The following is a 56,492-nucleotide window of genomic DNA, read 5'->3' on the forward strand; positions in this document are numbered from 1 at the left end:
AGATGGGCGCTTCGGATCGGGTCGCACGCGAACAGCTTGATGTCCGGCACATCGAATGGCTGCGCGCAATGCCTGCATCGCGCTCTCTGGCCGATGGACGCATATTCATCTGCCACGGAACCCCATCGAGCGATACCACCTACTGGATGGAGAACGTTACCGCCAATGGCGATGTCGTTCTGCGGAGCCGAGAGGATATTGAGGCAGAGGCCGATGACATAGCGGCCTCTCTCATCCTTTGCGGCCATACGCACACGCCGCGGGTTGTTCGTCTTGGGGACGGGCGAATGCTGGTCAATCCGGGAAGCGTGGGTTGTCCCGGTTACGACGACGATCACCCGGTTCCACATATTGTCCAGACTGGCAACCCCAATGCGTCCTATGCTGTCATCGAGCAGACCGGGTCTGGCTGGCAGATAACCCTGCGCAATGTTCCCTACGATACGGCACGGATGGTCCAGATGGCGGAGAACAACCGTCGTGCCGAATGGGCGCGTGTTGTCAGAAGCGGGTGGTTCCAGCCCAAATGAAAAGAGCGGCTTATGAGCCGCTCATTTTTCTATAGGAGACGGTTTCGGGCTTACGGCGCTTCCTGAATGTCGGTGATGAAGCGCGTGCTGTCGACCACATCATAGATGATGAGGACCTTCATGCCCTTGTTGATCGCGCTGTAATCGAACTCGCCAGGCAGCTTGTATGTCTGGCCGTCATCCAGCGTTATGGTTTCGCTGTCCTTGTTGATACCGGTGATCTTGCCTTCGGCATCGTCCGCCATCGCCACCGTCGAGAACAGCGAAGCAACGATGAGAATTAATCCGACCAGATAATGCATGACTTTCCGTTCCTTTGGTTGTGCCTCGGGTTGGGTTGTCGCCTGACCGATTCGACACGATTGTCGCGATTTGAGCACGCCGCGGAAAAGTGGAAATCGGTTTTCCGATAACGACATGCAGGATAATGGGTTTAAAGCGCGATGCGCTTTGATAGTTCTGGCGCGCCGCACCGTCTATCCCACAATGTAGCGTGCGGAATGTGTCAAAAAAAATGCCGGATATCGATCTCCAGAAGGAAATTTTGCGTCACCGGGGAGCTTGATTTGACCGCCGTCAAAAAGCCCAATAAAACCGGCGCGTAAAGTAGCTGCTCTCTCCTTGGCCTGCTCCGGACAAGGACAATTTATTCAGGCGTCGCGCATGTCTCACAATAGTTTCGGTCATCTGTTCCGCGTAACCACCTGGGGCGAAAGCCACGGTCTGGCGCTCGGTTGCGTTGTTGACGGCTGCCCGCCCGGCATCACGTTCACGGAAGCGGAAATTCAGGCCTATCTCGACAAGCGTAAGCCCGGCCAGTCCAAGTATACGACGCAGCGCCGCGAACCCGATCAGGTGCGCGTGCTTTCCGGAGTCCTTCTGGGCGACGACGGCGTCACCATGACGACGACCGGAACGCCCATCTCGATGATGATCGAGAACACCGATCAGCGCTCGAAGGACTATGGCGAGATCGCCCGCCAGTACCGGCCGGGCCACGCCGATTACACCTATGACGTCAAATACGGTATTCGCGACTATCGCGGAGGCGGACGTTCATCGGCGCGTGAAACGGCGGCTCGTGTTGCAGCCGGTGCGATTGCGCGCAAGATCGTGCCCGGGCTCGAGGTGAAGGGCGCACTGGTTGCAATGGGCGTGCATGGCATCGACCGCCGTCGCTGGAACTGGGCCGAAGTGGATAACAATCCATTCTTTTCGCCGGATGCAGGTTCGGTGGAGATTTTCGCCGACTATCTCGACGGCATTCGCAAGAACGGATCGTCCGTTGGCGCAGTCATCGAAATCGTCGCGGAAGGCGTGCCGGCGGGCATCGGCGCGCCCATCTATGGCAAGCTCGATCAGGATATCGCAAGCCTCCTGATGTCGATCAACGCCGTGAAGGGTGTGGAAATCGGCAACGGTTTCGAGGCGGCCCGTCTCACTGGCGAGGAAAACGCGGACGAAATGCGCATGGGCAATGACGGCAAGCCGCTGTTCCTGTCCAATCATGCAGGCGGCATTCTTGGCGGGATTGCTACAGGTGCGCCGGTCGTGGCGCGTTTCGCGGTCAAGCCGACCTCGTCGATCCTGACCCCGCGCCGCTCTGTCGACAAGGATGGCAAGGAAGTGGATGTGATGACAAAGGGCCGTCACGATCCATGCGTGGGCATTCGCGCCGTGCCGATCGGCGAGGCGATGGTGGCTTGCGCGATTGCCGACCATTATCTGCGCCATCGCGGCCAGACTGGCCGCGTCTGAATAAATTGGGGCCAGACTGGCCGCGTCTGACTAATTTGGGGCCAGACTGGCCGCGTTTGATTGAATTCGGCCTTACAGGCCATATCTGACCGACGATTGGGCCCGTTGGTTGTCTGACATATAGAGGTCGAAATGAGCTATAATCAGAAGCAGGTTGTGGATGCGCTTCGCGCTTTCGAACGCGGCGAGATCGTGGTGGTCATGGATGATGACGGGCGCGAGAATGAAGGCGACCTGATTGTCGCCGCCGTGCATTGTACGCCCGAAAAGATGGCCTTCATCGTCCGCCACACATCCGGCATCGTCTGCACGCCGATGACCCGCGAGGAAGCCAAGCGCCTGAACCTCGCGCCCATGGTGGCTGAAAACGAATCCGCCCACACGACAGCGTTCACCGTGACGGTCGACTATCGCCATGGCACCACGACCGGCATTTCGGCGGAAGACCGCACGCTGACCGTGCGCAATCTGGCCAATCCCAATGCCGGCGCTTCTGATTTCGTGCGTCCCGGCCATATTTTCCCGCTGGTTGCCCGCGAGGGCGGCGTCCTGATGCGGTCCGGTCATACGGAAGCCGCCGTCGACCTCTGCAAGCTTGCAAATCTCCCACCCATCGGCGTGATCTGCGAACTGGTCAACGATGACGGTTCCGTCATGCGCGGCCCGGATGTGAAGGCCTTTGCCGAAAAACATGCGCTGCATCGGGTCACGGTGGCCGATCTCATCGCCTATCGCCAGCGCAAGGAAACGCTGGTCAAGCGCGTTGGCGATGCGCCGGTCAAGACTTGCGCGGGTGCAGCCCACGCCTACACTTACGAATTGCCGTGGGAACCGATGCAGCATGTGGCAGTGGTGTTCGGCGATATTCGTGACGGCGAGGAAGTGCCGGTTCGTCTTCACCGCGAAGACGTGCTGAACGATGTGTTCGGCAAGGGCGGCAGCAATCTCGAGGCCATCATGGAAAAGATGGCGAAGGAAGGCCGCGGCGTGCTGGTTTATCTGCGCGAAGGCTCTGTCGGGGTGCGTTCCGATCACCATGACACCCGCGCCCGCGATGCGATTCCCAGCGACCATGAAAGCCATGCCGAAGCGGTTGCCCGCGAGGAAGAGTGGCGTCAGATCGGACTCGGTGCACAGATATTGAAAGACCTCGGCATCACGTCGATTGTACTTCTGGCATCGCGCGAGCGCCATTATGTCGGCCTTGAAGGTTTCGGCATTCACATCGCCCGCACCGAAATCATCTGACTTTTTAAGACAGATCAGGCGCATGGCCGTCATGGTCATGTGCCTGTGAGATGCTATAGTGAATCTATGACGACACGGCTTTACTGGCATCCTATCTATCTCGAACACCTGACCCCGCCCGGCCATCCCGAGCGCCCGGATCGAATTCGGGCGCTGATGAGTGAGCTGGAAGGGCCGGATTTCTACCGGCTCGATCGGATGGAAGCGCCGCGCGGCGACGAGGCGTCTGTGCTGCTTACGCATCCGGAAGAACATCTGGAAGCCATTCGCGCCGGAATACCGGAGCCCGCTTCGGACGAGGAAGCTGCCCCCCCTGTAGTCAAGCTCGACGGCGATACCTATGTCAGTCCCAAAAGCCTGGATGCCGCGCTGACGGCTATCGGTGCGGCAACGGCGGCGGTCGATGACGTGTTTTCCGGCGCTGCAAATAATGTCTTCGTTGCTGCCCGCCCGCCCGGACATCATGCCGAGCGCTCCACGGCTATGGGCTTTTGCCTTTTCAACAATATTGCGATTGCGGCCCGCCATGCGCAGCGCCGCCACGGTGCCGAGCGCATCGCCATCGTTGATTGGGATGTGCATCACGGCAACGGGACGCAGGATATTTTCAAGGACGATCCAAGCGTCCTGTTCTGTTCGACGCATCAGTTTCCCTTATATCCCGGCACGGGGGCGAAGGATGAAACCGGCGTCGGCAATATCTTCAATGCGCCACTGTCTCCCGATACCGGAAGCCGCGAATTTCGCGAGGCATTTAATAGTCGTGTATTACCTGCCCTGGACAATTTCCGGCCAGATTTGATCCTTATTTCGGCGGGCTTCGATGCCCATTTTCGCGATCCGCTGGCCGAGCTCAATCTTGACGAAGCGGATTTTGATTGGGCGACAGGCAAACTCATGGAGCGGGCAGAAAGGTTCTGCGATCACCGGCTAGTGAGTGTGCTTGAGGGTGGATATGATCTTGAGGGCTTGTCGCAGTCCGCGTCTACGCATATTACGCGGCTGTTGAAAGGATGAATCATGGTAACCGAACCGTCCAACGCCGACATTGCGGTAATGAGCTTCGAGGATGCGCTGAAGCAGCTCGAGAAGATCGTCGACGATCTGGAGCGGGGTGACGTGCCGCTGGAGGAATCCATTCGCATCTATGAGCGCGGCGAAGCCCTGAAGAAACATTGCGACACGCTTCTGAAATCCGCCGAGGACAAGGTGGAGAAAATCCGCATTGGCCGTGATGGCCAGCCGCTCGGCACCGAGCCGCTTGACCCGGAATAGATCGGCCTGAATTGAACTGACCGGATAATTCCGGTCAGAACAGGGTCTTGAGATGGGCGACATAAGGCGCCAGAACGCCGCTCAGCAGATAGGGGCCAAGGCCCCAGGCCAGCGTCCATCCAGCAGCACCAATAATATTCGCTGCCAGAAAATGCAGCGGGTCCATTTTCATGGAACCTGCAACGATCCCATTGAGCTGCCGCAGAAGCACGACGAAACGCGCCGTCGCCACCACATAGATTCCCTTGCTTTCGAAAAGTTTCTCGAACTGATCCAGCCGTTCCGGCGTGAGTTTGACGAGGTGTCCGTATCTGAGGATCAGTCGTCGGCCGCCAAAGCGGCCGATCAGGTATCCCGTGCTGTCGCCAAGCACGGCGCCGACAAATACCGCGATCAGCACGGTTTCGATGTTGAGAGTTCCATGCAGGGCCAGCAATGAGCTTGCTATGAGCGCGCTCTCGCCGGGCAGAGGGGCGCCAAAGGATTCAAAATATACGATTATGAAAAGAGCAAGCGCGCCGTATGCGGCAATGTAAGGTTCCAGAAAGCTCATTGATTTGCAGGTCTTTCGGCAAACGCCGATCTGATCCGGTCAGATCGAACACGATAAAAAGGCTCCGGGCGAGCCGGAGCCTGAAATCTGTAACTATCACATCAACCGATGGAACGCTTGCCGGTAATTGCGTGGTACACCCACAACACGATTATCGAGCCGATTATCGCAATGACGAGGCTGATCGGATCGAATGCGCCGGTGACGCCACGTCCAAAAAGCTGAGACGAGATCACACCGCCGACGATGGCGCCGACAATGCCGAGAGCAATATCCAGAAACAGGCCCTGGCCGCTTTTATTGACGATCTTGCTGCCGATGAAGCCGGCAATCAAGCCTAGTATTATCCAGCTTATAACAGACATCTAATATCTCCCGATGCGTAAATACACTTTTGCATCACGCACTTAGGAAATTTTCACACTGCTGCAAAATTTGCAAGGTATAATGCTTGTCAAAATGGGAAACCCATTTACCTTTATCTTACCGAATGCACAATTGGCATCGGATAACAGGGAGTATCGTGTGATGGGAAGTTATGACGACAACTCGGGCAATTCGCCTATCCCCGGCGGAAGCCTGGCGAAGCCGGTTCTGATTGCGCTCGGCGCCCTGCTGATCGGCAAGATGCTGAAGGGCCATAGCGACGATACGGCGGATGCTCCAGCGCAACCTGTGCCGGATCAGTCGCAGGCAGGCGGCGGCTTGCTCGGTGGTATCCTTGGCGGGCTTGGTGGCCTGCTCGGCGGCGCGGCCGCAGGAAATGCTTCCGCGGCTCCTACAGCGCCGGGGCCTCTGGGTGGCGGACTTGGCGGTCTTCTCGATCAACTGAAACAGGCTGGCCTAGGCGAAAAGGTGGATTCCTGGGTCGGCCAGGGTTCCAACCATCCAATCGAGCCAGGGCAGCTTGGCGATGCGATCGGCCAGAAAACGCTAAGTGAAATCGCGGAGCATGCCGGCATCGACCAGCAGGAGCTTCTGAACCAGCTGTCGCAGGTTCTGCCGGGATTGGTGGACAAGCTGACGACGAACGGGCAGGTTCCCGACGCCAGCGCGCTGTCCAAGCTGCTGCACGGACGCTGACGGAATTTGCATTGAAACTGAACCGCACCGCTCGTCGGTGCGGTTTTGTTTTGAATGCGCTTTCGATAAACTGAAATCATCTCTTATATAAGCTCTACGGATTAATGGCTGGAGTTGCGTTTCATGAGTTTCTTTCCGTGTCCTGACCCGGTTCTTGGCGACAAGACTTCGGTAGACAGCATCGAAACGCTGGTCATCCCGCGTACAAGCGATATTGGTGGGCTGGAAGTGCGGCGTGCATTGCCGACAGTGCGGCGCCGTCTGGTGGGGCCGTTCATTTTCTTCGACCGCATGGGGCCTGCTGTTCTGCGCGATGGCGATGCACTCGATGTGCGCCCGCATCCGCATATCGGCCTTTCCACGGTGACCTATCTGTTCGATGGACATATCCGCCACAGGGACAGCCTTGGCACCGAAATGGTCATCCGCCCCGGTGATGTGAACCTGATGACCGCCGGTCGCGGCATTGTGCACTCCGAGCGTTCGCCGGAAGAGGAACGCAAGGGGCCGTTATCGATTTCCGGCATCCAGACCTGGCTTGCGCTGCCCGATGCGCTGGAAGAAATCAGCCCGGAGTTTTTTCACACCAACGCTCCCGATCTGCCGGTTATGGAGGACAGCGATTTCTCCGGGCGGCTGATCATGGGGTCCATGCTGGGGCTGAAGTCGCCGGTAATCCAGCACGCCGATACGCTTTATGCGGATATTCGGATAGAACCAAACGGGCGTTTCCCGATTCCGCCTGTCGCCGAAGAACGCGCAATCTATACGCTTCAGGGCAATGTCGGCATTGGCGGCGAAGTGTTTCCGCCCGACCGCCTGCTGGCATTCCGCCCCGGCGACGATATTGTCGTGCAGGCCGGACCGGAAGGTGCGCATATCATGCTATTTGGCGGTGCAACACTCGGTTCGAAGCGCTATGTATGGTGGAATTTCGTATCGTCTTCGCGAGAGAGGATAGAGCAGGCCAAGGAAGAATGGCGCAGCGGGCGTTTCGATATCGTGCCCGGTGATGAGCAGGATTTCATACCTTTGCCTGAATGAAGTGAATTGAGTGGAGCCTTGGGACACGATGTCCCGCCTGCTTGATCCTGCCGCGTTGCTGCTATACCGACAACAAAACCGAACCAGAAACAGGTTGTTTTAATGTCCCGACCACTGACCCCGTTGCTTGACAAGGCGCCGATCCCGGAAGCCCTGCGCGCATTGCCGGAATCCGATCTGCCTCAACTCGCGCAGGAATTGCGCGCGGAGCTGATCGACGTGGTATCGACCACCGGCGGGCATCTGGGAGCGGGGCTGGGTGTGGTGGAGCTGACGGTGGCGTTGCACCATGTCTTCGACACGCCGCATGACCGTATCATCTGGGACGTTGGCCATCAGGCCTATCCGCACAAGATACTGACCGGGCGTCGCGACCGCATCCGCACATTGCGTCAGACCGGCGGTCTTTCGGGTTTCACAAAGCGCAGCGAAAGCGAATATGATCCCTTTGGCGCGGCGCATTCATCAACGTCGATCTCGGCTGGTCTTGGCATGGCGGTCGCGTCCGATCTTTCGGGCGAAAAGCGCAATGTGATTGCGGTCATTGGCGACGGTTCCATGTCGGCTGGCATGGCCTATGAGGCGATGAACAATGCCGGTGCGCTCGACGCGCGCCTTATTGTCATCCTCAACGATAACGACATGTCGATTGCGCCGCCGACCGGCGCCATGAGCGCCTATCTGGCGCGTCTCGTCTCCGGTAAGACCTATCGCAGCGTCCGCGAGGCCGCCAAGCAGGTTGCCAAAAAGCTGCCGAAGTTTTTGCAGGACAAGGCCCGCAAGTCGGAGGAATACGCGCGTGCCTTCTTCACTGGCGGCACGCTGTTTGAAGAGTTGGGCTTCTATTACGTCGGCCCCATCGACGGACATAATCTGGATCATCTGCTGCCGATCCTGAAAAATGTGCGTGATACGCAGGAAGGCCCGGTGCTGATCCACGTGGTCACGCAGAAAGGCAAGGGTTATCCGCCAGCCGAAGCCGCCGCCGACAAATATCACGGCGTCAACAAGTTCGACGTCATAACCGGCCAGCAGTCGAAACCACCTGCAAATGCGCCGAGCTATACCAAGATTTTCGGCACCAGCCTGATCGAAGAAGCCCGCCACGACGACAAAATCGTGGCGATCACCGCCGCCATGCCATCGGGCACCGGGCTTGATCTTTTTGGCGAGGTGTTTCCGCAACGCACCTTCGATGTCGGTATTGCCGAACAACATGCGGTGACTTTCGCTGCCGGTCTTGCCAGCGAAGGTTTCAAGCCGTTCTGCGCCATTTACTCGACGTTCCTGCAACGCGGCTATGATCAGGTCGTGCATGACGTTTCGATTCAAAATCTGCCGGTGCGCTTCCCCATCGACCGCGCCGGACTGGTTGGGGCAGATGGCCCGACCCATGCAGGTTCCTTCGATACGGGCTTCCTTTCCGCTCTGCCCGGTTTCGTGGTGATGGCCGCATCGGATGAGGCCGAACTTCGCCATATGGTGCGCACCGCTGCCGAATATAACGAAGGTCCGATCTCTTTCCGTTATCCGCGTGGCGATGGTGTCGGTGTCGACCTGCCGGAACGCGGGCAACTGCTTGAGATCGGCAAGGGCCGCATCGTGCGTGAAGGCACGAAGGTCGCGCTGCTGTCCTTTGGAACGCGCTTGCAGGAATGCCTTGCTGCCGCCGATGAGCTGGGCGCCGCCGGTCTTTCGACCACGGTTGCCGATGCGCGCTTCGCCAAGCCGCTCGATCATGACCTGATCCGCCGGCTGGCGCGAGAGCATGAAGTGTTGGTGATGGTGGAAGAGGGCGCTGTCGGCGGCTTTGCCTCGCATGTGCTGCAATTCCTCGCCACGGATGGCCTTCTTGATCGTGGCCTCAAGGTGCGGGCTCTGACCTTGCCGGACAGCTATCAGGACCACGGCAAGCCGGACGCCATGTATGCCGAGGCCGGTCTCGACCGGGCGGGGATCGTGCAGGCGGTTTTTGCAGCCCTTGGCCGCGAGGCCATCGCAGCGCCATTTCGCGCCTGACCGATGAGCGGAGAAGCAGGCGACAGGAACCTGCGGCTCGATCAGCTGCTGGTCGAACTCGGGCTGTTTGCAACGCGTTCGCGGGCGCGTGATGCAATTCAGCGCGGCACGGTCAAGGTGGACGGCAAGCCAGTCACCAAGCCCGGCCAGACGGTTTTGCGTAACGCAAACATCGCCGTTGACGATCCGGCAAGCGCTTATGTCTCCCGCGCTGCCCTGAAGCTTATTGCAGCGCTCGACCATTTCGGCCTTGATGTGAAAGGGCGTACAGCACTCGACATTGGTGCTTCGACAGGCGGCTTCACACAAGTCTTGCTGGAGCGTGGCGCGAACCACGTTCTCGCCATCGATGTGGGCCACGACCAGCTGCACGAGACGTTGCGCGCTGATCCTCGTGTCACCAACAAGGAAGGGCTCAACGCCCGTGCGCTGGAATTTTCCGATCTGGATGGACGCGAAATCGATTGCGTGGTTTCGGATGTGAGCTTCATCTCGCTGAAACTCGCCTTGCCTGCGGCATTGGCCTTTGCGCAAAAAGGTGCTATTTGCGCGCTTCTCGTAAAGCCGCAATTTGAAGCGGGCCGCGAGGCCATCGGCAAGGGCGGCATTCTGCGCGACCCGAAAGATGGTGAACGCATTGCAGAAGAACTGAGATTGTGGCTGGAGACGCAAGCCGGCTGGCGCGCGCTCGGCCTTTGCCCGTCGCCCATTGAAGGCGGCGACGGCAATCGTGAATATCTCCTGGCAGGAAAGAAAGACCAATGACGACGCCAAGTACTGGGCAAATTACAATCCGCTCGGTTGGTGCGGGCGGCGATGGCGTTGCCAACCTTCCCGACGGGCAGATTTACGTGCCTTTCACGCTGCCGGGCGAAGTGGCCAATGTCGCGCGCGACAAGAACCGCGCGACGGTTATGGCGCTTCTTGAAACATCGCCTGAGCGTCAGGCGCCTGCCTGCCGGCATTTCGAGGATTGCGGCGGCTGCGCCTTGCAGCATTGGCAGGATGAGCCCTATCGCCTGTGGAAGCGCGAACTGGTTGTTTCCGCGCTGAAGGGCAGGGGGATCGACACGGAAGTTGCGCCTCTCGTGGCTTGTCAGCCGCGCACACGGCGCCGCGCTGTTTTTGCGGCACGCAAGACGGAAAAGGGTGTGCTGCTTGGCTTCAATCGCCACTTGAGCCATGAAATCATCGATATAGTCGAATGCGCTGTAACTGTTCCCGAAATCATTGCGCGGCTTGATGATCTGCGGGAAGTGGGAGCGTTGATTGCACCCGGTTCCAAGCCGTTCAAGCTGGCGGCGACCCTGACGGCGTCCGGCCTCGATCTCGCGGCGAGCGGCTGCGGCGTGCTGGATGACAGCCAGCGCCGCGCCTTGACCGCGCTTGTCATGAAAAAGGGCTTTGCGCGTCTTTCGCACGAGGGTGAAATCATCGTCGAGCCGAAAAAGCCGCTCATTCATTTCGGCAAGGTGCCGGTTCCGGTGCCGCCCGGTTGCTTCCTGCAGGCAACGGAGGATGCCGAAGAGGCGATGGTGCAACTCGTGCTGGACCATGTCGGCAAGTCCAAGCGTGTCGCTGACCTGTTCTGCGGCGTCGGCACATTTGCGCTGCGGATTGCAGAAAAGAGCGCGGTTCATGCGGTCGAGAACGACGCGCTGGCCCTTGCCGCCCTTGATCGCGGCGTACGCCATGTGCAGGGGCTGAAGCCCGTCTCGGTCGAGCGCCGCGACCTGTTCCGCCGTCCTTTGATGCCGAAGGAATTGCTGCCCTATAACGCCGTGGTTTTCGATCCGCCGCGTGCAGGTGCGGAAGAACAGGCGCTTGAGCTGGCAAAATCGAAGGTGGAAAAGGTTGTCGCGGTTTCGTGCAATCCGGTGACGCTCGCCCGCGATCTCGCCATTCTGGTGAAGGGCGGCTATCGGGTTACGCGAGTCACGCCGATTGACCAGTTTCTCTGGTCGCCACATGTCGAAGCGGTGGCGACGCTGGTGAAGAAGTAGTTTAATCCAAGGTACTTTCTCGATAAAAGCTATACATAGAAAAATCTGGTAAGAAAAATTCGGAATTTGAACTCAGATGGCAAGCTTTTTGGGGGGATTTTCTGTAAAAAGAGATCATATTATTTAGAAAGTTGCAATTTTTGGCATCGTGCATTCTTATGTGGTAATCTATATTTATAAATTTACCTTTCTGTGTGGTAAGAGGCAGAACGAGGCCGTCAAAGCTTCCAAATCCAGCTGCATTTGCTGAATATTCCAATGTTTTGAGAGATTTTGGCCAGTAGCGTTTAATTTCCTCAAGCGCTTTGACTTTGATCTCGGTTCCCCAAATCGTGGCACTGCCATTAACAATCCTCTCCCAGATTGGGTCACTATCTGGGCAAGGAACTCCTTGCCAATAGGAGTTTGTATGTTCCTCAAAGTCAGCGGTTAAGCTGCATTCACGGTCCATAATTTTTGTTAGCCAGTTGGCGTCAAGCCTGCTTGAGTTATGGGCATTAACTCCAACATCTGTGAGGTAATCATCTTTGAAATGTGCACCCCAAGTATTATCGATCCAAGTTCGGGCGACACTGTCGGGGTCATCAAAAACAAAAATCCCCGTTAAACGTGAAACTTGGTTTCGGTAGTTTTCTCTTCTTATTCTCTCTATCGCGATTTCACTTAGGAGGCGGTTGGGAAGCGAACTCGCCAGAAGATTTGCCATATTAAAAGACAGTAATGAGCAGCTTTCAGCTTCAGGCAACTGATCTGGAGTGCAATACCAACCGCGCACAACATTCCAGGCCACCATTGGATTATCGAGATCCAAGTAGACAAAGCCTTCAAAGCATTCGTTGCTCAATTATTCGACCTCCAAAGCCCAATCAACCGCCGCTTCGGCATGCAATCGTGTCGTGTCGAATACCGGCACGGAGCTGTCCTGCTGGCCGATGAGCAGCATGATTTCGGTGCAGCCGAGAATGATGGCTTCCGCCCCGCGCCGAACCAGACGATTGATGACAGCGCGGTATTTTTCGCGTGACGCATCGCGCACTTCGCCAACCACCAGCTCCTGATAGATGATGTCGTGCACGGTCTTGCGGTCGGCATCGTCGGGCGTTAGCACCTCAAGCCCATGTTTGGCCGCAAGACGGCCCTTATAGAAATCCTGTTCCATCGTGAAGGCGGTGCCGAGGAGCCCGACTTTTGAGAGGCCTGCAGCCTTGATCTTTTCCGCCGTGGGGTCCGCGATATGCACAAGGGGGATCGATGTGGCGCTTTCGATGTCGTCAGCCATCTTGTGCATGGTGTTGGTGCAGATCAGGATGAAGTCAGCCCCGCCCCGTTCAAGGTTCTGCGCGGCCTCGATCATGAGCGCGGTCAGCTCATCCCATCGGCCTTCATGCTGGAGGCGCTCGATTTCACCGAAATCCATGGACCACATCAGGCTTTTGGCGGAGTGCGTTCCGCCAAGCCGTGCGCGGATTTCCTGATTGATGATCCGATAATATTCCTGCGAGCTTTCCCAACTCATTCCGCCTATCAGACCGATGGTCTTCATCAACCTCTCCCGGATAAGATTAAGGGCGGATCGCTCCGCCCCTGCCGTATGCTCATATGTTCTGGTGAAAGCCGCCGCGTCACATCTTTTCGATGATCTTCTGGTCGCCTTCATATGCCTTGCCATTGGCGGCGATGATGGCGGGAACGATATCTTCCGCCTTGTCGATGACCAGCGGTTTCACCTGATGCGCGGTGTGCAGAAAGCCTTCCGCCATCATATGCTCAAGTAGCGAGAGCATCGGCTGCCAGAAATTGTTGATGTTTGCGAAAACCATCGGCTTGCGATGCTTGCCAAGCTGCGCCCAGGTCATCATTTCCACGATTTCCTCAACCGTGCCGATGCCGCCGGGCAGCGTGACGAATGCGTCCGATTTCTGGAACATGAGATGCTTGCGCTCGTGCATGTCGCCGACGACGATAAGTTCGGTCAGCTGTTCGGCCTTTTCAAGGCTTGCTTCCTTGTCGAGCAGGAAGGTCGGGATGATGCCGGTAACCTCGCCGCCAGCTTCCATCACGCCTTGCGCAACCGCGCCCATGATGCCGCGCGTGCCGCCGCCATAAACAAGGCGCAGACCGTGTTCGGCAATGGACCGGCCAAGCGCAACGCCCGCATCGCGATAGATGGGATTCAGGCCCGTAGACGAGCCGCAATAAACACAGATGGATCGAATCTCAGACATGATTTCTTGTGCTCTTTTGGTCTTTCAGCGTCAAGCGCCTCCGGTTTCATTTTGCGGAGAAGATTAGCGGCGGGCGGCGGTCGCGGTTGGACATTTGTGGAGATTGTTATATCTCAATCGGTATGTGTTTCAGATCGGGAAGTGGATTGGATATGAAGAACTGGGTTGTGTTTCTCGGGCTCATCTTTGCCGCGTCATCCGCGTCGGCGGGCGAAATCAATATCAAGCTGCCGGACGACACCGAAGTGACGACCAACTCCGTTCTCTACAAATGCGGCGAGAAAAATGTCTCGGTAACCTACTACAACGCCGGTGATATTTCGCTTGCGGAACTGGAGCTGGAAGACGAAACCGTCATCGCCTCCAATGTCATCTCCGGCTCTGGAGCCAAATATGCCGGCGGCGTTTACATCTGGTGGACCAAGGGCGAAACGGCCGATCTTTATAACCTTATGGACGATCCGGACCAGTCGAAGCCGACAAACTGTGTAGAACAATAACCCTGCTAATAAAAAGCCTCGTACCTTTTGCTGTTTCGGTGCAGATTTCTTGTGGGGGGAAGCCAAAAGCTATAAACCCGTCATTAAAGTCTCTGGCGTGGGTTTCGAAACGAAATGCAAAAGAACAGTTTAGGATTGCTCGGTATCGGGTTCGTCGCGATCGTCGTCGGGCTCGGCCTTTATTGGAATGCGACACGATCTCGCGTTGAGGCACCGCAGTCCGATGTCGCCGCGCCAGCATCGAACAATGCGCCAGCCCAGCCCCAGGCGGCGCCGTCCGAGACAAAAGCACCAGAAGCGCAGGGATCCGCGGCGACGAAGCCCGCGAGCGAGGCCGCGACAGGCGATGCGAAGCCTCAGGCCACGCCGACCCAAGAACCTGCCGCGCAGGCACATGCCGCTTCCCCACAACAGCAGAACAACACGCCGATTTTCGATCTCCTGCGGGTCGAGCCAGATGGTTCGGTGGTGATCGCAGGCAAGGCGCTTCCCAATGCCGATGTCGAAGTCGTGGCAGGCGCGACTGTTGTGGGTAAGGCCAAGGTGGGACCCAATGGCGATTTCGCCATCGTTCTGGATGAGCCCTTGAAGGCGGGAGACCATCAGTTGGTCCTGCGTTCGACCGGCGCAGACAACAATGTCGCCACCTCCGCGCAGACTGCCATCGTATCGGTGCCTGAAACCAGGTCGGGGCAGGTGCTGGCGCTGGTTGAGGAGCCGGGGCAGGCGAGCCGCCTGATTACGAAGCCGGAAACGGCGCCCAAGCCGCAGGACAATACGGAGGCCGCTCCCGAAGCTGCCTCCAAGGCCGACAAGCCGGCAGCCAAGCCCGCGCAGGCTTTGCCGATTGCAATCGAGGCGGTGGAGATCGAAGGCCAGTCGGTTTTCGTGGCAGGCAAGGCCAATGGCGGCAATCGCGTCATCGTCCACGCCAACGATACATTGCTTGGCGCAAGCCTCATTTCGCCGGATGGCCGTTTCCTTGTGCAGAGCAAACAGCCGCTCAGTGTCGGTGACTATATCATTCGCGCCGACCTGCTCGACAACGCCAACCGCGTTCTGGCGACGGCACGAGTTCCGTTCCGCCGCGAAGCTGGCGAGAATATCTCCGCAGTTGCTTCCGATACGGAAGGCCAGACGACCACGCCTTCGGAAGTGCATGGTGAAGCTGCGGCTCCCCTGCAGAAAGTGGAAGGCTCCGTCATCATCCGGCGCGGAGATAATCTCTGGACGATATCCAAGCGCACCTATGGTAAAGGCACGCGATACACGACTATCTATCTCGCCAATCGCGACCAGATCCGCAATCCGGACCTGATCTGGCCAGGGCAGGTCTTCAATATGCCGAAGGAACCTTTGGGTGAGGATGAGGTGAAGCGCCAGTTGGAAGATCACGCCAACTGACCATGGTTTTCAAACCGGTTTCGGCGGGGGCGGTGGTCACGATAGTGTGTTTTCATATTGCCGCGCTTTTGGAGAAAGAACGCCTCGAAAACTTGAAGTCTGGAGCATAATCGTATATCGTCGATATACGATGAAGATAATTCTCGACAAGAATTCAGCTGAGGCTGTTTCCGATCTCGCGGAGATCGGGATTGACGATGAAGCCGCGGCGCGCATTTGCGCGGCGCTCGGCCATCCTGTCCGTATTCGCATTATCCGGCAGTTGATGATGGAGGATGCCTGCTGCTGCAAGGATATTGTCGGCAAGCTCGACCTTGCTCAATCGACGGTCTCCCAGCACCTCAAGGTTCTCGTGCAGGCCGGTCTTATCGATTATCGGCCTGAGCGCCAGTCGTCGCGTTACAGCGTCAACTGGCAGCAAATGAACGCTGTCCGCACGCATTTTGCTTCGTTCAAAGGCGCATGCTGCGGCTAGAACCTATCCCGAGAAGCGGGAGCCGGTTTTCGGAAAAGATGTGTCAAACAAACAGATAAAGCGATGACGGAGTTCATCTCGTACGAAATCGCTTGAGCCCACCGACTTGAAAGAACGCACCATGAGTTCCCCCAAAACGGTTTCCGCCGATTCCGGCGAGACGTTCAAGACATTGCGAAATCTCTGGCCCTATATGTGGCCGTCCGACAGGCCGGATCTGCGCATGCGCGTCGTCTGGGCCACGTTCTATCTGGTGATTTCCAAGATCGTGCTCATCCTCGTCCCCTATTTCTTCAAATGGGTGACGAATGCCTTGACCGGCCAGTTGAACCCGCCGGATTATATTCCGCTGTTTCTGGTCGGTGCGGTGATGCTGGTGCTGGCTTATAACGGCGCCAAGATCATACAGGCCGGTCTCAACCAGCTTCGCGACGCCTTGTTTGCGAGCGTCGGCCAATATGCGGTGCGCCAGCTGGCCTATAAGACCTTTGTGCACATGCACCAGCTGTCTCTGCGTTTCCATCTGGAAAGACGCACGGGCGGGCTTTCGCGCGTCATTGAGCGCGGCACCAAGGGGATTGAAACGATTGTCCGCTTCACCATCCTCAACACGCTGCCTACCATTCTGGAATTTGCGCTGACGGCGGTTATTTTCGCCTTCGCCTACGGCATTTCCTATCTCCTTGTCGTTGCCGCAACGGTCTGGCTTTATACCTGGTTTACGATCAAGGCGAGCGACTGGCGCATCAGTATCCGCCGGGAAATGAACGATTCCGATACGGAGGCCAACACCAAGGCGATCGACTCGCTTCTCAATTTCGAAACAGTCAAATATTTCGGCAACGAGAACATGGAAGCCAAGCGCTTCGATGCTTCGATGGCGCGTTATGAAAAGGCGGCTACCCAGACCTGGACCTCGCTTGGCTGGCTGAACTTCGGCCAGGCCGTGATCTTCGGTGTCGGCATGGCAATTGTCATGGTCATGTCCGCTCTGGAAGTCCGTGCCGGAACGCAGTCCATCGGCGACTTCGTTTTCATCAATGCCATGCTGATGCAACTGTCCATTCCGCTCAACTTCATCGGCTTTATCTATCGTGAAATCCGTCAGGGCCTCACCGATATCGAGCAGATGTTCGACCTTCTCGATGTGAAGCAGGAAGTCGTCGACAAACCCGGTGCGCCAGCATTGAAGATCGACAAGGGCGCGATCCGCTTTGAAGACGTGCATTTCGCCTATGATGCGAACCGCCCGATCCTAAAGGGGATCAGTTTTGAAGTTCCGGCAGGAAAGACGGTCGCGATTGTCGGGCCGTCGGGTGCGGGCAAATCCACGATCTCGCGGCTTCTGTTCCGCTTCTACGATGTGCAGTCAGGAACGGTTTCCATCGACGGGCAGGATGTCCGTGATGTCGCGCAGGAAAGCCTGCGCAAGGCCATCGGCATGGTGCCGCAGGATACCGTGCTGTTCAACGATACGATAGCCTATAACATCCGCTATGGCCGCCCCGATGCAACGAATGAAGAGGTGGAAAAGGCGGCAGAACTCGCGCAGATTTCCAGCTTCATCAAGCATTTGCCGGAGGGCTATAAGTCGATGGTCGGTGAACGCGGCCTCAAGCTTTCGGGCGGTGAGAAACAGCGTGTCGCCATTGCCCGCACGATCCTGAAGGCTCCGCCCATCCTCATCCTCGATGAGGCGACTTCGGCACTCGATACGGCAACCGAACAGGAAATCCAGTCCGCGCTCGACATTGTCAGCCGGGGGCGCACCACGCTTGTCATCGCGCATCGCCTGTCGACCGTTATCGGCGCTGATGAAATCATCGTCCTGAAGGATGGCCTGATCGCCGAAAGAGGCACGCATCGCATGCTGCTCAAGCACAAGGGGCTTTATGCTTCCATGTGGGCTCGCCAGCGCGAGGCCGATGAGGCGGAAGAACGTCTGCGCCAGGTGCGGCAAAGCGACGAACTGGGCGTCGTTACGCGCGGTGTCCCGGCGGCGGAATAGTCGGTTCGCGGGGTCGCTCGGTATATTAGGGCGCGATCACGTGCCCTAACAGCCGTGAATAATTTGCGAAATGGATTTTGATTCCGGATAGGATGAGGTAAATAACGGCCAAACTCAAAGGAAGAGCGATGAGCCTTACTGACACTATCCGCAATACTTTCGTGCCGATCCATCGGGAAGGCTATCCGTTTATCGCGGGCTTTTTCGTGGTTTCGCTCATTCTGGGCTGGCTCTGGGACCCGCTGTTCTGGATCGGTATGGTGCTGACCGTCTGGTGCATCTATTTCTATCGTGATCCCGAGCGCGTGACGCCAATGGACGATGATCTGGTCATCAGTCCCGCCGATGGCAAGGTTTCCTTTGTCGGCCCCGCAGTGCCGCCAGCCGAGCTGGACCTTGGCGCCGAGCCGCGTATGCGCGTGTCGGTTTTCATGAATGTGTTCTCGGTACATATCAACCGTTCCCCCGTGCGCGGCAAGATCGAGAAGGTCGTGCATCGTCCGGGCAAATTCCTCAATGCGGAACTGGACAAGGCTAGCACGGATAACGAACGCAATAGCGTGCTGATCGAAAGCCCGCATGGCAAGATCGGTGTTGTCCAGATCGCTGGCCTCGTTGCCCGGCGCATTGTTTGCTGGTCGAACGAGGATGACGATCTGTCCGTTGGCGAACGGTTCGGCCTGATCCGCTTCGGATCGCGGGTCGATGTCTATCTGCCGGCAGATGCGACCGTTCGTGTCGCGGTTGGCCAGACGGCAGTCGCCGGTGAAACCGTGCTGGCCGATTATGGCAGCGGACGCGGTGAGCCAGTGGTGCGGATCGCTTAAGCCGATGGAAGCGCCTTTTCCGCCTTTTGAGCCCAACGGCCGCGTGGATTCATCGCGCGGCCCGAAGCTGTCGCAGATACCCCTGCGTATCGTCGTTCCCAATGTCATCACAGTTCTCGCCATCTGTGCCGGTCTGACCGGTATTCGTCTGGCCTTTGAAAACCGTTTCGAGCTTGCCGTCGTGATGGTGCTCGTAGCAGCCTTTCTTGACGGCATCGACGGGCGTGTGGCCCGCATGATGAAGGGATCGTCCAAGTTCGGCGCCCAGATGGATTCGCTCGCCGACATCGTCAATTTCGGCGTAGCGCCTGCTCTGGTGCTCTATGCCTTCATGCTTGATCAGGCGCGTTCCTTCGGCTGGATCGCGGCGCTTCTCTACGCCATTGCCTGCTGCCTGCGGCTGGCACGTTTCAATGTCATGCTGGAAGACCCGAACCGCCCGGCCTGGCAAAGCAACTATTTCATAGGCGTGCCCGCACCTGCAGGCGCAATGCTCGTCCTGCTGCCGGTTTATCTCGGTTTTCTCGGCCTGACCCCAACGCGGGCGCTCGCTTTCGGTGTGGCGGTCTATACCGTGGCCATTGCGTTTCTGCTGGTAAGCCGCCTGCCGGTTTATAACGGCAAATCGGCCGGCAGCCTTGTCCGACGCGATATCGTCATGCCGCTGATCCTGTTCGTGGTTGTTTACGTCGCGTTCCTGATGAGCTTCACCTGGCAGACATTGAGCATCACGGCGCTCGCCTATCTCGCTTTCCTTCCGTTCAGTCTGGCAGCGTGGAACAGGCGTGAAGCTGCTGACAGAAAGGCTGCTGAGGCGGCCAGCGACGAAGAGGACGCGTCGTCAGAGGAAAACTGATGGCAACGCCCGTCTGATGAAACGAACGCGCTCCTCGACCGGTGATTTCGGGAGGAGCGCGATCTCATATCCGAGCCGCCTGTAGGTTTTGTCCATTGCATCGAACGTACGCACGGCTTCATCGAAATCCTGCTTGCGTTCCGTATCCTGCCCGAAGATTTCGGCCCATGGCGGTGCCAGGAACACGGTACTGTTGTATCTGATCCGGCGGGCGGCCTCCTCGATATGCTGTGGCACGGGCAGGTCGCACAGCGTCAGATAGCCGATCACATCGGGAACGCCGCGGTCGAAGAAAACGGTACCAGCCTGTTGTTCTGCCATGGCGTGAGAGCGCATCTCCCAACAAAGCATCAACTCTGCAAAGAGTGCGCGATCACTCCACGGGAGGGCGCTGCCGCCGATTGCGACCTGATCCTGGATAATGGCGCGTCCGGCTTCAACGGTGCGGGAAAAACCGCCCTTTTCGAGCGCATCGATCAGTGTGCTTTTGCCTGATCCCGGTCCGCCGCTGATGATGATGAAACGCTGGTGATCTTTAATCATAAGTCCTCCAATAGCAAAGTGAATGCGCGCGAAGACGGTCCGCGCGTGACGAAGGGTCTGAAAGTGGGAGAATTGGCCGCTGAAAAAGGAGCCGTCAGGTGGCTACCGCGTGTCCCGAAAAGTGTGAAACGGTTTTCGGGCAAGGTGGACGTCAAAAAATCACCGATCTGATTCAATCGGATCGTGACGCGGTAGGTCAATAAACAAAATAGAACCGGCCTTGCAGGGAAACAAGGCCGGAAAAAGAAATCAGCTCGGCAGATGGTAGTCCAGGAAGCGATCCTGGCGCACATCGAAGAGCTTGCCGGTGACATCCAGGGCAGGATCGGCAAGCTTGACGATCTTCTCTGCCACCGACTGCGGCGTCGGCAATGTTTCCGGATCTTCGCCCGGCATGGCCTGCGCACGCATTGCCGTGCGGGTCGCTCCCGGATTGACGGAGTTGACCTTGAGCTTCATCTGCTTCGTTTCTTCGGCCCAACTGCGCGCCATGACTTCGACGGCAGCTTTCGAGGCAGCGTAAGGTCCCCAGAAGGCCCGGCAGGTGTGCGCCACGCCGGATGAAAGCAGAATGGCCCGTCCCGCATCCGAAGCACGCAGAAGCGGATCGGTGGAACGGATGAGGCGCCAGACGCTGGTGACATTGACGTTCATGACCTTCTCGAAAGTCTTGGCTTCGACGTGCCCGATCGGGGAAATCGTGCCCAACACGCCCGCATTGGCAACCATTATGTCGAGCTTGCCCCAGCGCTCATGAATGGAGCCGCCGAGGCGATCGATGGCTTCCATGTCGGTAATGTCGAGAGGCACCAGCGTGGCGCTGCCTCCGAGTTTACGGATATCATCGTCCAGCTCTTCCAGTCCGCCGACCGTGCGTGCGACCGCGATGACATGCGCGCCGCGTTTTGCCAGTTCGAGCGAAAGAAAATAGCCAATACCGCGCGATGCGCCTGTCACCAGTGCGATGCGGCCCGTAAGGTCGATACTCATCTAGTCCCCATATGTCATTCAAACACAAGAAACAGGCGGCCTTTTGAGCCGCCTGAGTGGAAGGATTTTGCGATCAGCCGTTGCTGGCGAGGAGAGACAGCGTATGGACGTTGCTCTCGCCTTCCTGATCGAGGAGACGGGTCGGATATTCACCCGTGAAGTAGTGATCGGTAAAGGCAGGTGCCTTCGGATCACGTGGTTTGCCGCCGACAGCCTTGTACAACCCGTCGATGGAAAGGAACGCAAGGGAATCCGCGCCGATATAGCGACACATGGATTCGAGGTCCTTGTGCTGGTTTGCCAACAGCTTATCGGCATGGGGGGTGTCGATACCGTAGAAATCCGGATGGTAAATCATTGGACTTGCCACGCGGATATGCACTTCCTTGGCGCCTGCATCGCGGATCATCTGCACGATCTTGACGGAAGTGGTGCCGCGCACGATGGAATCATCCACCAGCACGACGCGCTTGCCTTCGATCATGGCGCGATTGGCCGAGTGCTTCAGCTTGACGCCAAGCGCACGAATTTGCTGCGTCGGCTCGATGAAGGTGCGGCCCACATAATGGTTGCGGATAATTCCATATTCGAACGGAATGCCGCTGGCCTGCGCGAAACCAAGAGCGGCAGGCGTGCCACCATCGGGCACCGGCACGATCACGTCGGCTTCGATACCGGCTTCCTTGGCAAGCTCCATGCCCATGTTCTTGCGCGCGACATAGACGCTGCGACCGCCGACGACGGAGTCGGGGCGGGCGAAATAGACATACTCAAACAGGCAGAGCCGTTCCGGCTGCGGGTTCTCGGGCTTGATGGATTCCGTGGTTATGGAGCCGTCCTTCTGGATCTCGCAGATGATGACTTCGCCGTTTTCGACATCGCGAATATATTTCGCACCGATGATATCGAGGGCGCAGGTTTCCGAGCAGAAGATAGGCTTGCCATCAAGCTCGCCCATGACGAGCGGACGGATGCCGATGGGATCGCGCGCGGCGATCAGTTTTGTGCGGGTCAGCGCCAGCATGGCATAGCCGCCTTCGACCTGCCGGATGGCATCGACGAAACGGTCGGAGGAGGATGAGTGGCGCGAGCGGGCAATCATATGCAGCACGACTTCGGTGTCGGAGGTCGCCTGGAAGATCGCGCCCGAAGCGATCAACTGCTTGCGCAGCGTAATGCCGTTGGTGAAGTTGCCGTTGTGGGCAATGGCGATGCCGCCGACTTCCAGTTCCGCGAACAATGGCTGCACGTTGCGCAGGATCGTCTCGCCGGTGGTGGAATAGCGCACATGGCCGATGGCGCGGTCGCCCGGCAGGCGGTTCAGCGTTGCCGCGTCGGTGAAATGATCGCCGACGAGGCCCATGTGGCGTTCGGAATGAAAACGGCGGTTGTGATAGGAAACAATGCCGGCGGCTTCCTGCCCGCGATGCTGGAGGGCATGCAGGCCCAGCGCCGTCAGCGCGGCAGCGTCCTCGTGGCCAAGAATGCCAAATACGCCGCACTCTTCATGCAGGGTATCTTCATCCAGCATGAAGGAGGCATTTTCAGAAGAATGGCTGGTCATTGCCGCAAGGCCTTTCGATTGCAGAGGCAACTAAAGCATGTTCCGGAAAAGGGAAAACCGGTTTTCCGATTTACGACATGCGTAAAGACTTCAGGCGCCTCTCTATCACAAGATGGCTTTTTGTTAAAAGCGAAGAGTTCATCGATGCGTCGATATGATCTCATGAACATCAGTATCGCATGACGCTCACGAATAATCTCGCAAATTCCCGCCTGAAATATGATCGCGGATGCAAAATGACAATGTCTGAACGTCGATATGGCTGTTTTGCATTGACCATGTTTATTTCCGGAATTGAAAAAGCCGTCAGCGGGGCTGGCGGCTTCTCCATATCTCGGAACGGCTTATTGCTGTGCAGGCGTATCGTCCGGAACCGGCGCTTCTTCCTGCTCGCCGGAAGCGGGAGCAGTCTGTTGAGGCTTGAATTTTTCAATCATCTGGTCGGGATTTGCTGGCAGAAGGTCGATCAATTGTTGGCCGAACGAATCGAGCATCGGCTTTGATTTCGCATTCGTTACCCAAGCTGGCTGGTTTGTCGGGACGAGCCAGTTGAAGAACAGCATGGCGACGACAACGAGAAGCACCCCGCGTACACCGCCAAACAGAAAGCCAAGCGTGCGGTCGAGTGCACCGATACGGCTATCGATGATGAAATCGGCGATCTTCATCGTAATCAATGACACGACAATCAACACCACGAGGAAAACCGCGCCAGCGGCTGCAATCTTCGCGATGGTTTCGTTGTTGATATACGGTTGTACGAAAGGCAGAACTGGTTGGTAGAATAGATAAGCTGCAGCGGCAGCCGCAGCCCATGACACCAGCGACAGCACCTCGCGGGAAAAACCGCGCACCATCGCCAGAATGGCTGAAACCAGCGTTATCCCGAGCAGAATTCCATCAAGCATGGTTATCGGCATTCTGGCCTGTCCTCAGTTATTATGCGCAAAATGATCCATGCGCAGGGCAGTCAAAGATGCTGAAGTTTATCACCGGAAGGTTGACAGATTCTTCCAGTCATAAAACTCCAGATTTATTGCTTCTTTCCGGAGCCTGAAGCCGCGATGCGCGCAACAAGATCGGGCAAGGCGGAAGTTTCCATGAGGCGGAAGCTGCGATCTTTCCAGAGTTCGCCACTGCCACCGGGCACTTCTGCCTGCCGGAAGCCGAGTTTCTCCGCTTCCTTGAGCCTCTGTACCGCATGCGTTACCGCACGAACAGCACCGGAAAGGCTGATTTCGCCGAAATAAACACAATCTGGCGGAAGGGCAATACCGGCCATGGATGAAACAAGTGCAGCAGCCACAGCTATATCCGCAGCAGGCTCGCTGATACGATAACCGCCCGCAACATTCAGGTAGACATCGTGCTGGCCGAAACGAACGCCGCAATGCGATTCGAGAACGGCGAGGATCATGGCAAGCCGTCCGCCATCCCAGCCGACGACCGCACGGCGGGGGGTGCCGAGCGAGGAGGGGGCAACAAGCGCCTGTATTTCCACCAGGACCGGACGCGTGCCTTCCATGCCGGCGAAGACCGCCGCACCCGGAGCCTTCGCATTGCGCTCACCAAGGAAGAGTTCGGACGGGTTGGACACTTCGCGCAGGCCCCCGTCGGACATCTCGAAGACGCCGATCTCGTCGGTCGGACCGAAACGGTTCTTCACCGTGCGCAGGATGCGGTAGTGATGCCCGCCTTCGCCTTCGAAATAGAGAACGCCATCGACCATATGTTCTACCACACGAGGCCCGGCGATCTGGCCTTCCTTGGTGACATGGCCCACAAGCACCACAGCGGCGCCCGTCTGCTTGGCATAGCGGATCAGCGCCTGCGCGGAGGAACGCACCTGCGTCACGGTTCCCGGTGCGGAATCCGCCATGTCGGTCCACAGCGTCTGGATCGAATCGATGATGACGAGATCGGGCCGTTTGGTGTCTGAAATGGTGGCGATAATGTCCTCGACATTGGTTTCGGCGGCAAGCTCCACCGCTGACGATGCCACACCCAGACGCTGCGCGCGCAGCCTGATCTGGGCGACGGCTTCTTCGCCCGAAACATAAACGATGCGATGGCCGCGATTGGAAAGGGCGGCGGCTGCCTGCGTCAGCAAGGTGGATTTGCCGATCCCAGGATCGCCGCCGATGAGAAGAGCGGAACCGCGCACGAAACCGCCGCCTGTCACGCGGTCAAGCTCGCTTATGCCGGAAATGATGCGTGGCGCGTCTTCTATGTCGCCGGAGAGCGAGGTCAGCGCCACGGCGCGTCCCTTGCGCTTGGACAACATGGCGCCGGGTCCGGAGCCGATGCCGCTATTGGTGCCTTCCTCGACAAGCGTGTTCCACTCGCCGCAGGAGTCGCACTTGCCCGCCCAGCGCGAATGGACCGTGCCACAGTTCTGGCAGATGAATTGAACGCGCGCCTTGGCCATCAGACGCGTCCTTTGACTTGGGAAAACTTATTCATACTGCTCCGGCAGATAAGAACCCTCGGCCAGATCTGCAAATCGCGTGAATTCAGACTGGAAGGCGAGTTTGACGGTGCCGGTCGGACCATGACGCTGCTTGGCGATAATCACGTCGGCGGTGCCGCGCACCTTTTCGAAATGCTGCTTCCATTCCTCGTATTTCGGATCGAACTCGTCACGCGGCTCGAGGTTCTTGACGTAATATTCCTCACGGAACACGAAGAGCACCACGTCGGCGTCCTGCTCGATGGAGCCCGATTCACGAAGGTCGGAGAGCTGGGGGCGCTTGTCGTCGCGGCTTTCCACCTGACGGGAGAGCTGTGAGAGCGCGATGATGGGAACGTTGAGTTCCTTGCCCAGCGCCTTGAGGCCGGTAGTGATTTCCGTGATTTCCTGCACGCGGTTCTGTGCGGAAGCTTTCGATGAGCCGGTCATCAGCTGCACATAGTCGATGACGAGAACGTCGAGGCCGCGCTGGCGCTTCAGGCGACGCGCGCGTGCTGCAAGCTGGGCGATCGAGATACCGCCGGTCTGATCGATATACAGCGGGATTTTCTGCATCACCTGCGAGCACGCGACCAGCTTTTCGAAATCGGTTTCGGTGATGTCACCGCGGCGGATTTTCGAGGAGGAAACCTCCGTCTGCTCGGAAATGATACGGGTTGCGAGCTGTTCCGCCGACATTTCGAGCGAGAAGAACCCGACGACACCGCCATTGACGGCCTTCATCGAGCCGTCGGCCTGCTGTTCGCCTTCATAGGCGTTGGCGATGTTGAAGGCGATATTGGTGGCAAGCGAGGTCTTGCCCATGCCCGGACGACCAGCGAGGATGATCAAGTCCGAGGGTTGCAAGCCGCCCATCTTGGCGTCAAGCGAATGAATGCCGGTCGAAACGCCGGAAAGATGGCCATCGCGCATGAAAGCGGCGTTGGCCATGTCCACGGCAGTCGTCACCGCGTCCTTGAAGGGCAGGAAGCCACCGTCATACCGTCCCGTCTCCGCCAGTTCGAACAGGCGTCGCTCGGCATCTTCGATCTGTTCCTGCGGCGCCATGTCAACCGGCGCGTCATAGGCAACGTTCACCATGTCTTCGCCGATGCCGATCAGCGCGCGGCGCGTCGCCAGATCGTAAATCGCACGACCATAGTCTTCGGCGTTGATGATGGTGACGGCTTCGGTGGCGAGGCGCGTCACATACTGGAATATGGTGAGATCGCCCACCTTGCCTTCGGTGGGCAGGAAGGTCTTCATCGTCACCGGATTGGCCATCTTGCCAACGCGGATGAGATCGGTGGTGATCTCATAGATGCGACGATGCAGCGGCTCGAAGAAATGGGTAGGCTTCAGGAAGTCCGATACCCGGTAAAACGCATCATTATTGATCAGAATGGCGCCGAGCAGCGCCTGTTCCGCTTCAATATTGTGGGGTGCTTCGCGATAGAGCGCGTCTTTCTGCTCCCGCGCGTCGTCGAGTTTGCGTACCGCCGCTTCCGCCATGATTCCAAATCCTGTCCCTGATGCAACCAGCTAGCCCTCAAGCGATGCCAAACGCAACGAAGCTTCGGGTGATTCCAGCTGGAAGAGACAAGCTATACCATGATTCACACTGATCCACAGTTTCGATCTCGGTTTTGTCAGTCCGCTGTTGACGCGGACCGACTCTCCGATTGGCGGGAATGGTTTCAGGCGTTCATACTTTTCTTGACCGCCCGCACCTCGCTATTGGCTCCCTTGGGAGCACTGTCGAGACGTTTAAGGCGTTTTTCTTCGGCCTCGATATAGTTGCGGGTCAGCGGAACAGATTCCTGCTTGTGGGCGATCTGGATGTGGAACACCATCATGTTCTGCCAGCGGAACGCGCTTTCCGATGCGGCCAGATAGAATTCCCACATCCGGCAGAAGCGCTCGTCATAAAGCGCTTTGGCCTTGTCGCGATTGGCCATGAACGCCTCTCGCCATGCTTTCAGTGTTTCGGCGTAATGCAGCCGCAGGATTTCTATGTCGGTGACATAGAGTCCAGCTTTCTCGATATGCGGCAGAACTTCCGAAAGCGCCGGAATATAACCGCCGGGGAAGATATATTTGCGGATGAATGGATTGGTCGCACCCGGCCCATCGGCCCGTCCGATGGCGTGCAGCAGAAAAACACCATCCGGCTTCATCAGCCGCGCGACATGCTGGAAATATTCAGCGAAATGCCCCACGCCGACATGTTCGAACATGCCCACCGAAACAAGCCTGTCAAACTTGTCGTCGATGTTGCGATAATCGGTCAGCTCGAATTTCGCCCTGTCGGCCAGCCCCTCATCCCTTGCGCGCTGGTTGGCGATGGCGTGCTGCTCTTCGGACAAGGTTACGCCTGTGACATTGGCCTTGAGGTGGCGAGCCAGATAAAGCCCCATGCCGCCCCAGCCGCAGCCGATATCGAGAACCTTGTCGCCCTCCTTTACCAGCATCTTGGCGGCGATGTGGCGTTTCTTGGCGAGCTGCGCTTCGGCAAGCGTGGCGTTCGGCGGATCGAAATAGGCGCAGGAATACTGCTTGTCGGGATCGAGAAACAGGTCGTAAAGCTCGCCCGAGAGATCGTAGTGACTTTTGATATTGCTCGACGAACGCGAAATCGTGTTCATCTGCTGGAAGCGGCGGAAGAGCACGCGCAGTTTTCCGGCGGCTTTCATCCATGGCTCGGTCGCTGCCGTCGGCCCGGTGTTTTCGAACACCACCTGAAGCAGCGTATAGATATCGCCTTCCAGGAAATCGATCTCGCCATCCATGAAACATTCGGCAAGCTTCAGTTCCGGGTCGAGCGCAACGGCGCGCTCGGCGTGCTTGGTCTTGAACTGAACATGAACCGGCGCGCCGGTCTTGTCGCCATACTGAAATCGCGACCCCTCCGAATCGGTGACCGTCAGGTCACCGGTTTTAATCATATGCGAAAGAACAGTACGCAACATTCCATACATCGGCCCCATCTCCTCTCCAGGATTGAAGCGAGTGCACGTCCATGCGTTTGCATGGCAGGCGGCGGTGCAAGGTATCAGAGCCGCTCTGTCATCAGATTTCAGGCAATATCCCAGTCGGTCAATCGGCCTTGGGAAAGCCCAAGCAACGCAGACGTTTCCGTCGGCACCCTCTGCAATCCAACACTAATGAACAGAATAGGGAGTTTTACCGATCTGAAAAGAGAAAATGCCCGGCGAAGGCCGCCGGGCATGATCATATAAAGTTTACCACGATGGGAATGAGCGACGCTTGGCCGGGCATTCCCACGGATAATAGGTGGCTAATTAAGCCTGATCTTCAGCTTCGTCTTCGTCGTCGAAAACTTCTTCCGACAGAGGCTGTTCTTCGATGCCGTAGATGGCTTCGATCGAGGTCAGGTCTTCACCCTTTGCCTGACGTTCGGCTTCTTCAGTCGAACGGGCGATGTTGACGGTTACCTGAACCTGAACTTCCGGATGCAGCGAAATCGAGACTTCGTGCAGGCCGATCGTCTTGATCGGGTGGTTCAGTTCAACCTGGTTGCGGTGCAGGGTAAAGCCGTTGGCCGAAATGATTTCGGCAATGTCACGGGTCGAAACGGAACCGTAGAGCTGGCCGGTTTCACCAGCCGAACGCACGACGATGAAGCTTTCGCCATTGAGCTTTTCAGCAACGGCACTGGCTTCGTTCTTGCGTTCCAGGTTCTGGGCTTCGAGCTGGGCGCGCTGGCCTTCGAACTTCTTCTTGTTGGCTTCGTTGGCACGAAGAGCCTTGCCCTGCGGGAGCAGGAAGTTACGGGCATAGCCATCCTTGACCTTGACGGTTTCGCCCATCTGGCCGAGGCGGCCAATGCGTTCCAGAAGAATGACTTCCATTGGAGTTTCCTTTCGAGTTTCTGATCGGGTTTACTGACTGTCGGCGCCAGGCATTTTCGAAACCGGCGCGCCGCGCGAAGTGTCGAAAAGTCCGAGAACCATGAAGATGAAAAGCAGGAATGCGAAAAGTATGATCGCAAAGTAGGCAAGCCACAGCGCCACCGGGCGCCAGACCTTGCCGCGTGTGCGAAAATGCATGATGGCAAGACCTGACATCATGAAGCCTGCGCTGAGAGCGCCGGCGATGACGGTCGCAATCAATCCGGGCGCCGCCGGGAAGAAATGCGACCGCAAGAGCGACCGCGAAGACAAGCAAAGCCGGGCGCGGCATGCGCAGCGTCGCGGGCCAGTCGTCACGCGGACGGCGCAGGCGACCCGACATCGAGATCAGGCGCTGCGCCAGATAAAGATTGCCAACGAGAATAGCGAGGCAGGTTGCCGGCTGGATTGCAGGCAAGACGACCATCAGGAGCGCGGTCACATTGTCCCGAATGTCTTCGCTGGCCGTGAACTGGGGATCGGCTTCCGCAAGTTGGTCGATAAGGGTGCTAGCGAGTTCGCGCGCCATGTCCGGGCCGAACCCAAGAATGGCGCCGATGACGATGAAGCTGAGCGCCACCATCAGGGCAAGGCGGAAGATGATGTCCGACAGCGGATACCAGACCAGAATATCCTTCGGTCCGCCGAGTTCTTCCGCTGGCCGTGCGAGGCCGGAAAGATACGCTCCCGTCGCCGCAGGTACGAAGCTCGTCAACGCCATCAGGAGTGCTGCGATCGGAACAGCGACTACGCCGACGGCAACCGTGGCGGTGGCGGCGGCAACGATACCGGCGCTCGACCCCCAGCCAAGGGCAACGACGAAGATGGGAAGCGGTGTCAGGAAATAGAGAACCATGGCCATGGCGGCGGCCATCGCGCCACCTTGCATGATGACGCCGGACGACATCAAGGCCGAGGCAAGCCCCGCCAATATGCCGATACCGATAATGGTTCCATTGAATTTCATCAGTTTCGCTGTCCTGCTCCGGTCTGGCCGGTTCGTGCAGTTAGAGGACCCTGCCCCAACTCGGGTTTTTGGTACATCCGCTACGCCCATCGCAACGGAGGAAACGGGAGGAGGCGAACCACCTCCCGAATTCGTGTTCTTACTTCACAACGTAAGGCAGCAGGCCGAGGAAACGGGCGCGCTTGATCGCCTTGGCGAGTTCACGCTGCTTCTTCTGGCTGACGGCCGTAATACGGGAAGGAACGATCTTGCCGCGTTCGGAAATGTAACGCTGCAGAAGCTTGATGTCCTTGTAGTCGATCTTCGGTGCGTTTGCGCCGGAGAACGGGCACGTCTTGCGACGGCGATGGAAAGGACGACGGGTCGGGATCTGATTGATATCAACCATGATTATGCTCCTTCACCAACTTCGTTGTCGCGCGGGCGACGCGGGCCGCGATCACCGCGATCGCCACGGTCGAAACCACCTTCACGGCGGCGCGGACGATCATCACCATCGCGTTCGCGACGGTCGTCACGGCGGGTGAGCATGGCCGACTGGCCTTCTTCATGTTCGTCAACGCGAACGGTGAGGAAACGAAGAACGTCTTCGTTGATACGCATCTGGCGTTCCATTTCGGCAACGGCTGCAGCCGGAGCGTCGATGTTCACGAGCGTGTAATACGCCTTGCGATTCTTCTTGATGCGGTAGGTGAGGGGACGCAGACCCCAGCTTTCGACCTTACCGACCTTGCCGCCATTAGCTTCGAGGACACCCTTGTACTGTTCGACGAGAGCGTCGACCTGCTGCTGGGAAATGTCCTGGCGGGCAAGAAGCACATGTTCATAAAGAGCCATTGGCTTTGCCTTTCTTCTGTTACAACATGCTAACACCAGCGGCTAAGCCTCTGCGACTTCTCTTGATCCGGCAGGCCGGAGAAGAAAGGACGCGCAACTTGAGACGGTCGAGAGCGGAGACACGGGAGGCAGAAGCGCTTATGACTTCTACGGACAATAGCGCAATTAATTGCACTGTTTGACCGGCCCTCCGTTCAGCCCCCAGCTGGTGCCGAGCAATGAACGGGCGGCTATTACGTGTTTTTCCCCGGCTTTGCAAGGCGCAAACGACACAAAAACCGGGAAATACTTGACTTTGCTGCCCGCGCTGGGGCACATCGCGCCAAATTGTGCAATTAATTGCAAAGATGAAAGAGGTTTTCATGGCGGTAGCATTCACTTTTCCCGGGCAGGGCAGCCAGGCTGTAGGCATGGGCAAGGCTCTGGCAGAGCAGTTTGCAGAAGCGCGTGCTGTTTTCGAGGAAGTGGACGCGGCACTGGGCGAAAAGCTTTCCGCTACCATGTTCGAGGGACCGGAAGACGTACTGACGCTGACCGCTAATGCCCAGCCTGCGCTGATGGCGGTCTCGATGGCCGTGCTGCGGGTCATGGAAGCGCGCGGCTTTTCCCTGAAGGATAAGGTTTCCTACGTCGCCGGGCATTCGCTTGGTGAATATTCCGCGCTTTGCGCGGCAGGAACATTCTCGCTTGCCGATACGGCACGTCTCCTGCGCATCCGAGGCAACGCGATGCAGAAAGCCGTTCCCGTCGGCGAAGGCGCCATGGCGGCCATCATCGGTCTGGAGCATGGCGACGTGGAAGCTGTCTGTGCAGAAGCAAAATCCTCGGGCTCGGTCCAGATCGCCAATGACAATGGCGGTGGTCAGCTCGTTATTTCCGGCTCCAAGGCTGCGGTCGAACTGGCTGCCGGGCTGGCGTCCGAAAAAGGTGCCAAGCGCGCCATCATGCTGCCGGTGTCCGCGCCCTTCCATTCGACTTTGATGGGGCCTGCCGCTGACGCCATGCGCGAAGCGCTCGCTTCGGTCGAAAAGCACAATCCAATCGTTCCGCTTATCGCCAATGTGCGCGCAGCGCCCGCCACCGATGCCAACGAGATTGCCGATCTACTCGTCGAGCAGGTCACGGGTCAGGTGCGCTGGCGTGAAACTGTCGAATGGTTTGCGACCAATGGCGTCACCACGCTTTATGAAGTAGGTTCGGGCAAGGTTCTGACCGGTCTGGCGCGCCGCATCTCGAAGGATGTGGCTGGCGTGGCTGTCGGTTCGGCTGAAGAAATCGAAGCGGCGCTCGCCGCCCTCAACGCTTAAAAGGGACTTCGCATGTTTGATCTGACTGGCCGCAAGGCTCTGGTAACCGGCGCAACCGGCGGCCTCGGTGAAGCGATTGCCCGCGCACTTCATGCGCAGGGCGCAATCGTGGGCTTGCATGGCACGCGTGAGGAAAAGCTGAAAGAACTTGCCGCTGAACTTGGCGACCGCACCTTCATCTTTCCGGCCAATCTTTCCGACCGCGAAGCTGTAAAGGCCCTCGGCCAGAAGGCCGAAGAGGAGATGGGCGGCGTCGACATTCTGGTCAACAATGCCGGGATTACCCGCGACGGGCTCTTCGTTCGCATGAGCGACGAGGACTGGGATGCCGTGTTGAACGTCAACCTGACGTCCGTCTTCAACCTGACGCGCGAACTGACCCATCCCATGATGCGCCGCCGCAATGGCCGCATCATCAACATCACCTCCATCGTTGGCGTCACCGGTAACCCCGGCCAGGCGAATTACTGTGCATCGAAGGCAGGGCTGATCGGCTTCTCCAAGTCGCTGGCGCAGGAAATCGCAAGCCGCAATGTTACAGTGAACTGCATCGCTCCGGGCTTCATCGAATCGGCCATGACCGACAAGCTGAACGAAAAGCAGAAGGATGCGATCATGAGCAATATCCCCATGAAGCGCATGGGCGTTGGGGGCGATATTGCTGCTGCCGTCGTCTATCTGGCAAGCGATGAGGCAGCTTATGTGACCGGCCAGACCCTGCACGTCAATGGTGGCATGGCCATGATCTAACCCTCCTTCTCCCCTCGATTATGGTATAAAATGCCTTAATACGGGGGGTGGAGAAGGAAAAGGCGCTTTGCCTTGCTCAAGAAGCATGGTAATGCGCCCATCGAGAATTGCGGCATTCTGAGTAGAAGCGCTGCGATCCTGTTCCGAAAGGAATATCCACAGGATGACTGTCCGGGCGGCTTCGCTCGAAACTTGGCAGACATCTTATAACTTGATTACAATCCTGCATGCCGCTAACCAAGGCAGAGCAACAAACACACAGGTCGAGGTTCCGACATGAGCGATACCGCAGAGCGCGTCAAGAAAATCGTTGTTGAACATCTGGGCGTAGATGCCGACAAGGTCACGGAAGGCGCAAGCTTCATCGATGACCTCGGCGCAGACAGCCTCGACACGGTCGAGCTGGTCATGGCTTTCGAAGAAGAATTCGGCGTTGAAATTCCTGACGACGCTGCCGAAACGATCCTCACGGTCGGCGACGCTGTGAAGTTCATCGACAAGGCTTCTGCCTAATCTGAACTTGAGCATTGGGCTGGGGTTCTCGCGAATCCCGGCCCTGCTTGTCTTTGGCTGTTTCTTTCGTATTCACGGTCGAAACGCACATGCACAAAGGTCCGTTCGAGGCCTGTTGTGAATCTGTCCGAACGCTGGTCGAGAACGCGTTCGATATGGCAGGCTCCGGTATTAACAATTGGAGCACCATCCCTTTCAGTCAGGCCCGGACATATGTTCTGCCGGTTAAAGCCTGCGGGGCGCGGTGCTTGTGACATAACAGAATTTTAAGGGGTGGATATGAGGCGTGTCGTCATCACCGGTCTTGGTCTGGTGTCGCCGCTTGCCAGCGGTGTCGAAGAGACCTGGAAGCGTCTTATTGCCGGTGAAAGCGGTGCTCGCCGCATCACGGAATTTGAAGTTGATGATCTGGCCTGCCAGATTGCCTGCCGCGTCCCGGTTGGCGATGGCACCAATGGCACCTTCAATGCCGACCTCCATATGGAGCCGAAGGAACAGCGCAAGGTTGATCCTTTCATCGTTTATGCCGTCGGCGCTGCCGATCAGGCGCTGGACGACGCCAACTGGCATCCAGAAAGCGACGAAGACCAGGTTCGCACCGGCGTTCTTATCGGTTCCGGCATCGGCGGCATCGAAGGCATCGTCGAAGCGGGCTATACGCTGCGCGACAAGGGTCCGCGACGCATCTCGCCATTCTTTATTCCCGGCCGTCTGATCAATCTGGCTTCCGGCCATGTTTCCATCAAGCACAAGCTGCGCGGCCCGAACCACGCGGTCGTCACCGCCTGCTCGACCGGCGCGCACGCCATTGGCGACGCTGCCCGCCTGATCGCTTTCGGCGATGCGGATGTGATGGTCGCTGGCGGTACGGAATCCCCGGTAAGCCGCATCTCGCTTGCAGGCTTCGCTGCCTGCAAGGCGCTCTCCACGAAGCGCAACGATGACCCGACCGCGGCATCGCGTCCTTATGATGAAGACCGCGACGGCTTTGTCATGGGTGAAGGTGCGGGCGTTGTGGTTCTTGAGGAGCTTGAACACGCTTTGGCGCGCGGCGCGAAGATCTATGCCGAAGTCATCGGTTATGGTCTTTCCGGCGATGCTTACCACATCACCGCTCCAAGCGAGAACGGCGAGGGTGCGCAGCGCTGCATGGAAATGGCCATCAAGCGCGCCGGAATCACGCCGGACCAGATCGACTACATCAATGCGCATGGCACTTCGACCATGGCCGATACCATCGAACTGGGCGCTGTCGAGCGCGTGGTTGGCGACGCCGCGTCGAAAGTTTCGATGTCTTCGACCAAGTCGTCCATCGGTCACCTGCTGGGTGCTGCTGGTGCTGCCGAGGCGATTTTCTCGACGCTTGCCATCCGCGATAACATCGCGCCTGCGACGCTCAATCTGGACAATCCTGCGGTCTCCACGAAGATCGATCTGGTTCCACACAAGGCCCGTGAACGCAAGATCGATGTGGCGCTGTCGAACTCCTTCGGGTTCGGCGGAACCAATGCTTCGCTGATCCTGCGCCGATATTCCTGATCGGTATTGCTGAAATAAATCTCGGAATCAAAAAACGCGGGGATTTCTCCGCGTTTTTGCCAAAATATAACCGGATGCGATGTTTAAAATTGTGAACACCGGTTAGTGTGGTCGCAACTCCGAAGAGTTTCATCCGCTCTGACGAAATTAAGTGCATAGCCGTTCTGGGCGGCATTCGACGGAAATGTCGGAAGCTGCGCCAAAAAAGATAGACGGAGCTTTTCGTATAGTTTGGCTGAACTATTCAGGGCTCTGGACCGAGGTGATTGAGTGAATTCAGAGGCACCATCCGGAACACCGCCCGCGGACGAGCAGCCCACGGGCGCGACGCAGGAAACGAACGCGACTTCAAAGCCGTTCGTGCCGAAATCTGCGTCTGAAGCTCTGCGCCCCGAGCCGGGAACGCCGCCGCCGCGCAAGCGTTCACGCCATGCGCGCAGCCAGATCGTGGTGTTCATGAACTTCATGCTGTCGCTCGTCGTGCTCGTTCTGCTCGGCGCGTCCGCCTTGTTCTATTTCGGCAAGATGCAGTTCGATGCTCCGGGTCCGCTTGCTGCCGAGACCACATTTCTTGTCAAGCGCGGTGCCGGCATTGCCGAAGTCTCCAATAGTCTGGAAAACCGTGAAATCGTCAGCGATGCGCGCATCTTCCGCTATGGTATGCGCACGCTCGGACACGAAAATGATCTGAAGGCGGGCGAATACGCCATCCCTGCCGGGGCGACGATGCGCGATGTGATGAATATTCTCATCAGCGGCAAGTCCATCATGTATCCGCTGACCATCCCGGAAGGTCTGACGGTGAAGCAGATTTTCGACCGTATTTCGGTTGATCCGATTCTTGTCGGAGATATGCCGAAGGACATGCCACCGGAAGGCTCGCTCTTCACCGATACGCTGAATTTCACTCGCGGCACGACGCGTTCGGAAATCATCGACCGTATGATCGCCTCCCAGAAGAAGCTCGTGGACGAAGCCTGGGCAAAGCGTAATCCCGACCTGCCGGTCAAGGACAAGAACGAATTCGTGACGCTGGCTTCCATCGTGGAAAAGGAAACCGGGATCGCGTCCGAGCGCCCGCATGTGGCCTCGGTCTTCGTCAACCGCCTGAAGAAGGGCATGCGCATCCAGTCCGATCCGACCATCATCTATGGTCTGTTCGGTGGGGCCGGCAAGCCGTCTGATCGCCCGATCTTCAAGTCGGACATCGAAAAGCCGACGCCTTACAACACCTATGTGATCAACGGTCTGCCGCCGACGCCCATTGCCAATCCGGGCAAGGCGGCACTGGAAGCTGTTGCCAACCCGCTGGATACGGAAGACCTCTATTTCGTCGCCGACGGAACGGGTGGCCACGTGTTCTCAAAGACGTTGCAGGAGCACAACGCCAATGTTCGCAAGTGGCGCTCCGTGGAACAGCAGAGGAATAGCGGCAACGTTCCAGATCAGAGCGCGGGACAATAGAGCGGCCTCTGGTGAGTTTGTTTTAACCGAAGCCGGCGGCAGATGCCGGCTTCGGTTCGGTTTTTGAGTAAGTCCGCACCTCTGCGGACATGAGTTGAGGGGATGGAACGCATGGCGCTCCAAAGCATGACCGGATTTGCACGCCACGCCGTGCAGCACACCGTGGACGGCGGAGACGTGCGCATTGTCTGGGAGGTGCGTTCCGTCAACGGCAAGGGGCTCGACCTCCGGCTGCGTCTGCCGCAAGGTCTGGAAGCGGCGGAACACCCAGTCCGCTCGATGCTGGCACGCCATTTTTCACGCGGGAATTTTCAGGCAAGCCTCAGCGTAGAACGCAGTGAGGCTCAGGCCGGTTTCACCATCAACCAGGCGATGCTCGCCGAGGTCCTCAAGCTTGGTGCGGATTTGCAGGCCAGGCACGGTCTCGCGCCTGCGAGTGTTGATGGCATTCTTTCGCTGCGTGGCATCATCGATCAGGTACAGGTGGCTGACAACGAAGATGAACGCGGCGTGCTGGAAGCGGCCATCGTCTCGAGCTTTGAAGAGGCGCTCAAGGCAATTGCCGATGCTCGCAAACAGGAAGGCAAGGCTCTTTTCACCATTCTGTCCGCGCATGTCGATACTATCGAACGACTGACCGAGAGTGCCCGCCGTGACCCCTCGCGCAGTACCGATGCGATCAAGGCCCGTCTTGCGGGGCAGGTGGCCCTCCTGCTGGATGCCGCGCGTGAACTCGATGAAGCGCGGCTCTATCAGGAAGCGGCGTTTCTGGCGACCAAGGCCGATATTCAGGAAGAACTTGACCGGCTGGAAACGCATGTGGCGTCCGCCCGCAAACTTCTTGCTGACGGCGGCCCCATCGGGCGCAAGCTCGATTTTCTTTCACAGGAATTTAATCGTGAAGCAAATACACTGTGTTCCAAATCGAACGCGGCGTCGATCACAGCCATCGGTCTGGAACTGAAGGCGGTCGTGGATCAGTTTCGCGAACAAGTACAAAATCTGGAGTAACAGGTATCATGGCCATCTCTTCGGTTGAAAATGGCGTCGCACGCAGAGGCTTGATGGTGGTGATCTCATCGCCCTCCGGGGCGGGAAAGTCGACCATCGCCCGGCTTTTGCTGGAAGACAAGAAGATGAACCTCTCCTTGTCGATCAGTGTGACGACGCGCCAGCGCCGCCCGAGCGAGATCGAGGGGGTCCACTACCATTTCAAGACCATACGCGAATTCGAGCGTCTGCGGGACAATGACGAACTGATCGAATGGGCCGAAGTTCACGGCAATTTCTACGGCACGCTCCGTGAAACTGCCGAGATTGCGCTGGCCGACGGTCAGGACATGCTCTTCGACATCGATTGGCAGGGCGCAGACCAGTTGCAGGCAAAGATGCCTGCCGATGTGGTCTCTATCTTCATCCTGCCGCCGACCATGCGCGAACTGCAGCAGCGCCTGAACCGCCGCGCCGAAGACACGGCGGATGTCATCGAGACACGCTTGCAGAATGCCCGCTTCGAAATCCAGAAATGGGTGAAGTACGATTACATCGTCATCAATGAAGACCTCGACCGCTCCTTCGCCGCGATCAAATCTATTATCGAGGCCGAACGTCTTCGCCGCGATCGCCGTCCGGGCCTGTTCGATTTCGTAACCGGTTTGCTGGAAGAAGAGCCGGGCGTCTAAGACGAGAACCGGCTTTTACGAAAGCCTGATGGTTATTCTGTCGGTTTCGTTTGCGAGGCGGATGAACGCTTCGAGAAACGGTTGACCGCCGCGTGTTTTCAACTTGGCGAGCGCATCGACATTCTGGAAAACGAGTTCGCACTCTCCCGGCCAGCCGGGACCTTGCCATTGCACTGCGTCGCAGAACGAGTCCAGTGTGTAGCCGAAGGCTTCAGGATTTTCCGCAGGAACGGCGGAAAGATAACGTCGCCAGAGTTCGTCAGCGCTCTCTATTCCTGTGCAATCAATTATGTAGACGGGCAGCATATCAGCCTAGCAGGATCAATAGGCCATCCACCATGCCAAGGACGAGGATGAGCGCTCCCATGGCGATGGCTGTCACGACCAGGACCCGTCTCTGCCGGTCACGCTTCTCCGTTCGCTTGCCCGTCCAGTCGTAGGGCGATTGAGGCATTTCTCTCTCCAGATCGGCGCGGCATTGAAAGTCGCCATGCAGCCGTATCCGTAACCTGCACTTTACCGCTCTTATCCGCAAGCAAGATGAAGCTAATAAATATCTGCGCTCGCATGGCGTGAGGGCATGGCTATACAGCCGTGCCGCCCACCGTTACCTGATCCATGCGCAAATGCGGCTGGCCGACGCCGACGGGAACCCACTGGCCTCCTTTTCCGCAATTGCCGCTGCCAGTATCGAGTTTCATATCGTTGCCGATCATCGAAATACGCTGCATCGCATCCGGGCCGTTGCCGATCAGCATCGCACCCTTGATCGGCGCGCCGACCTTGCCGTCCTCAATCATGTAGGCTTCCGTGCAGCCGAACACGAATTTGCCGGATGTGATATCCACCTGGCCGCCACCGAAGGAAACGGCGTAGATGCCTTTCTTCATGGAGGCGATGATCTCCTCAGGCGACTTGTCGCCTGAAAGCATGTAGGTGTTGGTCATGCGTGGCATGGGTGCATGAGCATAGGATTCTCGGCGCCCATTGCCGGTTGCTTCCATGCCCATCAGGCGCGCATTCTGGCGGTCCTGCATGTAGTTGACGAGTTTGCCGTCCTCGATCAGCACGGTGCGATTGGTCGGCGTGCCTTCATCGTCGATGGTGAGAGAGCCGCGACGCTCGACGATCGTGCCGTCGTCGACCACCGTCACGCCTTTCGATGCAACCTGCTGGCCGAGGAGACCGGCAAAAGCGGAGGTCTTCTTGCGATTGAAGTCGCCTTCCAGCCCATGGCCAACCGCTTCATGCAGCATCACGCCCGGCCACCCGTTTGCCAGAACGATGTCGAATGTGCCTGCGGGGGCGGGGATGGCCTCCAGATTGACGAGCGCCTGCCGAAATGCCTCATCGGCGGCATGCTGCCAGCTTTCAGTCGTGACGAATTCGCCAAATCCCTTGCGTCCGCCAACCGTATGAGAACCTGATTCCTGGCGGTCGCCATTGCCTGCCACCACCGAGACGCTCAACCGGACCATGGGCCTTATATCGCGCACGAAGTGACCGTCGGCACGCAATATTTCGACCTGCTGCCACGATCCTGCAAGCGAAACGGAAACCTGTCTCACCTTCGGGTCCTTGGCGCGCAGATAGGCGTCGATCTGCTGCAACAGTTGCACCTTGGCGTCAAAGGTCGGGGAACCGATGGGATTTTCGTCCGTGTAAAGATGACGGTTGGTGCCAGCAGGCGCCGCCGAATAACTCCCGCTGTAGCCCTTGAGGGTTGCGGAAACCGCATCGGAAGCGCGTCGCAAGGCGGCGATAGACAGATCACCCGCATGGGCATAGCCGATGGCTTCACCAGCGACCGATCGCAACCCGAATCCCTGATCCTGATTGAAGGAGCCGGTCTTGAGGCGGCCATTGTCGAAAACGAGAGCCTCCGCCTCGCGATATTCCACGAAGAGTTCGCCATCGTCGCTGCCTTTCAGGCTTTGGGCGACAAGGCGCTCGATATCATCGCGGCTGGCGTCGAAACTGTCGATCAGGCTTTTCATAAAAATAAATCCTGCAGCATGTGTTTGCTGCAGGATGTAAGCCTTAAATCGGTTGAGAACAACCGGTCATCGCAGTTGTGATCAGGGCAGGGCGTCGAAGCCTTCGCCGAAGCCCTTCAGATCGACGGGAATGCCAACCCCTTCTTCCGGTGTCTGGAAGACGATGAAGGTCGCAGCCTTGCCGGAGCGCAACGTCTTGAGAAGATCATCCTCAAGGATCACCTCGGCGTAGCAGCCGTCTTCGAAGCAGCGGACGAAATAGGCGCGACCAATGTCCTTGCCGTCGACATTGAGGCCAAGGCCATTGGGAAGCAGGACACCAAGCGGCGCCAGAACACGAAGAATGCGGGCCTTGTTGTCAGCCGTCTTGAGAACGACAACCGAAAGGCCGAGTTCCGGACGTTTTGCAGCGACCACGTTCTGGATCAGCGCGCACTGTTCCGTCTTTGCACCAGCGGGCGTGTCACAGAGAACGGACCATGCGCCGTGCTGCGACTTGAGCTTGCCGCTCTGCTGCGGGCTGGACGGAGCCGCCTGCGACTGCGCAGCCGGTGCCTCCTGTGGGGTTTGTAACTGCGCCGGTGCCTGCTGGGCAAGCGAAGGAAGCGTAGCAATGGCAAGCGCCATGCTGGCGCCCGTTGCTAGTGTTGCGAGGCGCTGGCTGATCGTGCGGCGGGCAAGCATGCGAAAAGTCATGAAATCTCCAGATCGAATCACCGGGACGTTAACGCGCTGCATTGGCCATGAAAAGCGCCGCGACCGGCGTTTCTCTGTCCTGGCCATCATAGCAACGGTGATACCGTCTGTTGCATCGATTGTCACGCGGCACGTTAAAGGAAGCGTCTTGTCAAATCATGGCTTCATTAAGGGTTTCGTGCGGTTTTCCAAAGTTTTCGTGGTGGGCTGGAATAACTCCGCCAGGCCGAATAATCCGGGACATTCGCAATTCTTCGCGCGGCTGCGCGCAAAAATGCCGCACAGGAACATATTCGCCTTCCTTGCGGTGTGCGCTAAGGTGTGGTTTGAACGCCGACGGGGGATGCGGCCGTCTTTAGCGTCCGGCGTCCAGCTCGAAAGGGCGAAAAGGGAGAGAGTTCTGGTGGATAAGATTGTTGCCACAACGAAGGGCGCCTTCGGCGGCGCTCTTGCAGTGCTGTGGACGACTGGTGCCGCTTTTGCGGATCAGCCCCGTCCCTGGGAATGGAGATTTCAGGACGCAGCGACTGGGATTGCCGAACAGATTCATTGGTTTGAGCGTTATACGCTCTGGTTCATTATTCCGATTACCCTGCTGGTTCTGTTTTTGCTGGTTTGGGTCGTGCTTCGCTTTCGCGCAAGCGCAAACCCCGAGCCGTCCAAAACCAGCCATAATACCGCTATTGAAGTGATCTGGACCATCGGGCCCGTGATCATTCTTCTGTTCCTGGCGGTCCCGTCTTTCCAGCTTCTGACGGCGCAATATTCGCCGGAAGATCCGACGCTGACGGTGAAGGCCACAGGATACCAGTGGTACTGGGGTTACGAGTATCAGGTCGATAATCCGGTGAGCTTTGATTCCCTCCTTCTGAAGGATGGTGATCGCGCCGCTGCCGGCAAGGAAGACAAGTCCCGCTATCCGCGTCTCCTGGCCGTCGACAACGAAGTCGTGGTTCCGGTTGGCGAAACGGTTCGTCTTCTCGTAACTGCTGCCGACGTCATCCATTCTTGGACGATCCCGGCCTTCGGCGTGAAGATGGACGCTGTCCCGGGCCGTATCAACGAAGCCTGGTTCAAGGCGGACAGGGAAGGCCTTTACTACGGTCAGTGCTCGGAGCTTTGCGGCAAGGATCACGGCTTCATGCCAATCGCCGTGCGCGTTGTCTCCAAGGAGCAGTATCAGACCTGGATCGCCGCTGCGGGATCGGATCTGAATGGCGCCAACAAGGCGCTTCAGGCCGCTGTCGAAGGTGGCGCAAACGATAAGGTGGCTGCGGCGGGTCTCTGATCCCGAACGCCAAGACTGTTGAAAAACGGGAGCGAATTCCATGGCTGGCACAGCAGCTCACGAGCATGGTGCCCACGACGACCACAAGCCTCACGGCTGGGTTCGTTGGGTATACTCGACCAATCATAAAGACATCGGTACCCTGTACCTGATTTTTGCAATCATCGCCGGTATCATCGGCGGCGCGCTGTCCATCGCGATGCGCGCCGAACTCCAGGAGCCGGGCATCCAGATCTTCCACGGTTTGGCGCAGATGGTTTACGGTGTTGAGGGCGATGCGGCTCTCGATGCCGGCAAGCATATGTTCAACGTGTTCACCTCGGCACATGCCCTGGTCATGATTTTCTTCATGGTCATGCCTGCGCTGATCGGCGGTTTCGCCAACTGGATGGTGCCGCTGATGATCGGCGCGCCGGACATGGCTTTCCCGCGCATGAACAACATTTCGTTCTGGCTGCTGCCGCCTGCGCTGCTGCTGCTGCTCATCTCGCTGTTCATGCCGGGTCCGGCGGGCGGCTGGGGTCCTGGCGGCGGCTGGACGCTGTATCCGCCTCTGTCGACTTCGGGTCAGCCCGGACCGGCCGTGGACTTCGCCATCCTGGCAATCCACATCTCTGGCGCATCGTCGATCCTCGGAGCGATCAACTTCATCACCACGATCCTCAACATGCGCGCGCCGGGCATGACGCTGCACAAGATGCCGCTCTTTGCCTGGGCCGTGCTGGTGACAGCGTTCCTGCTTCTGCTTTCGCTGCCGGTTCTGGCAGGCGGCATCACCATGCTGCTGACCGACCGCAACTTCGGAACGACCTTTTTCACGCCCGATGGCGGCGGTGATCCGATCCTCTACCAGCACCTGTTCTGGTTCTTCGGGCATCCGGAAGTGTATATTCTGATCCTGCCGGGCTTCGGCATCGTCAGCCACATCGTGTCGACCTTCTCGCGCAAGCCGATCTTCGGTTACCTCGGCATGGCCTACGCCATGGTCGCCATCGGTGTCGTCGGCTTCGTCGTCTGGGCGCACCACATGTATACGGTCGGCCTTTCACTCGACACGCAGCGTTACTTCGTGTTCGCCACGATGGTCATCGCGGTTCCGACAGGTATCAAGATATTCTCCTGGATCGCGACGATGTGGGGCGGCTCGATCACCTTCCGCGCACCGATGCTGTGGGCGATCGGCTTCATCTTCCTGTTCACGGTCGGTGGTGTGACGGGCGTTCAGCTTGCCAATGCCGGTCTCGACCGCGCGCTGCATGACACCTACTACGTCGTGGCCCACTTCCATTACGTGCTGTCGCTGGGTGCGGTGTTTGCGATCTTCGCGGGCTGGTACTACTGGTTCCCGAAGATGAGCGGCTACATGTACAATGAGTTCACGGCGAAGCTGCATTTCTGGGTTACCTTCGTTGGTGTGAACCTGGTCTTCTTCCCGCAGCACTTCCTTGGTCTTGCTGGCATGCCGCGCCGTTACATCGACTATCCGGATGCCTATGCAGGCTGGAACATGGTGTCCTCCTACGGCTCCTATATTTCGGGCTTCGCCGTCCTGATCTTCCTCTACAATGTCTTCGAGGCATTCGCGAAGAAGCGTGAAGCCGGTGCAAACCCATGGGGCGAGGGCGCAACCACGCTGGAATGGCAGCTGTCGTCGCCGCCTCCGTTCCACCAGTGGGAACAGCTGCCGCGCATCAAGTAATCGTGCGATGGGGCGGAGTCGGGAAAAGACTTCGCCCTTCTTTACAAAATGTGCTATGGGCGGGCGGCATTCTGTTCCGCCCGTCGCCGGTAGCCGAAAAAATCGGCCATCAAACAGGGCATTTCCGGCGGGAACAGAATGGTTTCCGGGAGGACATTGTTATGATGGTGCGGTCTGCGCTGTAGGGGCGCGGGTTCGGACCGGTGAACTCGAGGTTTTTGAAGTTAAAATGTCTCTGGTGGAAAAAAACGCAGGTACCGATGACGCACTCGCTCTCTCAGAGGCGACCGCGCGCGATTACCTTGTTCTTTTGAAGCCCCGCGTGATGTCCCTCGTGGTCTTCACCGGGCTGGTCGGTCTTGTGGTCGCGCCGGGACATATGAATCCTGTCCTTGCCGCCATCAGCATCTTGTGCATCGCGGTTGGCGCCGGCGCATCCGGTGCGCTGAACATGTGGTACGACGCGGATATCGATGCGGTGATGAAGCGTACGCGTAACCGCCCCATTCCTGCAGGCGTTATAGCACCCAATCAGGTGCTGGCGTTTGGGCTGACGCTTTCCGCATTCTCCGTCATCACGCTCGGCCTCATGGTCAACTGGCTGGCGGGCGCATTGCTGGCGTTCACGATCTTCTTCTATGCCGTCATCTATACGATGTGGTTGAAGCGCTCGACGCCGCAGAACATCGTTATCGGCGGTGCCGCTGGCGCATTTCCTCCGATGATCGGCTGGGCCGCCGCGACCGGCGAAATCACCTGGGACAGCTTAGTCCTGTTCATGATTATCTTCCTGTGGACGCCGCCGCATTTCTGGGCGCTGTCCCTGTTCTCGTCAACTGATTATGAAGCGGCGCGTATTCCGATGATGCCGAACGTAAAGGGCGAGCTTTCAACCCGTCGTCAGGCGCTGTTCTATTCCATCATTATGGCTCCGGTCGGCGTCCTCCCTTGGGTGCTCGGCTTTGCAGGGCCTGTCTATGGCGCGGTTTCCACGCTGCTCGGACTGGCTTTCCTTTATTATGCATGGCGCCTGTGGGCTGCCGGATCGCAGCCTGCAATGCTGGCGGCCGCCCGCAAGCTGTTTCGCTTCTCGCTGCTTTACCTGTCGGGACTGTTTGCGGTGCTGCTTGTTGAAACACTTGCGGTCAAGGCACTGGCTGCCTTTGGAGTGCTCTAATGGATAAGGCCGTACAGAAGCCGGTGGACAGCGAATTGGAACTGATCGTTCCAACGGAACAGCAGAAGAAAGCCCAGCGCAATCGCTCTTGGGGCTTGGCAATCGCTCTGGCGCTGTTCGTGCTGCTTGTCTATGTCGGCACGATTGCGAAACTGGGAGCCAATATTCTGGTACGGCCTCTCTGACAGGCTGTTCCGGGAGGAAAATTGGAGGGGAATATGCCTGATCTGCACGAGAAGGATCAAAAGTTGAGGAAGCAACAGCGTTCAAACGCGACGATTGCTTTTGCTTGCCTGTCTTTCTTTGTCTGCATGATCGGTGCAGCCTATGCCTCCGTGCCGTTGTACCGCATTTTCTGTCAGGTGACAGGCTATGGCGGCACGACGCAGCGCGTGGAGCAATATTCCGATACCATTCTCGACAAAACGATCAAGGTGCGTTTCGATGCCAACACAGCCAATGGGCTGCCATGGGATTTCAAGCCCGTGCAGCGCGAGGTCACGGTTCGCATCGGCGAAACGACGATGATCAAATATGAAGCGCGCAACCTGTTCGATGAGCCGACCTATGGCCGCGCGAGCTTCAATGTCGCGCCGGGCCGGGCCGGAGCCTATTTCAACAAGGTCGAATGCTTCTGTTTCACGGACACGACCCTGAAGCCGGGCGAAGACATGGAAATGCCAGTTGTGTTCTTTGTCGATCCTGAGATCATCAACGATCCCGATCTGAAGGACGTGAAGACGATCACGCTATCCTATACATTCTTTCCGATCGAAAAGCCGAAGCCGGTGGCAAATGCCAAGGCCGAAACTTCAAGCAACGGAAGCTGACACTGGTGCGCATTCCGAAAATTGTGAAACGGTTTTCGGACAAGATGGGAAGAATTGAAAATATCGAGCGTTTCGAAGGGTTCATGAAGAGAAACGCTCTCGCGGCGCATAATGCCGCAAAGACAAAAGAATGAAGCGGTTTTATTCTGATACGAGATACCGCTTGTCACAGACAGACTTGCTTGGAACCCCTTCCGGGGTTTAAGCATGAAGGTACGAGAGAGGAGCCCCTAAGGGGATTTACGGGGAGAGACATGGCTGACGTCCATCAGAAAAATCACGACTATCATATTATCGCGCCCAGCCCTTGGCCGTTCCTGAGCTCCGTGGGTGCATTCGTGCTTGCCGTAGGCGGTATTGCCTGGATGCGTTACATCAATGCCGGTGAGTTGCCGTTCTTTGGCCTCAACGTGGTGACGCCATGGATTTTCTTCATCGGCCTCGCGATTGTGCTCTACTGCATGTACGGCTGGTGGTCGGATACGATCAAGGAAGGACATGAGGGGCACCATACCCGTGTCGTATCGCTGCATCTGCGCTACGGCATGATCATGTTCATCGCTTCGGAAGTCATGTTCTTCGTCGCCTGGTTCTGGGCGTTCTTCGATGCGAGCCTGTTTCCGAACGAAGCGCATCAGGTAGCACGCGCCACCTTCACCGGCGGTGTCTGGCCTCCGAAGGGCATCGAGGTTCTCGATCCCCTGCATCTGCCGCTTTACAACACCGTTATCCTGCTGCTCTCGGGCACGACGCTGACATGGGCACACCATGCTCTGCTGCACAATGACCGCAAGGGCATGATCACCGGTCTGGCGATCACGGTTGCTCTCGGTGTCCTGTTCTCCTTCGTGCAGGCCTATGAGTACATTCACGCTCCGTTTGCGTTCAAGGACTCGATCTACGGCGCGACCTTCTTCATGGCGACGGGTTTCCACGGTTTTCACGTTCTCATCGGCACGATCTTCCTTTTGGTCTGCCTTGTGCGTGCCATTGGGGGTGACTTCACGCCGAAGCAGCATTTCGGTTTCGAAGCCGCTGCCTGGTACTGGCACTTCGTTGACGTGGTCTGGCTGTTCCTGTTCTTTGCCATCTACGTATGGGGTGGCTGGGGCGCGCCGATGCACGGCGGCTAATCCGTAGGATCAGCAGTTTTGGAGGCGGCCTTGGCAACATGGCCGCCTTTTGTTTATTGAATGATGCAAGGGGAAATCGGATGCCGGACCAGAATACTTATCCCACGGTCGACCCCATCAAGAGCGGCGTCGCTGGCCGCTGCCCGCGTTGCGGCGAGGGGAAGCTGTTCGATGGTTTCCTGAAAGTCGCTCCGCGCTGCTCGGCTTGCGGGTTGGACTATTCTTTTGCCGATTCCGGCGACGGTCCGGCGGCGTTCGTCATCCTCATCATCGGTTTCATCGTTGTCGGTCTTGCGCTATGGATGGAAGTCAACTTTGGACCGCCGCTCTGGGTGCATTTCATCCTGTGGGTGCCGCTTGCGATCATTCTCAGCCTCGTGGCCATGCGGTGGGCAAAGGGCATTCTCATCAATATGCAGTACCGCAACAAGGCAGCCCCCGGCCGCATAGACAGCCGGCAGGATGACGGGAAATGACCAAACTACAGCAGTCACGCCGCTTTCCCTGGGGTATTGTGATCGCCTCTGCCATAGCGCTCGTCATTTTGCTGGCGCTCGGCACATGGCAGGTAGAGCGTTTGCAGTGGAAGGAAGCGCTGATTGCATCGACCGAGCAGCGCATTCACGAGCCACCACTGCCGTTGTCGGAGATGGAAAAGGTCTACAAGCAGGAAGGTTCTATCGAATATCGTCCGGTAACGGTCTCCGGCACTTTCATGCATCAGGGCGAGCGGCATTTTCTGGCCACCCATGAGGGGGCCGCAGGCTATAATGTCTATACGCCGCTGATGCTGGAAGACGGACGTTTCGTGCTGATTAATCGCGGCTTCGTTCCATATGAGAAGAAAGACCCTTCAACGCGCATTGAAGGACAGATTGACGGCCCGGTGAATGTTACCGGGTTGGCGCGCGATCCCTTGTCGGCGAAGCCGGGCTTCTTTCTCCCCGATAATGATCCGTCCAAGAATATTTTCTACTGGAAGGATTGGACGGCCATGGCGGAAAGTGCCGACTTGCCAAATCTGGATGAGGTCGTGCCGTTCTTCATCGACGCCGACAGCAAGCCCAATCCGGGAGGATTGCCAGTCGGCGGTGTGACGATCATCGATTTTCCCAACAACCATCTGCAATATGCCGCGACATGGTACGGTCTTGCTCTGGCCTTGATAGGGGTTGTCGGGACGTGGCTGCGGCGTTATCGAAAGGCCAGTAGGGGTTGACAATGGGCGCGTTGCGGCCCAACTCCGTGAAGGTCCGTTGATATCGGTCTCTGACGGCCTGCAAATGGCGCGGTTTTCGCTTCCGGTGCTCGTGTACCTTCAGGTACATTCCGCTCCGGTTCTCAAACCACATCATTTTCGGCTCCTCATAGACCGAATCTCAACAGGCCTTAGATGTTAAGCCATGCCGAACTAGCGAGCATACTTCATGACCGATCAGCGACCACCACTGGAAATCCGCCTTTGCGGCCCCCGCGGCTTTTGCGCCGGGGTTGACCGGGCAATCCAGATCGTCGTGCTGGCGCTGAAGAAATATGGCGCGCCGGTCTATGTTCGCCATGAAATCGTACATAACCGCTATGTGGTCGAGGGCTTGCAGTCTCGCGGCGCGATTTTTGTCGAAGAACTGGATGAGATTCCTACAGAACACCGCGATCAGCCGGTGGTCTTTTCCGCCCATGGCGTGCCGAAGTCCGTGCCAGCGGATGCAGAGGCAAAGAACCTCTTTTATCTCGATGCAACCTGCCCCCTTGTCTCCAAGGTGCACAAGCAGGCCATGCGCCATCAGCGTCTTGGCCGCCATGTGATCCTGATTGGTCACTCTGGCCATCCTGAAGTGATCGGAACCATGGGGCAATTGCCCGATGGCGCGGTAACGCTGATCGAAACGGTCGAGGATGCGCGCAACTGCCATTTCGATGACGAGAACAATCTCGGTTTCGTGACCCAGACGACGCTTTCAGTCGACGACACGGCTGGCATTATCGAAGAATTGCAGGCCCGTTTTCCAAACCTTTCGGCTCCGGCAGCGGAATCGATCTGTTATGCCACGACCAACCGGCAGGATGCGGTGCGATCCGCCGCCCCGGGCTGCGATCTGTTTCTGATCGTCGGGGCGCCGAATTCTTCCAATTCCAAGCGTCTTGTCGAAGTGGCGGAGAAGGCCGGGGCGCGCATGTCGATGCTGGTTCAGCGTGCGGCCGACATCGAATGGGACCGCATCGACGATATATCGGTCGTGGGCCTGTCGGCAGGAGCTTCAGCACCTGAAATCATCGTCGATGAGATCATCGATGCCTTCAAGGCCCGGTTCAATGTGAAGATCGAACTGGCCGAAACCACGGTTGAAACCGAGAACTTCCTTGTGAATCGCGAGATTCGCGATGTGGAACTGACGGTGCAGGACATGGCATTCGTCAACGGAGAGCACCGGGTGGTAGGCATTCCAAAATTAATGCCCAAGATCATACAAGGGAAATAAGCGGCATGGCCGTCTATACGGATATCAATGAAATCGAGCTTGGCTTCTTCCTGCAGCAGTATGATATCGGCACATTGACATCTTACAAAGGCATCGCGGAAGGGGTGGAGAACTCCAATTATCTTCTGCACACGACTTCGGGCTCGTTCATCCTGACGCTTTATGAAAAGCGCACCAATCGGGAAGACCTGCCGTTCTTTCTCGGCCTGATGCAGCATCTGGCTAGCCGCGGGCTTGAATGTCCGCAGCCGGTGGTTCGTCGCGACGGCACGACAATCGGCGAGCTCGCCGGGCGGTCGGCTGCTATCGTTACTTTTCTCGAAGGCATGTGGATGCGCCGCCCGACGGTCGAGCATTGCGAAGCTGTCGGCGAAGGACTGGCCCATATGCATCTGGCTGGCGCTGATTTCTCGCTGCGTCGCCGCAATGGCCTGACGCTTTCCGACTGGCGGCCGTTGTGGAATTTGTCGCGTGAACGCGCCGATAGGGTGGAACCGGGTCTTGTCCGCGAGGCGGAGGCTGATCTGGATTTTCTGGAGGAAAACTGGCCCGCCGATCTGCCGCAAGGCGTGATCCACGCCGATCTCTTCCCGGATAATGTCTTTTTCCTCGGCGACAGGCTTTCCGGGTTCATCGATTTCTATTTCGCCTGCACTGATATTCTGGCTTACGACGTTGCCGTCTGCCTGAATGCCTGGTGCTTTGAAAAGGATTTTTCCTTCAATCGCACCAAGGGCGCAGCGCTTCTGCGCGGCTATAATTCCGTTCGCCCGCTATCCGTGGCGGAAGCCGATGCGCTTCCGGTTCTGGCGCGTGGGGCGGCTATCCGCTTCATGCTCACCCGGCTTTATGACTGGCTGAATGTCCCGGAAGGCAGTTTCGTGGTCAAGAAGGACCCGATGGAATATGTGCGCAAGATGCGCTTCCACCGACAGATCGAAACCGCTGCTGAATACGGCCTGGAGCCGCAAGGAGCAGCGGCGTGAAGCGGATCGAGGCTTTTACGGATGGTGCCTGTTCGGGCAATCCCGGCCCCGGCGGATGGGGCGCAATCCTGCGCTGGAACGGCAATGTCAAGGAACTGAAGGGCGGCGAAGCCGACACGACCAACAACCGCATGGAGTTGATGGCAGCCATCTCGGCGCTTTCGGCCCTGAAAGAACCGTGCGAAGTCGATCTCTATACGGACTCCGTCTATGTGCGCGACGGCATTTCCGGCTGGATCGAGGGTTGGAAGCGCAATGGTTGGAAGACCGCCGCCAAGAAGCCGGTCAAGAATGCCGAATTATGGCAGGCGCTCGATGAAGCGCGAAAGCCGCACAAGGTCAACTGGCATTGGATCAAGGGCCACGCCGGGCATCCGGAAAATGAACGCGCTGACGAGCTGGCCCGGGCCGGCATGGAGCCATTCAAATATGGCGGACGTAAATCGCTGAAAGTGCAGTGAATTTGCAGAATAAAGGCGGCGTTGTCGCCTTTTTACTACGAAAAACACGATGGCTCGATCCCTTCATCGTTCTCTGGCTTTTTTCTCTGCTTCCTCAAGGGCACGATCCAACTGTGGGTCGGCTCCGCCGGCGTAGGGTAAGGAACCCTCAACGATGACATCCGGCACTACGCCTTGCCCTTCCAAAACATGCCCATCCGTACGGAGTGCCTGGACCGCCACGTAGAGACCGCCCCCATCCGGGAGCGGAAAGAGCGATCCGCCAGCCACAGCCCCCGCTGTCCGGCTGCCCACAAGCAATGCCAGTTTATCGCGTTTGGCGACATAAGACATGACTTCGGCTGCGCTGCGTGTATGCTGGTCAATAATAATGATAAGCGGCTTACCCGCCGGCATGACTGGATGATCGAGCCACTGCTCATTCTTTTGCCCTTTGGAACTCATGACAACGCGCGGCCCGAAATAGGTTTCGAGAATATCGATCCCGCCACCGCCAATGCGCCCTCGCGCATCGAAAACCACTGCGCTGACATCCGCGAATTCACCATTCAAAGCGGACCTCAAGACTTCCGCCGGACCGCCGGTTTCCGCGCGGGTGAGCATGGTCCAGCCACGTAAATAGCCGATCTTGACGCCGCCGCGTTCAATGATCCGCACACTCTTTTCCGTGGCAGTGCTCAACATCTGCAGGGCGTCACCGCTGAGCAGATCTACTGTCCGGCTTTCGATAGGCCCGCCAGGCGTCCGGCGAAAGTGTACGATTGCAGTCTTGGCTTCAGCTTCTGTTTTGTCGTCTGGCCAGCGGGCGGCAAATACTGCCTGGCTCGGCTCTACAAGTTCGTCGCCCTCCTTGAGACCTGCTTTTTCTGCCGGGCTTCCGTCAAGAATATTGTCGATGAATACGCGACCATCCACCTTCTTTGCAAAAATGCCTGCTCCGCGCAGGAGCGGAAGCCCGCCGTGCCGTGCAGTGACCTCTTTGAAACGTTCAAGCTTGCCATACACCGAATAGAGGATAGCGAAATCCGGGTCTTTCGGTGCATAATAGGCGGTGTGAGACGTTTTTAACGCTGCCGGAAGGCTCGCTGCTATCGCCCGAAATTGTTCGTCGTCTTTGACAATTCCTACTTTGACATGGGCTTCTTGACACATCTTGTCCCAGTCGAGTCCAGCCATTTCTGGATCGAAAAACTCGGTCCGCAGGATCGAACATATGGTGTCGATGGTCTCACGCCGTATTGAGATATCGTCAGGAACGTCTGCGGCAAATGCAGGGGACATATTTGCAAGGAATGCAAATACAATTAATGCATGGCGAAATGCAGTCATGATTAATCCATTGAAATATATATAAGAATTAAAATAATAAGAATATTGTATGTAAAGGGCCGCTATTATCTGTCGGGTAAGACACCGGCTCAAATCAATTCAGATTTTTGAGCCGATGTCCTGTCATTCTGCTTTTAAGCATGTCTCCCAAAAGCCGGTTCCCGCTCTGGGAGGATATGCTCCAGCCTAAAGCTGTTCGAGAATGGCTGACGCAGCCGACGTCACGGCCTGTCCAGCCTGTTCCTCGATGTTGAGGGCTTTGACCACACCATCTTCCACGATTGCCGAATAGCGCTTGGAGCGAATGCCGAGGCCGCCAGCGGTCGCGTCGAGCTCAAGTCCCGCAGCCTTCGTAAAGGTGGCAGAACCATCAGCCAGATAGAGTATCTTGCCTTCGCCACCCGTGCTCTGCGCCCATGCGCCCATGACGAAGGCATCGTTCACCGCAACAACGGCGATCTGATCCACGCCCTTGGCGAGGATTGCGTCGCGGTTATCGAGATAGCCCGGCAGATGGTTGAGGCTGCACGTCGGCGTAAAGGCGCCCGGTACCGCAAAGAGAACGACTTTTTTGCCCTTGAAGACTTCATCGGTCGTCATTTCCTTGACGCCGTCTGCGGTCTTTACCTTGAAAGTCGCTGCGGGCAGCTTGTCGCCAACTTTGATAGTCATTTAATCTCTCCTCGGGGCAGGGGCCGTCTGTTCCACTGCCTATTGTCAAATTTTATCGCTCCGCGAAGCGCGGACGGCATAGTTAAACCGATAACAGGTCGCCGGACAATTTCAAAAACAGCAGGAAGGCTAATCCAGTGTCACCTGTCCAGAAACGGCCTTACCATTCTGCACAAGGGTATAGTCGATGATGGCATTGTCCGCCTTGCCCTGCACCTTTGCGGTAAAGCGGCCCTTTTCGACCGCGATGGTATCGGAAAGCCTGACCGTGTCGCTGGCAACGAACAGCTCCGATGGAGCGGTGGGATCTGGAACGGCCAGATCGAAGACGGCGTTCTCGCCGTCGCGCTTCACGCCGCTTATGCCGAATGCCGAGCTCGCCGGGGTCGGGAGCCGGTCGAATGCGGTTTCGATGATCGTGCGGGCAGCTATCGCCTGGGGCGAGGACTCTTGTTGATCACTATCAAGGGGAAAGTCGAAGGTGGCCTGCACCGGGACGCAGATTTTCTCGCACACTCCGAGAAAAACATGGCCCTTCAGCCGCTTGTCGGCCGATGTCAGGTTAAAGACTATCGGCAGCGAAACAGGCTGTTTATATCCGATGCCACCTGCATCGTCTCCCTCAAACCGGACCGGCGCAGGGAAGTCGATCTGCGCTTTTGCGTTTCCGTCGATGTTAATCTGGGGTGGAACGCCCGCATCGCCGGGATTGCGCCAGTAGGTTTTCCAGCCGGGCTGCAACTCGATCTGCAAGGCACCGCGCCGTTCCCCGCGGGCCGCATTATCAGGGGTCTTGTCTTCGATAATGACACGAACGCGCCCGCCGGGCGTCTCGGTCCACTCGGAGGTCGAGGCCAGTGCTGGCAATGTCAGTAAGGCCAGCAAAAGTGGGGCGAAGGTAAAAGTTCGGGTGTGCATCGTTGAAAGATGGAATGAAAAGATGGTTGCTTCAAGTCCAATATTACCGGATCGCCGGGCGCGGTAATCGCTTGTACGGCCTGCCACCTGGCAATCGAGCTGGTTCCGCTTCGAATTCCGGGCTCGAAATAAATGGCCATTGTTATTTTGCGCAGTCTTGCTACCTTCATAATCATGACCATTCTCAAGACGTCGAACAAGGAGCAGGGTTTTCTAAACGGGCAGTTCCTGCTTGCCATGCCTGGAATGAGCGACGAGCGTTTTGCCCGGTCGGTGGTCTATATCTGCGCGCATTCTGATGAGGGTGCCATGGGCTTCATCATCAATCAGCTTCAGCCGGTCGAATTCCCCGACCTCTTGCGCCAGATCGGGGTCATCGATGACGACGAACTGATTATCCTTCCGGATCGTGCGCAGCATATGATGGTGCGCAATGGTGGTCCCGTCGACCGCACACGCGGATTCGTGCTGCATTCGGACGATTACATGGTCGATTCCACCATGCCGGTTTCAGAGGATGTCTGCCTCACTGCAACGGTCGATATTCTGCGTGCCATTTACGGGGGCAGTGGGCCGTCGCGGGCCCTGATGGCCCTTGGATATTCCGGTTGGGCGCCGGGCCAGATCGAAGTGGAACTTGCCGAGAATGGCTGGCTAACCTGTGATGCGCCGCTCGACATGCTGTTCGACAGCGATATCGAGGGCAAATATTCGCGTTTGATGCTCCATATGGGTATCGATATGGCACGGCTGGTTTCCGACGCAGGACATGCTTGATGGAATAAGGCAGTAAGGCAGTAAGGCAGTATGTTAAGGGAATAGGGGAGTAGGGAGTAGGGGAATATGTTTTGCTTGCGGACGACCGCAACGCACATATCCTTCTCTGCCCTACTGCCCTACTGCCCTACTGCCCTACTGCCCTACTGCCCTACTGCCCTACTGCCCTACTGCCCTACTGCCCTACTGCCCTACTGCCCTACTGCCCTACTGCCCTACTGCCCTAATCAAGCCGCTGCGGCATCCAGTTGTTCGCGGATCATGCGAGTTGCCTCGTCGCGGCTGGTGGGCTGACCGAACATGAAGCTCTGCACATATTCGCAACCCATCTGGCGAAGCTGAAGCGCGTCGCTTTCGCTCTCCACGCCTTCCGTTACCACGGCGAGCCCGAGATCGTGCGCCATGCTCACAATCGAGCGTAGCAGCGTGGCTTTTTGCGGCTGGTCCCCTTTCACGAAGGACCGGTCGATCTTGATGATATCGAACGGGAAGCGCGTCAGATAGGCGAGTGAGGAATAACCGGTTCCAAAATCATCGAGCGACAAGCCGATGCCCATCGCCTTCAGGCGAGCCAGGACATGGGTGGACTGTTCCGGATTTTCCATGAGGACGGATTCCGTCAGTTCAAGCTTGAGGCTGCCCGGATTGAGATGGATGCGGGAAAGCACCGAGCGGACATCATTGATGAGGTCCTGGCGGATGAGTTGCGTCGAGGACAGGTTGACCGAAACGAAAAGGTCGAGCTTCGGGAATTGCTCCTGCCATGCAAACAGATCTTCCGCGGCCCGTTGCATCGCGAACAGGCCAAGCTGGATGATCAGGCCGGAGTTTTCCGCAATTGGAATAAACTCCGAAGGCGAAATCGCGCCGCGACGTGGATGCTCCCAACGCATGAGCGCTTCGAAACCGGCAATCGTGCCCTCGTCAAGCTTCACGATGGGCTGGTAGACAAGGCTGATTTCGTCGCGTTCAAGTGCGCGCCGCAGATCGGATTCAAGCTGCAGCTTGTCGCTGCCGATGGCTCTGAAGGCCGGACGGAATGGCTCGATGCGGTCACCGCCGAAACGCTTTGCCTGATACATGGCAAGCTCGGCGTCCTTCACGAAGTCTTCCGCAGTTGTCGCCGTTTTCGTCCAGGTGATCAGACCTACGGATGACGTCAAAACGATTTCGCGCTTTGCATAGGCAATCGGCGCGCGCACGGCTTGACGCAGAGCTTCGGCGAAGGATGCGATGCGCCCCGGGTCGCTTTCAGAGGCAAGCAGCAGGCCGAACTGGTCGGACGAGAGGCGCGAGAGTGTATCCTGCGGTTTCATAAGGCGTGCCAGACGGCGCGAGATCGTCAGAAGGATAGTGTCCCCCGCCGACATGCCCAGGCTGTCATTGACCTGCTTGAACCGGTCTATGTCGATAATGAAGACGGTCGGATGCAGGTTGCTTTCCCCGCGCGCCATATTCATGACGTTGCTGAGACGATCGAGGAACAATTCCCGGTTCGGGAGGCCGGTCAGATTGTCGTGCACGGCATCGTGCAACAGGCGTTCTTCCGCCTTTTTCTGCTCCGTCACATTGACGAGTGTTCCAACGCAACGCACCACTTCGCCATCCGAACCGATGACCGGGCGCGCGCGGAGTGCATACCAGTGATAATGGCCATCATTGGCACGCAGCCGAAAAATCTGGCCGATGCGTCCGCGCCGGTTTTCCAGAATGGCATCAAGCGTG

At 57.6% G+C, this 56,492-nt stretch carries 58 protein-coding genes and 2 pseudogenes (2 of these 60 only partly in view); 35 read left to right on the forward strand and 25 right to left on the reverse strand.

The window, feature by feature from the left end:
* Positions 1-530 carry the 3' portion of a metallophosphoesterase family protein gene (locus tag OINT_RS02370; RefSeq protein ID WP_006466189.1) on the forward strand. Its footprint begins 229 nt before the window's first position, so the window shows 530 of its 759 coding nt (coding positions 230-759); its start codon lies beyond the left edge, outside the window; its stop codon occupies positions 528-530.
* A gap of 50 nt (positions 531-580) precedes the next feature.
* On the opposite strand, the gene OINT_RS02375 is transcribed toward OINT_RS02370, so the two are convergent.
* Positions 581-832, reverse strand: a complete 252-nt coding sequence (locus OINT_RS02375) for a DUF1344 domain-containing protein (RefSeq protein WP_006470661.1) — start codon at positions 830-832, stop codon at positions 581-583.
* Between the two features lie 361 nt (positions 833-1,193).
* Between OINT_RS02375 and aroC the strand changes: the two genes are divergently transcribed.
* From aroC to OINT_RS02395, 4 genes are all read left to right on the forward strand, one after another.
* A complete protein-coding gene (gene aroC / locus OINT_RS02380; protein ID WP_006470662.1) occupies positions 1,194-2,288 on the forward strand; it encodes a chorismate synthase in 1,095 nt (364 codons plus the stop codon).
* Positions 2,289-2,420: 132 nt separating this feature from the next.
* The gene (gene ribB, locus OINT_RS02385) at positions 2,421-3,536 is read left to right on the forward strand and encodes a 3,4-dihydroxy-2-butanone-4-phosphate synthase (protein WP_006466192.1); all 1,116 of its coding nucleotides are present in this window, start codon (positions 2,421-2,423) and stop codon (positions 3,534-3,536) included.
* Positions 3,537-3,602: 66 nt separating this feature from the next.
* The gene (locus OINT_RS02390) at positions 3,603-4,553 is read left to right on the forward strand and encodes a histone deacetylase family protein (RefSeq protein WP_006470663.1); all 951 of its coding nucleotides are present in this window, start codon (positions 3,603-3,605) and stop codon (positions 4,551-4,553) included.
* 3 nt (positions 4,554-4,556) lie between these two features.
* On the forward strand, positions 4,557-4,811 hold the full coding sequence (locus tag OINT_RS02395; RefSeq protein ID WP_006466194.1) for an exodeoxyribonuclease VII small subunit: 255 nt from the start codon (positions 4,557-4,559) through the stop codon (positions 4,809-4,811).
* A gap of 34 nt (positions 4,812-4,845) precedes the next feature.
* On the opposite strand, the gene OINT_RS02400 is transcribed toward OINT_RS02395, so the two are convergent.
* Both OINT_RS02400 and OINT_RS02405 read right to left on the reverse strand, forming a co-directional pair.
* Positions 4,846-5,364, reverse strand: a complete 519-nt coding sequence (locus OINT_RS02400) for a DedA family protein (RefSeq protein WP_006466195.1) — start codon at positions 5,362-5,364, stop codon at positions 4,846-4,848.
* Positions 5,365-5,465: 101 nt separating this feature from the next.
* Complete coding sequence (locus OINT_RS02405) at positions 5,466-5,729, reverse strand: GlsB/YeaQ/YmgE family stress response membrane protein (RefSeq protein ID WP_006466196.1); 264 nt, start codon at positions 5,727-5,729, stop codon at positions 5,466-5,468.
* Between the two features lie 163 nt (positions 5,730-5,892).
* Between OINT_RS02405 and OINT_RS02410 the strand changes: the two genes are divergently transcribed.
* From OINT_RS02410 to OINT_RS02430, 5 genes are all read left to right on the forward strand, one after another.
* Entirely contained in the window at positions 5,893-6,447 is a 555-nt protein-coding gene (locus OINT_RS02410; protein ID WP_006470664.1) for a YidB family protein, read from the forward strand.
* 123 nt (positions 6,448-6,570) lie between these two features.
* Complete coding sequence (locus tag OINT_RS02415; RefSeq protein WP_025091914.1) at positions 6,571-7,491, forward strand: pirin family protein; 921 nt, start codon at positions 6,571-6,573, stop codon at positions 7,489-7,491.
* Between the two features lie 102 nt (positions 7,492-7,593).
* Positions 7,594-9,510, forward strand: a complete 1,917-nt coding sequence (dxs, locus tag OINT_RS02420) for a 1-deoxy-D-xylulose-5-phosphate synthase (protein ID WP_006466199.1) — start codon at positions 7,594-7,596, stop codon at positions 9,508-9,510.
* 3 nt (positions 9,511-9,513) lie between these two features.
* Entirely contained in the window at positions 9,514-10,275 is a 762-nt protein-coding gene (locus tag OINT_RS02425) for a TlyA family RNA methyltransferase (protein WP_006466200.1), read from the forward strand.
* A complete protein-coding gene (locus OINT_RS02430; protein WP_006466201.1) occupies positions 10,272-11,513 on the forward strand; it encodes a class I SAM-dependent RNA methyltransferase in 1,242 nt (413 codons plus the stop codon). Before OINT_RS02425 ends, OINT_RS02430 begins: the two co-directional genes overlap by 4 nt.
* A 1-nt stretch (position 11,514) precedes the next feature.
* Here the strand turns inward: OINT_RS02430 and OINT_RS02435 are convergent, their stop codons facing one another.
* From OINT_RS02435 to OINT_RS02445, 3 genes are all read right to left on the reverse strand, one after another.
* The gene (locus OINT_RS02435) at positions 11,515-12,357 is read right to left on the reverse strand and encodes a hypothetical protein (protein WP_006466202.1); all 843 of its coding nucleotides are present in this window, start codon (positions 12,355-12,357) and stop codon (positions 11,515-11,517) included.
* The gene (locus tag OINT_RS02440) at positions 12,358-13,056 is read right to left on the reverse strand and encodes an aspartate/glutamate racemase family protein (protein WP_006470666.1); all 699 of its coding nucleotides are present in this window, start codon (positions 13,054-13,056) and stop codon (positions 12,358-12,360) included.
* Positions 13,057-13,135: 79 nt separating this feature from the next.
* Positions 13,136-13,738, reverse strand: coding sequence for an LOG family protein (locus OINT_RS02445; protein ID WP_006466204.1), 603 nt, complete (start codon positions 13,736-13,738; stop codon positions 13,136-13,138).
* A gap of 152 nt (positions 13,739-13,890) precedes the next feature.
* On the opposite strand from OINT_RS02445, the gene OINT_RS02450 reads away from it, so the two are divergent.
* From OINT_RS02450 to pssA, 6 genes are all read left to right on the forward strand, one after another.
* On the forward strand, positions 13,891-14,238 hold the full coding sequence (locus tag OINT_RS02450) for an MliC family protein (protein ID WP_006470667.1): 348 nt from the start codon (positions 13,891-13,893) through the stop codon (positions 14,236-14,238).
* A 114-nt stretch (positions 14,239-14,352) separates the two neighbouring features.
* A complete protein-coding gene (locus OINT_RS02455) occupies positions 14,353-15,642 on the forward strand; it encodes an Ig-like domain-containing protein (protein WP_006466206.1) in 1,290 nt (429 codons plus the stop codon).
* 130 nt (positions 15,643-15,772) lie between these two features.
* The gene (locus OINT_RS02460) at positions 15,773-16,117 is read left to right on the forward strand and encodes an ArsR/SmtB family transcription factor (protein WP_039852302.1); all 345 of its coding nucleotides are present in this window, start codon (positions 15,773-15,775) and stop codon (positions 16,115-16,117) included.
* Between the two features lie 121 nt (positions 16,118-16,238).
* A complete protein-coding gene (locus OINT_RS02465; protein ID WP_039852303.1) occupies positions 16,239-18,125 on the forward strand; it encodes an ABCB family ABC transporter ATP-binding protein/permease in 1,887 nt (628 codons plus the stop codon).
* Positions 18,126-18,253: 128 nt separating this feature from the next.
* On the forward strand, positions 18,254-18,952 hold the full coding sequence (locus OINT_RS02470; RefSeq protein ID WP_006466209.1) for a phosphatidylserine decarboxylase: 699 nt from the start codon (positions 18,254-18,256) through the stop codon (positions 18,950-18,952).
* Positions 18,953-18,956: 4 nt separating this feature from the next.
* Positions 18,957-19,808, forward strand: coding sequence for a CDP-diacylglycerol--serine O-phosphatidyltransferase (gene pssA, locus OINT_RS02475; RefSeq protein ID WP_006470670.1), 852 nt, complete (start codon positions 18,957-18,959; stop codon positions 19,806-19,808).
* On the opposite strand, the gene OINT_RS02480 is transcribed toward pssA, so the two are convergent.
* The 11 genes and pseudogenes from OINT_RS02480 to rpsF form a co-directional block, all read right to left on the reverse strand.
* Positions 19,794-20,351, reverse strand: a complete 558-nt coding sequence (locus OINT_RS02480; RefSeq protein ID WP_006466211.1) for an AAA family ATPase — start codon at positions 20,349-20,351, stop codon at positions 19,794-19,796. The genes pssA and OINT_RS02480 overlap by 15 nt on opposite strands.
* Positions 20,352-20,600: 249 nt before the next feature.
* Positions 20,601-21,341: an SDR family NAD(P)-dependent oxidoreductase gene (locus tag OINT_RS02485; protein ID WP_006466212.1), complete on the reverse strand. Its 741-nt coding sequence runs from the start codon at positions 21,339-21,341 to the stop codon at positions 20,601-20,603.
* A 73-nt stretch (positions 21,342-21,414) separates the two neighbouring features.
* Positions 21,415-22,905 (reverse strand): amidophosphoribosyltransferase, encoded by a 1,491-nt coding sequence (gene purF / locus OINT_RS02490; protein ID WP_025091916.1) that lies wholly within the window; start codon positions 22,903-22,905, stop codon positions 21,415-21,417.
* Between the two features lie 344 nt (positions 22,906-23,249).
* Positions 23,250-23,825, reverse strand: a complete 576-nt coding sequence (locus OINT_RS02495) for a CvpA family protein (RefSeq protein ID WP_006466214.1) — start codon at positions 23,823-23,825, stop codon at positions 23,250-23,252.
* A 113-nt stretch (positions 23,826-23,938) separates the two neighbouring features.
* Positions 23,939-25,333, reverse strand: coding sequence for a DNA repair protein RadA (radA, locus tag OINT_RS02500; RefSeq protein WP_006466215.1), 1,395 nt, complete (start codon positions 25,331-25,333; stop codon positions 23,939-23,941).
* A gap of 27 nt (positions 25,334-25,360) precedes the next feature.
* Positions 25,361-26,866, reverse strand: coding sequence for a replicative DNA helicase (locus OINT_RS02505; RefSeq protein ID WP_006466216.1), 1,506 nt, complete (start codon positions 26,864-26,866; stop codon positions 25,361-25,363).
* A gap of 185 nt (positions 26,867-27,051) precedes the next feature.
* A complete protein-coding gene (locus tag OINT_RS02510) occupies positions 27,052-28,332 on the reverse strand; it encodes an SAM-dependent methyltransferase (protein WP_025091917.1) in 1,281 nt (426 codons plus the stop codon).
* A 324-nt stretch (positions 28,333-28,656) separates the two neighbouring features.
* A complete protein-coding gene (rplI, locus tag OINT_RS02515) occupies positions 28,657-29,226 on the reverse strand; it encodes a 50S ribosomal protein L9 (RefSeq protein WP_006470673.1) in 570 nt (189 codons plus the stop codon).
* 30 nt (positions 29,227-29,256) lie between these two features.
* Positions 29,257-30,232, reverse strand: a pseudogene (locus tag OINT_RS02520) (DUF2232 domain-containing protein).
* Between the two features lie 139 nt (positions 30,233-30,371).
* Positions 30,372-30,620 carry a 30S ribosomal protein S18 gene (gene rpsR / locus OINT_RS02525; protein ID WP_006466219.1) on the reverse strand — a complete coding sequence of 83 codons (249 nt, stop codon included), beginning with the start codon at positions 30,618-30,620 and terminating at the stop codon, positions 30,372-30,374.
* A 2-nt stretch (positions 30,621-30,622) separates the two neighbouring features.
* Positions 30,623-31,069 carry a 30S ribosomal protein S6 gene (gene rpsF, locus OINT_RS02530; protein ID WP_025091919.1) on the reverse strand — a complete coding sequence of 149 codons (447 nt, stop codon included), beginning with the start codon at positions 31,067-31,069 and terminating at the stop codon, positions 30,623-30,625.
* A 362-nt stretch (positions 31,070-31,431) separates the two neighbouring features.
* Here rpsF and fabD point away from each other — a divergent pair, with 362 nt between their 5' ends.
* The 7 genes from fabD to gmk all read left to right on the forward strand — a co-directional run bounded on the left by fabD (position 31,432) and on the right by gmk (position 38,324).
* Complete coding sequence (gene fabD / locus OINT_RS02535) at positions 31,432-32,376, forward strand: ACP S-malonyltransferase (protein ID WP_039852861.1); 945 nt, start codon at positions 31,432-31,434, stop codon at positions 32,374-32,376.
* A gap of 12 nt (positions 32,377-32,388) precedes the next feature.
* Positions 32,389-33,126 (forward strand): 3-oxoacyl-[acyl-carrier-protein] reductase, encoded by a 738-nt coding sequence (fabG, locus tag OINT_RS02540; protein ID WP_006466222.1) that lies wholly within the window; start codon positions 32,389-32,391, stop codon positions 33,124-33,126.
* A 276-nt stretch (positions 33,127-33,402) separates the two neighbouring features.
* On the forward strand, positions 33,403-33,639 hold the full coding sequence (locus OINT_RS02545) for an acyl carrier protein (protein ID WP_002963616.1): 237 nt from the start codon (positions 33,403-33,405) through the stop codon (positions 33,637-33,639).
* A gap of 279 nt (positions 33,640-33,918) precedes the next feature.
* Positions 33,919-35,178: a beta-ketoacyl-ACP synthase II gene (gene fabF / locus OINT_RS02550; protein ID WP_025091922.1), complete on the forward strand. Its 1,260-nt coding sequence runs from the start codon at positions 33,919-33,921 to the stop codon at positions 35,176-35,178.
* Between the two features lie 270 nt (positions 35,179-35,448).
* Positions 35,449-36,642 (forward strand): endolytic transglycosylase MltG, encoded by a 1,194-nt coding sequence (gene mltG, locus OINT_RS02555; RefSeq protein WP_006466224.1) that lies wholly within the window; start codon positions 35,449-35,451, stop codon positions 36,640-36,642.
* A 111-nt stretch (positions 36,643-36,753) separates the two neighbouring features.
* Positions 36,754-37,653, forward strand: coding sequence for a YicC/YloC family endoribonuclease (locus OINT_RS02560; RefSeq protein WP_006470680.1), 900 nt, complete (start codon positions 36,754-36,756; stop codon positions 37,651-37,653).
* 8 nt (positions 37,654-37,661) lie between these two features.
* Entirely contained in the window at positions 37,662-38,324 is a 663-nt protein-coding gene (gene gmk, locus OINT_RS02565) for a guanylate kinase (protein WP_006466226.1), read from the forward strand.
* Positions 38,325-38,339: 15 nt separating this feature from the next.
* Here gmk and OINT_RS02570 read toward each other — a convergent pair whose 3' ends face one another.
* The 4 genes from OINT_RS02570 to OINT_RS02580 form a co-directional block, all read right to left on the reverse strand.
* A complete protein-coding gene (locus OINT_RS02570) occupies positions 38,340-38,630 on the reverse strand; it encodes a hypothetical protein (protein ID WP_006466227.1) in 291 nt (96 codons plus the stop codon).
* A 1-nt stretch (position 38,631) separates the two neighbouring features.
* A complete protein-coding gene (locus OINT_RS23750; RefSeq protein ID WP_006466228.1) occupies positions 38,632-38,778 on the reverse strand; it encodes a hypothetical protein in 147 nt (48 codons plus the stop codon).
* 130 nt (positions 38,779-38,908) lie between these two features.
* The gene (gene tldD, locus OINT_RS02575) at positions 38,909-40,321 is read right to left on the reverse strand and encodes a metalloprotease TldD (RefSeq protein WP_006466229.1); all 1,413 of its coding nucleotides are present in this window, start codon (positions 40,319-40,321) and stop codon (positions 38,909-38,911) included.
* A gap of 81 nt (positions 40,322-40,402) precedes the next feature.
* Positions 40,403-41,017, reverse strand: a complete 615-nt coding sequence (locus tag OINT_RS02580; RefSeq protein WP_006470683.1) for an invasion associated locus B family protein — start codon at positions 41,015-41,017, stop codon at positions 40,403-40,405.
* A 403-nt stretch (positions 41,018-41,420) separates the two neighbouring features.
* Here OINT_RS02580 and coxB point away from each other — a divergent pair, with 403 nt between their 5' ends.
* The 11 genes from coxB (at position 41,421) to rnhA (ending at position 51,071) form a co-directional block, all read left to right on the forward strand.
* Positions 41,421-42,305, forward strand: a complete 885-nt coding sequence (gene coxB, locus OINT_RS02585) for a cytochrome c oxidase subunit II (RefSeq protein WP_025091927.1) — start codon at positions 41,421-41,423, stop codon at positions 42,303-42,305.
* Positions 42,306-42,345: 40 nt separating this feature from the next.
* Positions 42,346-44,004: a cytochrome c oxidase subunit I gene (gene ctaD, locus OINT_RS02590; RefSeq protein ID WP_006466231.1), complete on the forward strand. Its 1,659-nt coding sequence runs from the start codon at positions 42,346-42,348 to the stop codon at positions 44,002-44,004.
* A gap of 229 nt (positions 44,005-44,233) precedes the next feature.
* Positions 44,234-45,181, forward strand: a complete 948-nt coding sequence (locus OINT_RS02595; protein WP_039852310.1) for a heme o synthase — start codon at positions 44,234-44,236, stop codon at positions 45,179-45,181.
* Positions 45,181-45,366 (forward strand): hypothetical protein, encoded by a 186-nt coding sequence (locus tag OINT_RS02600; protein WP_006466233.1) that lies wholly within the window; start codon positions 45,181-45,183, stop codon positions 45,364-45,366. The genes OINT_RS02595 and OINT_RS02600 overlap by 1 nt, the downstream gene beginning before the upstream one ends.
* Before the next feature lie 33 nt (positions 45,367-45,399).
* On the forward strand, positions 45,400-46,011 hold the full coding sequence (locus OINT_RS02605) for a cytochrome c oxidase assembly protein (protein ID WP_006466234.1): 612 nt from the start codon (positions 45,400-45,402) through the stop codon (positions 46,009-46,011).
* A gap of 254 nt (positions 46,012-46,265) precedes the next feature.
* Positions 46,266-47,144, forward strand: a complete 879-nt coding sequence (locus OINT_RS02610; protein WP_006470687.1) for a cytochrome c oxidase subunit 3 — start codon at positions 46,266-46,268, stop codon at positions 47,142-47,144.
* A gap of 80 nt (positions 47,145-47,224) precedes the next feature.
* Complete coding sequence (locus tag OINT_RS02615; RefSeq protein ID WP_006470688.1) at positions 47,225-47,620, forward strand: DUF983 domain-containing protein; 396 nt, start codon at positions 47,225-47,227, stop codon at positions 47,618-47,620.
* Positions 47,617-48,363: an SURF1 family protein gene (locus OINT_RS02620; protein WP_006466237.1), complete on the forward strand. Its 747-nt coding sequence runs from the start codon at positions 47,617-47,619 to the stop codon at positions 48,361-48,363. Before OINT_RS02615 ends, OINT_RS02620 begins: the two co-directional genes overlap by 4 nt.
* A 208-nt stretch (positions 48,364-48,571) precedes the next feature.
* Positions 48,572-49,624 carry a 4-hydroxy-3-methylbut-2-enyl diphosphate reductase gene (gene ispH, locus OINT_RS02625; protein ID WP_006466238.1) on the forward strand — a complete coding sequence of 351 codons (1,053 nt, stop codon included), beginning with the start codon at positions 48,572-48,574 and terminating at the stop codon, positions 49,622-49,624.
* Between the two features lie 5 nt (positions 49,625-49,629).
* On the forward strand, positions 49,630-50,610 hold the full coding sequence (locus tag OINT_RS02630) for a homoserine kinase (RefSeq protein WP_006466239.1): 981 nt from the start codon (positions 49,630-49,632) through the stop codon (positions 50,608-50,610).
* Positions 50,607-51,071 (forward strand): ribonuclease HI, encoded by a 465-nt coding sequence (gene rnhA, locus OINT_RS02635; protein WP_006466240.1) that lies wholly within the window; start codon positions 50,607-50,609, stop codon positions 51,069-51,071. Before OINT_RS02630 ends, rnhA begins: the two co-directional genes overlap by 4 nt.
* A 63-nt stretch (positions 51,072-51,134) precedes the next feature.
* Here the strand turns inward: rnhA and OINT_RS02640 are convergent, their stop codons facing one another.
* From OINT_RS02640 to OINT_RS02650, 3 genes are all read right to left on the reverse strand, one after another.
* Positions 51,135-52,400, reverse strand: a complete 1,266-nt coding sequence (locus OINT_RS02640; RefSeq protein WP_039852314.1) for a S41 family peptidase — start codon at positions 52,398-52,400, stop codon at positions 51,135-51,137.
* A 186-nt stretch (positions 52,401-52,586) separates the two neighbouring features.
* Complete coding sequence (locus OINT_RS02645; protein ID WP_006466242.1) at positions 52,587-53,072, reverse strand: peroxiredoxin; 486 nt, start codon at positions 53,070-53,072, stop codon at positions 52,587-52,589.
* Positions 53,073-53,201: 129 nt separating this feature from the next.
* Complete coding sequence (locus OINT_RS02650; protein WP_039852864.1) at positions 53,202-53,990, reverse strand: protein-disulfide reductase DsbD domain-containing protein; 789 nt, start codon at positions 53,988-53,990, stop codon at positions 53,202-53,204.
* 174 nt (positions 53,991-54,164) lie between these two features.
* Here OINT_RS02650 and OINT_RS02655 point away from each other — a divergent pair, with 174 nt between their 5' ends.
* Positions 54,165-54,767: a YqgE/AlgH family protein gene (locus OINT_RS02655; protein WP_006470694.1), complete on the forward strand. Its 603-nt coding sequence runs from the start codon at positions 54,165-54,167 to the stop codon at positions 54,765-54,767.
* Positions 54,768-54,994: 227 nt separating this feature from the next.
* On the opposite strand, the pseudogene pdeA reads toward OINT_RS02655, so the two are convergent.
* A pseudogene (gene pdeA, locus OINT_RS02660) lies at positions 54,995-56,492 on the reverse strand (phosphodiesterase PdeA); it runs 1,347 nt beyond the window's last position.

The organism is Brucella intermedia LMG 3301 (assembly GCF_000182645.1).
In the GTDB taxonomy this organism is placed as follows: Bacteria; Pseudomonadota; Alphaproteobacteria; order Rhizobiales; family Rhizobiaceae; genus Brucella; species Brucella intermedia.

Bases quoted from the DNA above. Each gene is read 5' to 3' on its own strand.
- OINT_RS02480 (WP_006466211.1), bottom strand. From the start codon at position 20,351: ATGATTAAAGATCACCAGCGTTTCATCATCATCAGCGGCGGACCGGGA.
- OINT_RS02505 (WP_006466216.1), bottom strand. From the start codon at position 26,866: ATGGCGGAAGCGGCGGTACGCAAACTCGACGACGCGCGGGAGCAGAAA.
- fabF (WP_025091922.1), top strand. From the start codon at position 33,919: ATGAGGCGTGTCGTCATCACCGGTCTTGGTCTGGTGTCGCCGCTTGCC.
- OINT_RS02655 (WP_006470694.1), top strand. From the start codon at position 54,165: ATGACCATTCTCAAGACGTCGAACAAGGAGCAGGGTTTTCTAAACGGG.
- dxs (WP_006466199.1), top strand. From the start codon at position 7,594: ATGTCCCGACCACTGACCCCGTTGCTTGACAAGGCGCCGATCCCGGAA.
- OINT_RS02650 (WP_039852864.1), bottom strand. From the start codon at position 53,990: ATGCACACCCGAACTTTTACCTTCGCCCCACTTTTGCTGGCCTTACTG.
- OINT_RS02640 (WP_039852314.1), bottom strand. From the start codon at position 52,400: ATGACTGCATTTCGCCATGCATTAATTGTATTTGCATTCCTTGCAAAT.
- gmk (WP_006466226.1), top strand. From the start codon at position 37,662: ATGGCCATCTCTTCGGTTGAAAATGGCGTCGCACGCAGAGGCTTGATG.
- OINT_RS02545 (WP_002963616.1), top strand. From the start codon at position 33,403: ATGAGCGATACCGCAGAGCGCGTCAAGAAAATCGTTGTTGAACATCTG.
- OINT_RS02400 (WP_006466195.1), bottom strand. From the start codon at position 5,364: ATGAGCTTTCTGGAACCTTACATTGCCGCATACGGCGCGCTTGCTCTT.
- OINT_RS02610 (WP_006470687.1), top strand. From the start codon at position 46,266: ATGGCTGACGTCCATCAGAAAAATCACGACTATCATATTATCGCGCCC.
- OINT_RS02580 (WP_006470683.1), bottom strand. From the start codon at position 41,017: ATGACTTTTCGCATGCTTGCCCGCCGCACGATCAGCCAGCGCCTCGCA.
- OINT_RS02450 (WP_006470667.1), top strand. From the start codon at position 13,891: ATGAAGAACTGGGTTGTGTTTCTCGGGCTCATCTTTGCCGCGTCATCC.
- OINT_RS02465 (WP_039852303.1), top strand. From the start codon at position 16,239: ATGAGTTCCCCCAAAACGGTTTCCGCCGATTCCGGCGAGACGTTCAAG.
- purF (WP_025091916.1), bottom strand. From the start codon at position 22,905: ATGACCAGCCATTCTTCTGAAAATGCCTCCTTCATGCTGGATGAAGAT.
- OINT_RS02410 (WP_006470664.1), top strand. From the start codon at position 5,893: ATGGGAAGTTATGACGACAACTCGGGCAATTCGCCTATCCCCGGCGGA.
- fabG (WP_006466222.1), top strand. From the start codon at position 32,389: ATGTTTGATCTGACTGGCCGCAAGGCTCTGGTAACCGGCGCAACCGGC.
- radA (WP_006466215.1), bottom strand. From the start codon at position 25,333: ATGGCCAAGGCGCGCGTTCAATTCATCTGCCAGAACTGTGGCACGGTC.
- OINT_RS02425 (WP_006466200.1), top strand. From the start codon at position 9,514: ATGAGCGGAGAAGCAGGCGACAGGAACCTGCGGCTCGATCAGCTGCTG.
- OINT_RS02405 (WP_006466196.1), bottom strand. From the start codon at position 5,729: ATGTCTGTTATAAGCTGGATAATACTAGGCTTGATTGCCGGCTTCATC.
- ispH (WP_006466238.1), top strand. From the start codon at position 48,572: ATGACCGATCAGCGACCACCACTGGAAATCCGCCTTTGCGGCCCCCGC.
- OINT_RS02600 (WP_006466233.1), top strand. From the start codon at position 45,181: ATGGATAAGGCCGTACAGAAGCCGGTGGACAGCGAATTGGAACTGATC.
- OINT_RS02390 (WP_006470663.1), top strand. From the start codon at position 3,603: ATGACGACACGGCTTTACTGGCATCCTATCTATCTCGAACACCTGACC.
- OINT_RS02395 (WP_006466194.1), top strand. From the start codon at position 4,557: ATGGTAACCGAACCGTCCAACGCCGACATTGCGGTAATGAGCTTCGAG.
- OINT_RS02460 (WP_039852302.1), top strand. From the start codon at position 15,773: ATGAAGATAATTCTCGACAAGAATTCAGCTGAGGCTGTTTCCGATCTC.
- OINT_RS02445 (WP_006466204.1), bottom strand. From the start codon at position 13,738: ATGTCTGAGATTCGATCCATCTGTGTTTATTGCGGCTCGTCTACGGGC.
- fabD (WP_039852861.1), top strand. From the start codon at position 31,432: ATGGCGGTAGCATTCACTTTTCCCGGGCAGGGCAGCCAGGCTGTAGGC.
- OINT_RS23750 (WP_006466228.1), bottom strand. From the start codon at position 38,778: ATGCCTCAATCGCCCTACGACTGGACGGGCAAGCGAACGGAGAAGCGT.
- OINT_RS02470 (WP_006466209.1), top strand. From the start codon at position 18,254: ATGAGCCTTACTGACACTATCCGCAATACTTTCGTGCCGATCCATCGG.
- OINT_RS02440 (WP_006470666.1), bottom strand. From the start codon at position 13,056: ATGAAGACCATCGGTCTGATAGGCGGAATGAGTTGGGAAAGCTCGCAG.
- OINT_RS02615 (WP_006470688.1), top strand. From the start codon at position 47,225: ATGCCGGACCAGAATACTTATCCCACGGTCGACCCCATCAAGAGCGGC.
- tldD (WP_006466229.1), bottom strand. From the start codon at position 40,321: ATGAAAAGCCTGATCGACAGTTTCGACGCCAGCCGCGATGATATCGAG.
- aroC (WP_006470662.1), top strand. From the start codon at position 1,194: ATGTCTCACAATAGTTTCGGTCATCTGTTCCGCGTAACCACCTGGGGC.
- OINT_RS02485 (WP_006466212.1), bottom strand. From the start codon at position 21,341: ATGAGTATCGACCTTACGGGCCGCATCGCACTGGTGACAGGCGCATCG.
- OINT_RS02510 (WP_025091917.1), bottom strand. From the start codon at position 28,332: ATGTATGGAATGTTGCGTACTGTTCTTTCGCATATGATTAAAACCGGT.
- OINT_RS02430 (WP_006466201.1), top strand. From the start codon at position 10,272: ATGACGACGCCAAGTACTGGGCAAATTACAATCCGCTCGGTTGGTGCG.
- rpsR (WP_006466219.1), bottom strand. From the start codon at position 30,620: ATGGTTGATATCAATCAGATCCCGACCCGTCGTCCTTTCCATCGCCGT.
- OINT_RS02620 (WP_006466237.1), top strand. From the start codon at position 47,617: ATGACCAAACTACAGCAGTCACGCCGCTTTCCCTGGGGTATTGTGATC.
- OINT_RS02630 (WP_006466239.1), top strand. From the start codon at position 49,630: ATGGCCGTCTATACGGATATCAATGAAATCGAGCTTGGCTTCTTCCTG.
- OINT_RS02645 (WP_006466242.1), bottom strand. From the start codon at position 53,072: ATGACTATCAAAGTTGGCGACAAGCTGCCCGCAGCGACTTTCAAGGTA.
- OINT_RS02560 (WP_006470680.1), top strand. From the start codon at position 36,754: ATGGCGCTCCAAAGCATGACCGGATTTGCACGCCACGCCGTGCAGCAC.
- ribB (WP_006466192.1), top strand. From the start codon at position 2,421: ATGAGCTATAATCAGAAGCAGGTTGTGGATGCGCTTCGCGCTTTCGAA.
- OINT_RS02455 (WP_006466206.1), top strand. From the start codon at position 14,353: ATGCAAAAGAACAGTTTAGGATTGCTCGGTATCGGGTTCGTCGCGATC.
- pssA (WP_006470670.1), top strand. From the start codon at position 18,957: ATGGAAGCGCCTTTTCCGCCTTTTGAGCCCAACGGCCGCGTGGATTCA.
- rplI (WP_006470673.1), bottom strand. From the start codon at position 29,226: ATGGAAGTCATTCTTCTGGAACGCATTGGCCGCCTCGGCCAGATGGGC.
- rpsF (WP_025091919.1), bottom strand. From the start codon at position 31,069: ATGGCTCTTTATGAACATGTGCTTCTTGCCCGCCAGGACATTTCCCAG.
- ctaD (WP_006466231.1), top strand. From the start codon at position 42,346: ATGGCTGGCACAGCAGCTCACGAGCATGGTGCCCACGACGACCACAAG.
- OINT_RS02415 (WP_025091914.1), top strand. From the start codon at position 6,571: ATGAGTTTCTTTCCGTGTCCTGACCCGGTTCTTGGCGACAAGACTTCG.
- OINT_RS02595 (WP_039852310.1), top strand. From the start codon at position 44,234: ATGTCTCTGGTGGAAAAAAACGCAGGTACCGATGACGCACTCGCTCTC.
- OINT_RS02570 (WP_006466227.1), bottom strand. From the start codon at position 38,630: ATGCTGCCCGTCTACATAATTGATTGCACAGGAATAGAGAGCGCTGAC.
- OINT_RS02375 (WP_006470661.1), bottom strand. From the start codon at position 832: ATGCATTATCTGGTCGGATTAATTCTCATCGTTGCTTCGCTGTTCTCG.
- OINT_RS02495 (WP_006466214.1), bottom strand. From the start codon at position 23,825: ATGCCGATAACCATGCTTGATGGAATTCTGCTCGGGATAACGCTGGTT.
- OINT_RS02605 (WP_006466234.1), top strand. From the start codon at position 45,400: ATGCCTGATCTGCACGAGAAGGATCAAAAGTTGAGGAAGCAACAGCGT.